The organism is Brasilonema sp. UFV-L1, from assembly GCF_012912105.1.
Classification (GTDB): domain Bacteria; phylum Cyanobacteriota; class Cyanobacteriia; order Cyanobacteriales; family Nostocaceae; genus Brasilonema.
In genome coordinates this window covers 1-49,729 of the sequence record NZ_QMEA01000034.1, presented here as the reverse complement: position 1 = coordinate 49,729, position 49,729 = coordinate 1, and the positions used below count along the sequence as shown (strand labels likewise).

Sequence of the window (49,729 nt, the reverse complement as noted above, 5' to 3'; positions counted from 1 at the left end):
CTATGATTACGCTCGCCTCCATTATTTTGTGGTTATAGTTTGAAAACACGCCCTAACCCTCTCCTTATAAAGGAGAGGGAACCGAAATCGGAAATCAATAAGCTTTTTTGTATAACTTTAAAAATATCAAAGTGAAAATGACTCAACTTTATAACAAAGATTCAGCGTTCAAGTGATCATAGGTGGGTTACGGCTTTGCCTAACCTAGCCTATACACTTGAATAAGCTATGATTTATTATATTCACGCCCAACAAAAACACTAAAAATAGAGTTATTAATACTGCATCGCTCTACCAGACTGGAGTTTAACATTACTTTTATGGGAAAATGTCCGTTCGGCGCTGTTAAAGAATAGTTCATGTCCGAATAATATAGCCAATATCCTTTCTTGCGCCAGCCAACTATATCACTAAATTTTTCTTTAATTTCATCTTCAATTCCAAAAAGATCATAGTCAGAGTTAGGTTTTAGGCTTTCCCAAATGCGCTTTTGAACGCTAAAACCAAATCTCCCGTTGCTGTATTTTAGCCAGAGGTTATTTATAGTGTTCAGGTCTTTGTTAGGAAGCGCTGCAATATGTTCATAACTTAAGCAAATATTTTCCACACTTTTTGCACTTAAATAATATTGTACAAGAGCTATTTCGTAGTCTTGTGAATACTTTTGCAACTCTTGACTAGATAGCTCATATATAATTTTAGCTGTTTCCTGATCTGCTTCTTTCCATTTCTTTATCCGGAGTAATTTATCTAATTTATAATAAGTTCTCTTCATCACTGAAATAGAACTTCTAGACGAAGTATAACGATAAGTAACAGCACCTTTAACGACTTCTCTCGCCGCCTCAGTTTCATTATTTCCATGATTAACTTTTGCTGTAGCACCCCTAAAATCTTTTCTCCACTTAAAAAGTTTCTTTCTAACTTTAGACTTTCTACGAGCTTGTTCTGCTAGTTCACTTGCAACTATTGTCTCAGCATGCTCTTCACTGTATCCCTGAGTTTTGAGTTGAGCTATTAATTCACGAATCTCTGTAGCTACATCTGAAAAATCCTGATTTATGTTAATATAATTTCCTTGTATTTCAATATAGTCACCATCAATAGATTCGTTATAATTCCCACCTTCTGTGTAAATAGTAAGATTATTGGCTGTGGTATTATCATTAATATTATCATCATCATCATCGGTTAAGCTGCTGTCCGAATTTTGTTTTGTACGTCTAATTTGAAAAATGAATAAAGAAAAACCTAATCCAAATAGTAATCCACCAATAACATATAAAAAAATAGTTTGATAGTTTTCTCTGATATAATTTGCTGCAAATTTCAAACCTTTATCAATAGTCAATAAGATCGCTTGAGCTAAAAATAGAACCAAAAAGGAGCATATTATCTTTTCTGCGAATGAAAGTCGATAATTCAGAAGACAGAACTGTCTTAATATTTGCTTGATTTGAATCTTCATAGTTCAACTTCTGAGAAGTGCTTTACGGCACAGGAATACCTGATAATCTCAAAGCCAATTTAATCACTTCTACCGCAGCTTCCCCTATTACACCATTTGCAGCAGCGTCTCGCATATACTGTCCAAACTGAATCAGTTTACCTTTAGCTTTAGGATCATGTTTAGCTTCATTTGCCCAATCATTCGCTACTTTTTGTCGAGCATCTGTTGAACTATATCCCTGATATTGTAGTTGAGTTAATAACTCTTGTATCTGAGTAGCAGCTTGCGATAAGTCCTGACTCAAGTTTATATAATTACCATGTACTTGTGTATAATTTCCCTGTATAGATTGGTTAAAATTTCCGCCTGAACCTAGATATATGTTGTATGTATTACGATTTTCGTCGCTCATGTAAAAACTCTCTCATATGGATTAATAAATCTATACTACAGAAGACAAATACCAGTTTCCGAAAATTATACATGTGACTAAAATCACAAGCTAGTAGGTTAGATTGAGTGAAGCGAAGCGCAACTGAAATCATTAAAAGCATAACCTACCAGTTGTATTGAAAAATTAGTTCTATTTTTTCTAAGTATGCGATACGCGTAGCGTCAAGCCAAAGGCTTATCGCCTGAAAACTTTATCTGCGCTTCAACCAACTAAAGACTTCATCAACAGAGAGTGTCAGGCTTATACCTTCTAACACTGGTAAAACATCTGCTCCAGTCAACAAATCCGGCAAGCGATAGCTTCGCTTGCCGGATTTGCAGATCGCGATGATAAACTAAGATAGAACGTTCGCTCGGATCTATCAACCATCCTAGCTGAGTACCATTTCTTAGACAGTGCAGGATATTGCCTGTTACCTTGGTTTGACTTTGAGCAGGGGAAAGGATTTCAATAACCCAAGCTGGAGGAAATTCAATACCAGTGCTAATGATATCACCGCTATCATCCACCGGTAGTTGATTACTAGCGACAACCACGACATCAGGAACTACTGAACGATTACCGAAGGTACAGCGCAATTCTGGAAAGCTTTCGTAGTGACTTCCTGCTGCATCAATCACTGCAACTAAACGTTTCTGCAACAGGCTGTGTTTACCTCCTGCGATCGGTTTCTGAACCGCTTCTCCATTAATAAACTCCCAAGCTGGTGACTCATCAACGTATGGAAGTTCCAAAAACTCTTTCAGTGTAGTGGTTGTTGGAACTGTAATTGTCATTTCCGTATTTCCACTCCTAGCATCTCAAACCTAAATTTAGCTTAATCGGTCAGAAGCCCCACATGTGAACTACCTACACTGTACCGTCAGGGAGCGTGTAGGTAGTTCACGTTACTCCAATTGAGTGATGCACTGCTACATCTGTTGGGGAGTACGTCAACGAACAACCTCGTAGGTTAATTCGTAGTTGACACTGTTCTTGATAAACTTGAGTTTTCCTGCTCCTAGCTTGGATGAATCTACAGTATTTGCGCCTAAAAAGTCATCCGCATCTACAGAATCTTGGTCAAAAAGCCTAATTTCTGCTTTTCCTGTAAAGTTGACGGTATTGCTTCTAAGATTTACCGATTGATTTTTGGAAATAGAGAAAGAACCTCTAGTGGGAATTCGAGGTGATTGATCAGTAGTGATGATTCGGATATAAGCCTCGTCCTTCGTGTCTCTATCTTCAGGATCTATGCAGAATAACTCAATCAGTTTCAGTGTTGCCATGATTTTCTTCTAAGTTTGATAATTTGTGATAATTTTAGATACAAACGGTACTTGTGATTTTACAGATTTGTTTATGATAAATATTTTCATCGTAAATTGAAGAGTTTGAGACCACGAGCGTTTATACGAAGCACGCCAGATGCCTCTGTTTTCAACAGACGCTGCGCGTTCCAAGTCGGGAAAACCTCCTGGGCGCACTGGCTTCTCAGTTTCAGTCGTCGAGGTTTAAATCCCCTTATGTAACTGTCTTTAATTTTGTTAGCGCAGCGGGACGCAGCGGAGCCGGAGCCGCTCCGCCTCCGGTCCATTTTAAATTTTGAATTGTTAACCGTGGTGCTGTACTAAAAGTTCATGAGCCACTAAACTTCAGTGACTAACTTTTTAGTTGTTTACTCGTCACTCCTTTCTCGTAATGCAAAGTATACACATTTTTTGCGTACAATACCTGATGCCATAGACCTGATTGCACTCCTGTATTAAGGATTTTTCCTATATTGGCTCTCACTGTCTTTAACTGTGAGAGTGTTAATTTATCACCGTAGAGGTCGCGAACGATCGCATCAAGATGAAAATGTAAATCCGGTCGGCGGCGCATGAGAATCAGGATAGCATTCTGTATGGAATATTCTTGAAACTCCCGATTCATTGGTATGCTTCCTGGTCTTCTTTGAATGCTTAACTTGGGAATATCAGAAATATCAGGTTCCACAGCTTCTGCTGTTTCTTCATCAGACGGATATGATTGTTCTTCACTCAATAATACAGACTCAGGATTTTCATCTTCCGAATCCTCTGAATCATCCACATCGTAGTCTGTGGAGTCTAATTCTTCCTCGTCCACAGACACAGGAGCATCCTCAAGTACGGCAGTACTATTAGGAAATGGAAAATGTCTTTGGGGAGAATACATCTGTTCTTCGAGCGTATAACCTGATATCAGAGATTCTAAAGTGGTAATCTGATTGTGGATTAACGATAGCCGGCGCTCTAACTGAGCTGCTTCTGATACGTAGCGCTCGCGCTCTTGTTCTAGTAAACTTAGAATTTTAGAGAAATCAGCCATACCATTCACGTTTTCAGCAGGGAATTAAGACAGGTGGAAAGCAAGGAAGTTTTTGTGAAAGCTCACACTCGCGTTATCAAGCAACGAGTTTACCGATTTGTCTGCAAAAATTGCAATCAGGTGGTAGAGCGCACCTGTTACCCATCACAACCGTTATATTGCCTCGAATGTCGCCCACAAAAAGCGAAAGCATCTAAACCAAATCATAAAGCGATCGCGCGCAGCAAAAAAAAATTTACAGCACAGCAACCAGTTGCACAAGAATTTATCGTACAACTAGATAGAACAGAAGATTTAAGTAGGTCAACCAAAAAAACGTAAGATAAACTGGAAACTTATGAATCACATAGTTTCTTTTCACATAGCCAAGTATGGATAGGCTATTTTATGGCTATTTAAGCGACTTCAATTTCAGGCATCTTGATGTTGGATTATTTTTACTGGATGCAACGCCGCGAGGAACACCTTATAGAATTTCAGTAGACCGAAAACTTTCGTTAACTCACAAAAGCTTTCAGTCTACTGAGCATTCGTTACAAGTTAAAAGCGAGGTCAATTGACCTCTCCAGAAATCAAATCTTAACCTAGACAGCACAAGGGTTTGAAATTAGTTTTTGGAGATGTCTAATAGGTTCAGTTAACTCTTGTGCGTCACCCTCAGTTGAAAATAAGCTGGAGTTGTTTAGGCGATCGCCACTGCATCAGACAAGTAAACATCCTGAATCGTGTGAAACAATTTCACTCCTTCTTCAAACGGACGTTGGAATGTTTTGCGCCCAGAAATTAATCCTGTTCCTCCAGCGCGTTTATTGATTACCGCAGTCCGAACAGCTTCAGCAAAGTCATTTTTTCCAGACGCCCCACCAGAGTTAATCAGTCCTGCGCGTCCACAATAGCAATTGAGTACCTGGTAACGAGTTAAATCGATTGGGTGGTCAGTTGTCAAATCTGTGTAAACCCGCTCATTGGTTTTACCGTAACTCTTACCAGTCGCCTTGGCTACTGCTCCGTAACCGTTGTTATTTTCAGGCAACTTTTGTTTAATAATGTCAGCCTCAATTGTCACACCGAGATGATTCGCTTGTCCTGTGAGGTCAGCAGCAAGGTGATAGTCTTTGTCTTCCTTGAAAGCGTTGTTCCGTAGATAACACCAGAGAATCGTCACCATCCCCAAATCATGAGCGCGTTTGAAAGCTTGGCTAATTTCTTGAATTTGCCTGGTGGAGTTTTCTGAACCAAAATAAATTGTCGCACCCACAGCAACTGCTCCCAAATTCCAAGCTTGTTCAACTGAAGCAAACAAAACTTGGTCAAATTGATTGGGGAAAGTCAGCAGTTCGTTGTGGTTGAGTTTGACTATGAAGGGAATTTTGTGGGCGTACTTGCGTGAAACTGAGCCTAAAACTCCCAATGTCGTAGCAACAGCGTTGCAGCCTGCTTCTATTGCCAGCTTAACAATATTTTCGGGATCAAAGTAAATGGGATTGGGTGCAAATGATGCACCTGCTGAGTGTTCAATCCCTTGGTCTACAGGGAGAATAGAGAGATAGCCAGTATTTGCCAGCCGTCCTGTAGAATAGAGTGTTTGGAGATTACGCAAGACTTGGGGATTGCGATCGCTGTTTAACCAAACTCGATCTACAAAGTCTGGTCCTGGTAGATGTAGCAAATCTTTAGAAACTTTTGCCTTGTAGGTGAGCAAGTCTTCTGCTTCTTTGCCTAGCAAGGACTCGATAGAATCAGGCGCAGAGAGTGTTGTAGTCATTGCCTTTGCCTCAAAACTTCAGCACATAGCTTTGCCTTTAATATAGCATCCGTACTATTTATCACCTGCTTATAAAAGTATTAAGTTTATATACCTAATCTAATCATCGATTTATATACTACTTTTGATTGATTTCTTAATCAACACTCATTGTTAATGTCATATTTTAGGTTAGGTTGAACCAGAGTGAAACCCAACATAAAATCGAATTTTACACCTTATTTTTATTCAATTTTCAGCAGAATTTATAATTGATAAAAGCAATATTATTTTAACTTGTGACGAATGAGTTCTATCTGATTACGAGATGCAACAAAGTAGCTACTTTCGCTAACGAGTATCCAACTACGCGTCCCAAATTAAGAAAACCTGAGTTCGGGTTAAGCAGATTGGGGTGCGGTCAAACACAGTTGGTGAGTTAAGGTGGGTAAACTTTTCTTTTTCCCCGCGTCTCCGTGTCTGCGTGTCTGGGCGTCAGTCTCAACCAACTACTTATGAGCACACCCGCTGGAGAGTGATTTTGAACTTGTCTATAAGAGTTGTTCTGCTTTAGTGTACTTAAAGAGCGAACCACAAGCCACACGAGTCCGGGCTGCCGCCCCACGCCACAACTCCAATGTCACATCCTCCAAACGTTCCCCACCAGCCAGAAGCATCCGCGAAATCATACCAATCTTGGCGAAAGACCAAAACAATCCCGCCTCCAGCAGATACGGCTCGTTGGTTGCTTTGTGTATCCGGAAGTCATACAAAGAGTAATCGCGACAACCCAAAGCAATATGAGCCTTCTTAGCAGCATCCGCGAGTTTCTCGAATAGCTCTGGTGTCACATTAGCTGGACACATCGGCTTTGCTGCTGGTTTTTCCGGTTGCTTTCCAGGCGTTCCGTCAGATTGCAGATCTAACTTATCATGTACAGTTCTAATAGGGTGTTCCTCCGTGACTAAATACTCTATCATCGGCGGCACCCACAACTGACCCCCACGCTCGATTACACCCACACGCACTTCCCGCCCAGGGATATAATCCTCAACTAACAAGGTTTCGTCAAGTTCAAAGCCAACGTGCAATGCTGACTCTATCTGAGTTTCATTCCAAACCAACGTCAAGCCCAAAGAATTATCTTCCGAGTTCGGTTTCACTATGAATGGAGGCTGCATCGTTAAGGTATCTCCCTTGCGTAGTAGTTGTGCCTTGGCAACGCGAACACCAGATACAGCCACAACGCTGCGTGTCTGAGCTTTGTTGGTAGCCAGCGCTGTACAGTGGGATGGCGACCCTACCAGGGGGAGACCAAGAATATCCTCGAATAACGCCCGGAAACTGGTCATCCCAGGAAAACAAAACAAATGGGGTACTACTACATCAATCTCAGGTAGCCCAGAAATCATGTCCTGGAGTGACATATTCTCTGACAAGGCATCCAAGGACGTACCTAACTGCCAAAGACCGTCAGGATGTATGACTGCATAGTAGCTGCTGACACCAACTGGTTGCACTACTTCCTTTCCATATATCATTGATAGGTTGTAGTAGAAGTCAGAGACACGGGAGCCGACGAGGTGCAATACTCGCAATATTGGCGTTGTGGCTGTAGTTGAAAATAAGGATGAAGCTTGAGTTTCAAGTATTTTTTCGGACATATTTGTTGAAACTAAATTAAAATTAATTAGAAGACCTGATTCCAAGCTTGATAGCAGACGTGCTAAAAATAGCAAAATAACATTCCGAAGTTATTGCTACTGGCACATTTGTTGAGTTCTCAGAAAACAAGACAATTAATAGCGGTTACATCAAAATTTATCCCTAGCTCAATCGCCACCTAATTCCACAAGTTTACCAATATTAAAATCAATCTTTGTCCAACCTTTGAGTTGGCGCAGATTATTGAGCAAAAGCAAGGGAATTTGCCAGTGGTGTAGCATCAGAAACGGCAATGGATCATCCGGCTTATAAATAGCATCAGTACCTCGTAGAAAGTTGCGTATCCAAGTTTGCAGTTGAGCAAAGGAACGAATACCAGTTAACCGCCAGACTTCGTGATATGTCCAGTATGTCGGCTTGCTGTTTGGCAGTGGTACAAGAGGTTCAGTGAAAGATTCTTCACTCAAATAAGCATCTGCCACTTGTGGATGGTTGTAAAACATTGTAATTGCCGAATGCGTTCGGGGGTTACATTCAATGGCGTAAACTGTCTGATCTTCAGCTTGGATAAAATCGAAGGAAACTTGTCCGGTGATTCCCAGTTCCTTGACAAAATGTCTCACCCATTCCTGAATTTTCGGGTTTTCTACATTTTCGTAATTAACCTGAAAAGCTGAAGATTCTGCACAGCAGTGCAGTCGTAACTCTCCATTCTTGACTGTGCTGTGAGTGCAAAATTCCTTGCCAGGAATAAACTCTTGCATAATCCAGGGTTTTTCCGGGCTGATTGGCAAACTTCTGACAAATGCTGCTGTTTCCTCTGGAGTATCGCAAGGTAACTTAGTTAAATCTAAGCGCCGTACTGAGTCGTAAGGAATGCTTTTGAGAATATATTTGCGAGTTTCCCCAGAAAAATCAAAATTTAGAACTTGTTCAGGGTTTGTAATTTTAAAGGATTTGGGAACCGATAAGCCAAACGCTCTTGCTTTTTCACTCAAAGCAAATTTATCATCTAGCATTTGGGTGACATCAGCGTCGAAGTGAAAAACTTCACAGTAGGGTGAGAGTGCAGGTTTTGCTAAAGAGTCATAGTAACTCGCAATTGGACTCGTGACAGGAACATAGACATCAATGTTTTCTTTCTTAACAATGTCTAGTAAAGCTTGGATATAAGCTTCGGGGTCATACTGTGGGGTGGGAGTTGTATAAAAGCGAGAAACCGCACCAGAAAACCGATGTCCCGATAACCAGTATTTGTGGGTTTCTATTAGGACAACTCTGTGTCCCGCAGCGTGAAAAGAACGAGCAAGCTGCAGCGCCTTCGTCATTTTGGCACCGCTAATCAAGATATTTTTGCGGTTTGCGGCGACAGCTGTCTGAGGACGAACAAGACGGCTTAAGCGATTCCAAAACAGAGATACTAAAACTATAGCAGCATTAATAGGCAACACTAACAAGAGTATTGCCAAGGTCGCAAGATTCTGAAATAGGGCTTTGACTTGTGTCATCAAAGAAATTAGTGATGTTACTTCTTTAGTAGATGATAAGGGAAGAGATTGTGCGATGATGATTAGTCATTCATAATTCGCAATTTTTTGAATTGCGGAACTAGGAATCCAACTGTCACCAAACTATTTTGTAATATTATGCTTCTGGTGCTCGTCGCACCTAAAGAACGCCGTAGGAAAGCGTTAGCGTGATCTCCAGCAGAGGAGATACGAACAGATATGCAAAGTTTATCCCTTTAGCGTGAGTTTTGCGCTTACAAAGTTCAAGCAATAATGCATGAATTTTAAATTTCCCCATAAGCGCAAAATGCCTAGTAAGCAGAAGCTACGCATCTGCAAAAGAGAAGGGGTTGACAGACATGAGTGATTGAAGAACTCAGAACTTAGAGAGTTATGAATTTAAAAAAGAGGAAGTGTGTGAGTGCTGTTTTCAATCATTCTGAATTCTGAGTTCTCTTAGCACAAATAAACGTGCAGACTCAATGTATGACAACTATGGTAATCGTCGGATAATGGTTAAGCCATCTCGCAGTGGCAACAATACTTGTTCTACACGTGAATCGGCGGCGACAACGTGATTAAACTCAGCAATAGCCTCGCCGTTAGGAGTGCGATTTGCTTCAGGAAGATAAACTTGTCCTTGAAGTAGAGTATTGTCTACACAAATAAACCCTCCAGGAACGAGCAAATCTTTCTCCAGTAGGATTTGGAAGTACTTGACATACTCCCGTTTATCCGCGTCTATGAACACAAAATCAAATGACTCCCTCGCATCTGCCAGTTTCTGCAAAGTTTTCAGTGCTGCACCCACTTCCACACGAATTTTTGCACCGTGGGGAGATTCCCGGAAAGCAGCTTGCGCAAACTCTGCGGTGTAAGGATCAATTTCACAGGCGACGAGTTCTCCATCAGACGGTAAAGCTTCCGCCATTGCAAGTGCAGAATAGCCAGTGAACATACCAACTTCCAGCACTTTCTTAGCTTTGATCATATGGATAAACATCTTGAGAGTTTGTCCTTCCACATGTCCAGAAAGCATTTCCTGCTCTAACTCTCGCACGGTAGCTTTCTCATGGAACCTTTGATTCCAAGCTTCCTGAGCAGTTTTTTGAGCTAGCGCTGCTAAGGCTGGTGATTCACGGGTAGTACATTCTTCTAAGTAAGGGTCTAAACCTGCTGCCAAAAGCCATGCTTGGTTGAGATTAGCAAATAGCTCATCAGCTGTTTGATGATTGAATGTCTGCAAAATGGTTTCTAGCTGCTGAGCTAAAATCCCCAATGGTGTAACAGGTCTTGCACTTGGCTTTTCGACAACTTGAGACATTAAGCTTCACTCCCGACAAGTTCTGGGTTGTAAGCATCTGGGTAGAGTTCTACGCCATCCCCACCACGAGGATAGGTTGCGCACAGATGTTTATGTTCTGATAATGCTGCAGCTAGTTCCTCACGAGTTAAATCATTCATAAAGAAGCAATTGCCAATTGGTCTGGGCATAGCAGCTCGTAGCAGACCGCCTCGTGTGCAGGTAATGGATTGGGTAGCACGCCATGCAAGTTCTTCGTCTAAGAGAGGATGATCCAGAGCAAGACCGAGACGGCTCATGAGACTGAGAATGCGATCGCGTTCTTCTTTCGTAATATAGCCTCGTCGTGCTGCAAGCGTGACAGAAAAAGCCATGTCGATGTTAACTGCATGACCGTGGAAAATAGGCACGCGGGGTGCAAGTTCTAGAGTTGGACTCCAAGTATGACCAAAGGCAATAACGCGGTCTAGGTCTAACTCGTGTAGGTTGGGAACTTCCAACTCCAACATGCTTTTTATAGACTCATAAGTGACCCGACGCGCCACTTCTTTGATTTCTGGTGTTGCGTTAATGTTGCCAAAGTGTGTGGAAAGCAGTTCTTGCCCATACTTATCCAACAAATCAAAAACCTCTTTATTGTTAACCACTGCAATTTTCACGAGTTCTGCCATTCCATTACGGACTTGCGCTGTTGGCAAAGTACCCAAAAACGAGAAATCGAGGAAAACTTTTTGCGAAGCATGATAAGCACCAAGGCGATTTTTTAGCTTCTTGTGGTTCACTGCTACTTTGATAGCAACACTCGCATCAATTAAACCAATCAGAGTGGTAGGAATACGAATGTAGTTGCTACTGCGCTGGTAAGCAGAACAGGCAAAACCTGCAACATCTGTAATGAGTCCACCACCAACTACTAGCACTGGTTCCTTGCGAACCAGCTTAAATTCAGCCACAGCATCGATAATCTTCTCGAAAGACTCAATCGTCTTGTTTGGCTCACTGATAGTGATCGGAAAAACCGTCAGGTCAATGTCGTAATACTTGAAATACTGCTGGATTTGACTGCCGTAAATTTTGTTCACATTGGCATCTACAACAACTAAACAGCGTCCAAAATTTTTATAGACTTCTGCCAGTTGTGGATTCTTGATTGCAAAAACCTCATCAACATAGATTAGGCTGTACTCAATCTTTTCGTAAGCCTCTACATGAAAAGCGGTTTCAGTGACTTCAAACTTTGCTTGAACAGTGCTCATTTTTTTTGACCTAATGTTGAGAGTATTCCTCCCCTAAAATTAGGGAAGTATTTCCAATACAGTAGATACGTCAGTACGCTCAAAAACAAGACTCTTGCCTATGAGCAAACAGCCCAAACAACAAGGTAACAGGAGGCGAATAAGTTAATAAATACAAAAATTCCCCTCCCGTATAAAAAGGTTTTAAGCATACTTCGGTAATGATTTTGAATTTGATTAGCTCACTTTTGAGCCAAAGTTGCTAGCATTAGGTTAAAATTCCACTTTTTGCAGAAAAATCCTAATGCTCCGTAGGGTTAATAGCTATCGAATGATCACTGCATTTGACCTATATTTTCAAATTATCACATTTCAATAAAAAAAATTAACTTTTTTTATCTTTTCTGCTTCCTCTCGGAGTTTGAGTCTGGAATGCTGACTAAATTTTGCCAATGAAAAGTCAAAATGTTTGAAAAGTATAGTACGACAAGCTATCACTGGAGGCTGGCTTTCACTTCTAAACTTGGTAGTTTTTGCTTGCCACTACAGAACAACAAGCTGTTTATCATACTTGGTACAATTACTTTTTATAATGCTTCAGTTAGTAAAGCTTCTATCTAAAGAATGAAATAAAATAGCTCTGCTTAGTAAGGGGATATGAACAAGTACTGCAACGGGAAGTTGATGGTACTTTTAGTAACAGCAATAATTCCATAAACTCAGTAGACAAGCTGTTAATTATATGCAACGACATAACTCACCCAACTCTACTCAAAGCTATACAAAACACCTTATTTGCAAGAATCATTCGTCAGGAGTCACGCATTTGTCCCCTAAAAAATGGGCGGGCTGGCTCAATTTCTAGGGGCGGCAGCTTTCGGGTAAGAAGCTTCTTACCCGAAACGTGCCGCTGACTTTGCGTCGGCGAGAACACGCCTGCCGACGCATTGTCCCCCAAAGTCGGGGCAACCTTATTACTACGAGTACTCGTCTTACCCCACCGATCAATCAAACAAAGGAGCCACTGCGTTGGGCGGCGGCGGCCGACTTGTAGCATGTGGCGTGTTGCCCAAATTTTTCGTGTTAGACCCCCGCCCATTTTTTTACGTGTAAGACCTCGTTAGCAGCCTTCCCTCTGCCTACTCCAAAGCTCCAGTCAAAAAAGAAAAATACTTACAGAATCAGGTATTTAACCCGTTCTTAACTTTTTAGTTATTTCTGTTATCTTGTACCAAACTTTTACATCTCAACACTCAACACTACAAAATAGGACGGTTATCCACCCACTTTCTTATCCATGATCTCGCCTAGGATTTAGCCACAATTTAAGTAATGTCATTTCTAAAAAAGCAAACTATGTTTCCATTTCCTTTTCCTTTTTGGGATAACAACTGTTACGGTAGCGAACCCGTGTCTAGAAGAACTCGCTTAGAGCGTAAGCTAAGATTCCTCAAAACAATGCGAGATGATTTAGACACTAGACTTGCCGGTCTCAACGCTGCTATCAGTAATGTTGAGCAGCAATTAAATCAAGAAGATGTGACTCAAGTCTAAAAAGTTGTGAGGAAAAAGCTAAGTATTATTGCTCACTCATGCCAAGACGACTTGTCTTATTCCTCTCTCCTCTGGAGAATGTCTACAACAAAAGCTTTGTCTGAACTAGAGTTTGCTAGCTAAGTCGATTTTTTGAACACAAAACCACACACAAACACAGATTCTTTATCTGTGTTTGTGTATGCATCCGCAGTTGCTGATCATCCTAAAGGAATTTTGACCATAAATTTACTGTCACGACTATAAGGATTTATTTCCCGCAAATCAGAACCCATTTGTATCCTAGAAATAGAGCCTTAATATTTTCTAAGTGAAGATGATGACTTTATTAGAATTCAAGCAATTGATAGAAAAAAGTCCAAAATGTCCTGAGTCATTGCCAAGAGCATTGCAAGCTCTTTGGTATGATAAAGAATGTGACTGGAATACTGCACACGAAATAGTACAAGATGCTAGTGATGCTGATAGCGCTTGGGTTCACGCTTACCTACATCGCAAAGAGGGTGATTTAAGTAATGCTCGTTACTGGTACAAACGTAGCGGTCAGCCAGAGTTAAAAGTAGGATTAGATCAAGAATGGGAGCAAATAGCTTCTAGTTTGCTGAGCAAGGTAAACTAAGCATGGATGCAAATGAACTGAAGCGGCGTTATATTGCAGGAGAGAGAGATTTTCCAGCAGCGAACCTTGGTAAAGCCAAGTTAATAGGAGCCTTGCTAGCTGGGGTTAATTTATTTGCGGCAGATTTAAGCGGAGCAAATCTTGCTAAAGCTAAACTCTGGGGGGCTAACCTTGGAGGAGCTAACTTAGCCGAAGCCAACTTGACGCGAGCAAACCTAAGCGGTGCCAACTTGCATGAAGCGAATTTAAGGGGAGCTAAGCTAAATTTTGCTAAACTCTACGGAGCAAATTTGACTGGGGCTTGCTACGACGACAGTACCCGCTTTTCTCGAGGTTTTGACCCCATCAGTAGAAATATGCGGAAGCTTTGACTAATAAATATTTATGATATGTAGTTTCAGCATAACAAAAATAAGTGGCGAAAAAATCTGATGGCTGATGTAAGTAGTACTTGGCTTGGAACTTACTGGCAACAAGGAATTCCTACCCGTTTTGAAGTGACTTTGATTCAAAGTGGTCATACATTAACTGGTAGGATGCTGGATGACAGCGATTTAGGGGAAGCCCAGCTTACGGGTGAGGTAGTTGGACGTCGTATCAATTTTATTAAGCGCTACTTCACGACTTCACCAGATCCAATTACCTACCTTGGCACAATCTCTGACAAAGAAGATTATATGCAAGGACAGTGGAGTATAAAACTTTGGGACTCTGGTTCTTGGGAAGCCCAACGCAGCGGGAATACGTTGATAGCAGATTTACAAACTCGTATACAAAAAAAGGTTTCACTGACTAAATCAGTGATTAATTCTAGTAATCAATTATTTACTGAACCAGCACTATCCAGGAAAGGTTACGCATTTTGCCAAAGATTCATCCGTTTCCAAGATGAATCAGAGCACTTGCGATCTCTGCGATGATATCAATACAATAGACCTCTGTTTGAAATTAAACATTAATCTAGACAGCACAAGAGTTTGAAATTCGTTTTTGGAGATGTCTAATAAAGTAATATTATTATCAATAACCTGCTTAACCCGACGCCAGCCGCACGCATTTGTGCTACAACAGGGGAATCCCCCAAGGTTACACTGACTCCTCAACGGAGGAATATCCGTCCCTTGCGAGTGCCTGTAGGGCATGTGCTTTGAACCTCGCTCCTTTGAGGAGCTATGATCGCTTACGGAGAAAACCTCTGCTCAAACAACTATTTGGCACAGCGCTGGCTCCGCAAGGCACTTCTGTGTGCAGCGCTGTTTCACCGCTACGCGTCTGTGCTACACAATGCCTGCCCTCAAGCAATAGCGAAGGGTTCCGTATGCCCTACAGGCACGCAACGCGCTCCAGTATAACAGACATATTTTTTATAAGTGATTAATCGGACTTTATGTCAGTTATAAAAACCACCTTCATAATAGCGATTCTTGCGCAAAAGCTTATATTTCAGGACAAAGAGCGCTACTACGAGCCACGATTATAAGTATTCTACCGGTCATCATATTAACTTTCTTTTATACTATCGTCATAAAATGTGTCCATAAAATCTATCATTGAAGTGTTGTCATGTTGTGCTTTTTCATACTCAGATATGAACTTTAGAAATTAGCTACACTTATTAAGTCCATAACCTGAAAATAGTATCATAAAACCTACTCGCCTTGAGTCGCCTGATTGTAAATTTGTATAGGTACAAATAATTCTTGCAACAATAAGTAAACAACAGTACTTTAATGATTGACTTTTGTAACTAGCGATTGGACAATATAACAACTCTAGCTTTTTTAAAATTTTTAACAACGGTGCATCAATCTTGGTATAAATTTTTTTGTTTGTGTTCCTAGTTAATGACATCACAAGAAATTGAGGGGGTGGAAGCCTTCAATAGCTCATATTTATGTGCAACCGTTAACAAATCAACATTTAACAACATTAGTATCTAAAATGACCTCGCTAGAGTACGACTTTACCCAAGGTAGTACCTTCCACATATCTTCATGAAGGATAGTATCTGCATGGCTCTATTAATGTATATCACCATTTCTCATCGAGATTTAAGTAGCTATAAAAAAAGAATATACGTACCAGGGAAACTTTTGCCTAGAGCACTTTTCCTAAAACAAAATTAAGTGATTCTCTTTTCAACAGCCTAGAACTTTGATTCAAACAGTGTAACTTTATTTACACTTGGCTGAAAAATTGGCAGACATTGTTAGTTTCTAGAACACCTTGTTTATAAAAGTTTTGAGCTTAGCCTACATTGATGTTCCACTACTGAAACTCCTTGATTGCTGATCCTATTGAATACGGGTGTTTCTTACCTTTGCCAACAGCATCTGTTGTTAATCACTTGCCAACACTGTTATGAATATCATTGTTCGTTTGCTTAATGCATTCGCTATTTCGGTATCTACGTATGCTGCTGTGTCTTACTTTGCAGTAGCGCAGGAGATTCAAACGACTCCCCAGCCTGGAACAATACAAAAAACTCCAACTGCTCCTCAGCCTGGAACAATACAAAAAACTCCAACTGCTCCCCAGCCTGGAACAATACAAAAAACTCCAACTGCTCCCCAGCCTGGAACAATACAGAAAACTCCAACTGCTCCTCCGCCTGGAACAATACAGAAAACTCCAAATGCTCCTCAGCCTTCTGCAATGCAGAAGCTTTGCTCTTTTGATGCAGTAGATAATTTGTTACCTCCACCAACAGATGGGCAAAGTCCTTCTCCGCTTTCCTACCTCCTACAGCAAGGTTTTACACAAAAGCCAGACGGTTCTTGGGTGTGTTATGTGAGAGATAGCCAGAAACAGCAGCTTTATTACACGCTCTTTAAAGTTCAACAAGTCAATAAAAGGCTCATAGCAAGTTCTTTCTTAAGTAACGGCAGTCTAATTGAGGGACAAGAAACTCGTACTCTGGACTTATTCATGCTGCTTGTTGAGAAGCATACCAAGACAAATCAGGGGAACCGTCAGAGTGTACGTAGGTATTTTGAATCTTTTATAACTTTAGTGAAACAAGGGAAAATTCCAGCCTCAACGCGTGGGTATCTTTTTGACCAACCAAATCAAGGATTTATTATATACAATACTGTCACAGGAGGAGAACTTCAGGGTACAGCAATCACGATTAATATCAACTCTCCTCAGAATTTAGGTTCTTCCCCAGCTTCTTAAGCTGAATCTTTCATAGGCAGGGTAGTAGAGCATCAAGGTGACTTGAGGGGTAGATTTTGAATCATTTATTTTTCCTTGTCCCTCAAGTCTTACCAAGTCTTGTCTTGCTTTGTCCCACCTAAACTCGTCAAGTCAAAGTTGACAGAGTAGTAGGGGTGTAGAGAAATTTAAAATTCAAAAATCAAAAATGAAAAATTTTTTGAATTTTATTGTCTCTGACACTCCATACTTCATAATTGCCATGCCCCCATACTTTTGTTTCGTGGAGGTAAATTCCTTGAAGTCAACAACTAAAAGAATTGTCATTGCACTATCATCCTTTGGAGCAGTAGTCACAACATCTCAATCTGCTTCTGCTCAGCTTACGCTTGGGCGCTATGGTATCCAACCAGGACTAGAGCAAAACTATCTCCAGTACCAGCTATCAGGGCGTTCTTTAAGTCAAATGCGAGGTATTGCTGGATGTAGTGTGGGATTTGGTGCCGCTTGTAACAAAGCAGGCGCAGTCTTCCAGAAATTAGTTGAGTCAAATGGTGGACCAAGCTATGAGCAGTTGCTGATGCAAGCAGCTGGAGGAGAAGAAAATTACCGGAATTTTGCTTCTCTTTACGGAAACAACCCCAATCTAACTCAAATACCCTACGCTTCATTCTGGCAAGACAATAACCTCAATATTGTGGATGGCTATCACTATCTTCTTGGCACTTCAGTCAGCCAGACTCCACAAGCAGGTTTGGGACAGGTGACTCAAAACTTTTACTGGGCACCTGAAGGAAGTAAAAATTCACTCGACCCACGTCACGGCTTACTGGATTTGAAATACTCTTATGGGCGTCTGTTGCTTGAGGAGGTGGCAAAAATTCCTAATGCTCAGCAGCAGATTTCATCTTTGGGTTTAGCGCCAGAGTTAACCAAGTTTTACTCGGACAAACTCTCGAATTCAATGCGTGTTTTGAGTTCTGGGAATGAAGAGTCTCTCAAAGACACAATTCTCAAAGACCTCTCCATGCCATATTCACCAGAAGCAGCAGAGTTCGGACGCCCAAATCTTGGCATTCCTTCAGGTGATTCTCTGATTGCGGAAACTCTGGCTGGAGATGTTGTTTTGTGGGAAACTCCAGTAGCTTTAGAACCAGACGCAACAAGTATTGATATTCCCTCTAATCTTGCAGAAGATGTTGTGTTTCCAACACAAGATGTTGTGTTGGAACGTGGCTCCCAGAAGGACTCTTTTCCTACAATCTGGCTTGCTGGCGGCGCTTTGGCCTTACTCCTACTGCTTCTTACCCTTGGTGGTGGAGATAGTTCTTCAGCTCAAGGATCAGGTACACCAACGAGTACACCCTCAGTGACTCCTCCGCCTTCCTCTGGCGATTCTGTTCCTCCTTCTGGCGGTGGTTCTCCTGGTGATAACCAAATCACTGAAGTACCACCCACTCCTGTTGTGAGCACTCCGCCTGGACAGGAAGTGAAGAAAGTACCAGAGCCAACATCAGTATCAGCTCTTGTGTTGTTGGTAATTGTATTGTGGGTGCTTGGTCATGGACAGCGGCGTACCGATACAGGTAGATTTGATGAAGTTTGCGCGAGCATTCTAAACTGATAAAATCAGACTTTGAGTCATGCACGGGGTGAAAATAACGTCCCCGTAAGCGCAAAGCGCACACCGGAAGCGTTCGCGTCCCCCTGCTTTGTGAATCACTTCAAGGGATTCACAAAGCAGCTTGCTCTTGTTAGCCAGCCGTACCCCAGGCATAGAGCTTAGAGGTGCAGGAAGTAGTTAACGTAATGTTAGCTAAATCAAGAGTTCAGTTAAGTTGAAAAAGGCGTTATTGATTATGTTGTGATATGTAACGGTTATCGTTATTTTGTCCTCGTTTTAGCGATTTTATATTTTTAAGTATGTCTTCAGTTTCCAGAATCAAAAGTATATACACTGATGGCGCTTGCACAGGCAATCCTGGTCCTGGCGGTTGGGGTGTTGTCGTCTATTTTAATGATGGTTCGATTCATGAAATGGGCGGTGTATCCCCCAGAACCACCAACAACAAAATGGAAATGCAAGCTGCGATCGCCGCCCTTCAATTTCTCAAAGATTCAGCCCAAACCGAACCTATCACTCTTCACACCGATAGCGAATACCTGATCAACTCTGTGACAAAATGGATGAAAGGGTGGAAAAAACGAGGTTGGAAAAAAGCTGACGGAAGCCCCGTTCTTAACCAAGACCTGTTGGAAGTCTTAGACGACCTCAATAGCCCACAGGTCAGATGGGAGTACGTTCGGGGTCATGCAGGTAATGTTGGTAATGAACGCTGTGATGCGATCGCCCGCGCTTTTGCTAATGGCAAAACCATATCCCTGCAACAACAAGACTTCTTTTTCGAGCCAAAAAACAGCGTTACTATATCAAGAGCATCTGATCTAGAAACAAACTCTACAATAATTAACAAACAGAAGCACGAAATCAGTACTCTTGCAACGGATATAACTCATATGGAACCACAAACCCACTCCGCGACCTCCGTAAGTGAGGAATTACCCCGAGAAATCAGGGTAACGCAACTCCGCAACTTAGTCGAAACCCTCCGCATTGCTGAGGAAATTGCTGAAAAAGGTTACCTCATTACAAGTTCTGAACTGGCAGATTTGATGGATGTTCACGCCAGTGCTGTTACCAGTCGTGGAGATGAGTGGCGCTGGCGGAACTGGATTGTATCACGAGTACGGCGTGAAGGCAATCAAATTCTCTGGGAATTGGAACGGGGCGATAAAGTAGAGAGTGAAAGTGAGTCGTGAAGTCCCTACGCTGCATCCTTTGGGTACATTATAGGGTTCTAGTCTCGTTCATAACTCAGTGCTGTACTTCCGCCCTCGCCACTCTCTAGGGGTGCGCAATGCAGATAGAAAAATCCGCAGGACTGCTATTGGATCAGCAAAAGGCGAAAGCCAAAACAACCAACCGCCTCTTGCTTGAGTACGGTCATAGGAAGGTGCGATCGCAAAAAGCATGGCAAAGCGAATGACTAGTAGAAAGACATTTAGCGCCAGCAGGAGGAGAAGGGGAGAGAGGGAGAGGGGGAGAGGGGGAGAAAACAAAAGGTAGGAGAGGACAACTATAAGGGGTAGACCTTGAACTGCTGTGAGGAACCATAAATCTCCCCAAAGTTGAGTGCGGGAGGAAGCATCTTTCAAGTCAAGACTTCGCCCCCATTGTTCCCAAGTTTCCATTGCTCCCTCATACATCCGTACCTTAAGCACTTTTGCCCCATCTAAAAAGCCAACCTTAAAGCCAGAGGCAGCTATGTTCCGTGCCAATGTTACATCGTCACAAAAAGAACTATTTGCACTCGTATATCCACCCAGATTTGCTAGAACAGAACGACGGCACAAATAGCATTGTCCATTTGCCATCACCCGTTCTGAATTCTCAGTATTGACACCAGCAGGGTTAAATCGGTAAAGCAAAGTCATCAACAACGCTGGTTGTAGCCAGCACTCTCCTGGATATTTGAGAATGAACTGGGGTGAGAGAGAAACCAAGTCATAGCCTTCGGCTTCTGCTGTCTTCACCAAACCAGCAACCAAACCAGGTGACGGTTGTGTATCAGCATCCATACCCAAAAACCACTGACTCGCCTGTGAGGTTTGCAAAAAGCCGTAATGCAATGCCCAAGGACGCCCCACCCAACCAGTTGGTAAAGGATCATCCGTCATCAGGCGAAAGCGAGGGTCTTTGTGTTGTACCGTTTTTATCAGGTCAGGTGTGCCATCACCAGACTTACTATCTACAACAAGAATTTCTCGGACTTCATAGCTTTGCTGACTTAACCCATTTAGCAGAGGACTAATACGAAGAGCCTCGTTTAAAGTAGGAATGACAATGCTGACACTCCCCAAAAGTTCCGGCGTGGGATTTTGGGGTTCAATGGGAGGATGGCGACTTGGTCCTTTTAAGAGGCGCGACAGCAAAATGGCTGTTGCGCTTAATTGGATGAGCAGTAATAACAGTGAAATAGCACTTGCGATCGCCCACGTGTCTAGCACAGCAAAATACCTAGCGATGGAAATCAAAGTTTTACTTGACGGCAACCTTGACGCTTGCTACAGAAACTTCAGTCGTTGTTGGTGCAACTGTAATATTAGCAGATACGTCTTTTGAGTTCCACCAAAGAGCGATCGCAGGAACAACCCCTAGCGCAAACCCCAGTGAGACAGGAATAGCATATCCAGCAGCTAAACTAAGTCCAGCCGCGAAAGCAAAATTGCTTAAATAAACGACTAACGGTACACACAGTTGCGATCGCTCCAATTTAATCGGCGTGTTTCTCCACACCAGTCCTGCTACAGTCATAAACAGAGCGCTAGTACCAAACCAACCGGCATAATTTTGATAAGGTGTTCCAAAAAACGCTCCTGGGTTTTCCCAATACCAAAAGGGGAAAGATGTTTGACTCATTGCTGGTTCTAACGCAAAGTCCCAGCAAGTGAAAAGCAAAGCACCTAAAACAACAGCACCCACTTGGCGGAGTAAACTTGGATTTTGAGCTACCCTCAGACCAGTACGAGCTATCAGGTAAGAAGACAAGCCCACATAGAACCAAGATAACGGAATTGTAAATGGAACAAGCCCGGCAATTTTATATCCCAAGCCACTCAAGTAACTGTAGTATCCAAAAGGAAATCCAGTGCTCGTTCCTAGTAATTCGCTACCAACCGATATCGACATTGCTGGTAGCATAAACCCTAGCCAAGTGCGCCATCCCAATATCCGATATGCATAAATACAGACGGCTATTGTCCCCAAAATAATATCTACCACACCACCCTCAGCCATACTCAACTGCATGGCTTTTTCTCCTACTCCTCCCAAATTCAAAATCATTTCGGCATTAGGTATGACTAATAGAATACCTATCAGTCCAAAAGCCTTTGCCAAGATATGACCAGTGAGGCATACACGCTCAGCGATAACAAGTTGTCTCATGATAATCCCTTAACAAGACATGATCAGCGGCTGACTTGAAAATAGAACGGGCTAGCCCCTAAGGGGGGCGGACTCAAAGAACGCCCCGTTACGCTAACACCGACTCACTAACGCAGAAGAAAAGATAAACTTTCACGCTAGGAGTGTACATAGTTCATGACGACTATTTAGCTGCTAACAGTTTACAAATGTTTATGAAAATATTTAATACTTTGTGCGGGATTTTTTGCAAACTGACTTTGCTTTCTCTTGGAGAGCATCGCAGCCTCTTGATGGAAAGTAGAAAACATGATAATAAATTTATAGTGTAAGCTATTTCAGCCATTATCTATCAAAGAAATTGCCTTTCTTCTGACAGGTTTTATTGTCCCAAGGATTCATCATGTTCTAGGGAGCAGCACGTGTATGCTTTAAATAGTTGTGGAATGATAGGCTGTCTTTAATACTGGGAACCATCGATGTCAATCTTGAAAAGACTACCTTTCTTTTCTCTAGGGTTACTACTGATTACTTACACGACGACTGGCTGGGTAATATCGACAACATACACGACTTGGTATGTGTGGCTACTGACTGCAATTGCCATCTTGTTTCTCATAGGAGGTATAACGACTTCCTTGACAAGGGTTGCAGACTACTCTTTTATCTTATTCAAATCAAATCTTAAGTCTTTTGGTCTTACCGTTTTGGCGGCTTTCTTATTTTTTTTAATGACAGCCAAGTTCCGATTATTTCTTGATACCTTACTCATTGTTGCTGCAGTCGTCTTGGCAAGGATAGACTTTCAAGCAGCTGGTTTCAGTAAAGAACAAGCCTTTTGGTTGTTGTCTATCTTTTCTCTGGCGGGGTTTGCCTTAGGTGTACTTATCCGTAAGTTCATTTGAGGAAAACTCCACAGTCAACAGTTATCACTAAACAGTTATCAATTCACTGTTTAGTGATAACTGATAAGTGATCATTAACTTGCAACTGGCTCGTCGGCTACCACAGCGACTGGATAGACGCTAATTTTTTTACGAGCTTTGCCCTTGCGTTCAAATGTGACCACGCCGTCTACTAAAGCAAACAGAGTATCATCAGTACCAATACCAACATTGTTACCTGGGTGAAATTTCGTACCGCGCTGACGTACTAGGATATTTCCCGCCCGGACAACTTGTCCACCGTAGCGTTTTACACCAAGCCTTTGTGCATTGGAGTCACGACCATTACGTGTACTACCAGTTCCTTTCTTATGAGCCATAATCTCCTCTTGTGTCTCTAGTTCTACTATTATTGAGTATCAGTTTCTTCCACAGGTGGATTTTCAGCAACGGGTGTTGCAGCAACCTCGACAGTTTCTTGAGTTTCATCAGCACTAAGAGCTGGTTCTGAAGAAGTTTCAGTCGGTTCAGCAACAGTTAGAGCTGGTTCTGAAGTGACTTGCGCTTGTGAAGTCATGGCGATTGCCTGTTCTTGTGAAGCAAGCACCGAACCATCAAGGCTAATAGAGTTAATTAATAATCTAGTGGTTTCCTGGCGATGACCCCGCTTTTTTCGGGTTTTCTTTTTCGGTTTCATCTTATATACCAGGACTTTGCGACCTCTAAAATGGCGCATCACGGTGCCTTCTACCCTTGCTCCTGCGATCAGCGGCTGCCCGATCGTGACTTCACCGTTGTGCTGCACTAACAGTACATTTTCTATAGTCACTTTTTCGTCCGCTGGGGTAGAAAGCAGTTCAATATCGTAAAAGTAACCAGGTTCGACTCTTAGTTGCTTGCCGCCAGTTTCAATAATTGCGTAGGTCATAAAATTGTCCTTGAGGTTGCCGTACAGGTAGCTGGACTGTATGCTTGTAAAAAGTTTTCCAGCTTTTGTATTGCTTTTACCTGATCCGAGCAGGAATTAGCACACAATCTCTGATTTTACCTCAAGGATTTAGTTTTTGTCAAAATAAGAAACGAAGAATAAACCTTTGATGAAAAAGCGTTCTTAAACAAAATTTCCCAGTTATTTATCTAAAGCGATGAGTTTGACGCTCCCGCTCCCACAGCTACCACATGTTCGCTGTTGCCTAATGTAGTCTTAAAGCATGGAATTTTGGCATCAGCGTCCCCAATCGCCGTGTATTAGTTTTTCATCAAGTTTGGGGCTACGCCAAACAGCCCCCGAACTCTGAATAAGATAAAGCCATAGCAGCCGTGTCTCTGTTTAGCACCAGAAAACACATACTCCTCACCCACTGCATGATATTTCTAGCAGCATTGATGTGGTTCCCACTTTGTGCGATGTCCAATTCTGGTTATTCATTTCTCTTGGTAGTCGTTTAAAAGACTTTGCCTTTTTTGTAGTATCAGAAGTGATGTGTTGAATGACTTGGTTAGACAGAGCAGATATCAAACGAGTTTTAACCTTGAAAGTTATTAACTTTCGTCTCTGGCGAATAGAACACTCAACAACTTATTAGCCAAATCTTAGCTAAATCTGTTGCCAAAACCGTCATTTCTTCAAATAACTCGGCTTTTGTTTGATTTAGTCGCTCAAACTTTGCCTTGTTTGTTTGCGTTACTCTTTTCAAGTCAGATCACCTCCTGATGCTCTTATCCTACCTAGGTGGATAAGATAATAGATAAAGTCAACGCAAAGCTTTTATTAAGATATGACGGACGCTTGAAGCTAAATATCTGGTAGTTTCTGGTAAAAATAAAGAAATTTAACCTATTGATTCGTCCAAAAGTTTTCTAAAGGCTGCTAACCAGACTTCTGCAAGAAGGTCCAAAAGATGGGATAGATAAGGAGCAAGCTTTCCATCCAGATTTCACCAATACACCTAATAACCCGCAAGTACCACCACGCTGACCCTCTGGAGTATAATACCGACAGTATCGACAAGTTGAAACGCAGGACTTCATGGTTGTCATAACTAGGATGCTTATTAAATCAAAATCTGGTTGACGTAAAAATGGTTTAATCCCTCACAAGTATGGCAACCTTTTCTTGAGAAATGCATAGAAATTGGATAACTTTTTGTAAAAATTTGCATTACTAAATATTACTTTACGTACAAGGTGAAATCAAAATTTGTACTTAAGTACAATCCACAAACTTTGAATAAAGTTACTAGACAGGAGACAATACTTGTATTAATTCAAAATTCGCTGCCTACGACACGCTACGCTAACATTTGCTCATTCAAAGTACGGCACTTCGTGCCATGCTGCGCTCTCAAAAAAGATTCTTATTCTTAATGTTAGGACTTAGGCACCATCTGACACCAAATCCGTTTTCTTCCTTCGTATTTGTTTGCGAAACAGACGATTTGTGTATCAATCGAGTTTGTTTGCGTAAATCTTGAATTTTAATAAACTTTTCAGTGATTGGTCATTGTTCTATGTTCACGCACCAGGAATGTTATGTGGTTTGAGAAAAGCCTCTGAAGTTCTGCGAACAGAGGGCTTCAGAAGCTAAGACAAACAAGTCCCTAATATTTTCTCAATTTACTGACAACAACTGCAAAATTTGTCGAAGCGGAATTTCCACGCAGTCTGGGCGATTGTTAAGTTCATGACTTAATGCGGAAATCGCTTTCTCCAGAATAAAGGCATCTAAAAGCACTTTTAGTTCTGCAGTTGTTTTGGGCAAGAAATTATCTTGACTAGCCGTTTCTAGATAACTATTCAAGAATACAGCACTGACCCAAGTAGACCAGAATTGACTCCAAGTCTCTATTAGGGAGAATTCGTCTGGGCGAACCATTCCAGTTTCGATTTCACTGCGAAGCGCTTGATTTGCAGTGTAGTAGAAAGATAACAGCATTCCTGCAACGTCTCGAAGGGGAGAACGCTTCATGCGCCGTTCACTCAAACTCCGACCTTCTCTACCTTCAAAGTCAAAGATAATAAAATCCTTGCCTGTGTACAGCACTCGCCCCAAATGATAGTCTCCGTGATAACGAGTACGCATGGCAGTGATTTTGCCGTTCAGGACTAACTGGTAACGTCCGAGAATTTCCTGGTGACGGTTAAGAACAGCCTTGGCGAGTTCCTGAGTATTCGAGGGTAGCTTATTAAGCTTATCTCCTAGTACCAGTAAAACTTGCCCAGTAAGATTGCGAGCGTATTGGTAAATAGAACGTTGGTAAAATGATGAAAACGGTTCAGGAGCAAAATCAGGATTTACTGGATCGCAAGCTAAGGCAGTATGGAGTTCTGCTGTACTCTGACCTAAGAGTTGGGCGCTGACTAAGTAAGAACCGATGGTTTGGTTAGCCAATTCAGGTATTTCAGTTCCCACCAAATCTAAGAACGAACCAGACGGAACGGGTATCTCAGTAACGTCTGCTTGCTGTGTCCTCACAAGTTCAAAAAAGTCCTGCAAGCTATCAAGAGTATAATCCCAGCCAGTGCGGGTATCTTGGATATATTCTTGCAGTATTCCTATGGTTACGGGTAGGGTAGGTTGAACTCCTGTGTTCGTTAAGCCACGATACTCCAGCGCCCCAGCAACAGGGGCATAGTGTTTTAAGAGTTTTTTCTCACTCAGGAAGCGCCGGAGTTCTAAATCCGGATGCATTCCCTCCTCAACTTTGCGGAGTATTTTCAAAAACAGGCGATCGCCATAAATGACAGAAGTATTTTTGTGTTCTCCTGTAAGAAGAGTTGGTTCAAGATACGAATCATCTCCACTTAATTGTGGAAGTAAATCAGTAGCACTAGCAATCAATTCCCCTGCTTTACCTTTATACGAGCGATTATGGGCAATTGCATCCACCAGTAGATTCACAAAGTTCTTGTCTACAGTCGCATCGAATAAAATTCCTACTTCTTCTCTGCCTTGAATCTCGAGGCGAGCGACCACAGCTTGAGGGTTTTGTGCTAAAATCTGGCTTGCTTGCTCACCTTCTGCGTAAGCTAAAAGCAAAAGGTAAGTTTCAGCATCTGCTCGGATGTATTCAACTCGTACCCAAACTATGTTAGCCTCTGTATCCTGCGAGGACATTAAGACTGTTTCTGTAATTTGTGTAGATTGAATACTCAGAGTTTTGCCACCGAACCAGCTACAGGTATACAGGTAATCCCGCAAAATAGATTCCAGCGTTGCTTTCATTTCCCGCTGGTAAAAGACATTATGCCATTGACCACTAACAACCAGTGTTGTAAGCTCTGACTCAGGTATGGGCGGCTGGGTTAAGCTGAGTTTAGGCGACAAAGCAAACCAGTAAAATCCATAAGGGCTAAGGCTGAGAAAGTAAGACGAATCCCCAACAGATGGAAACTCTGTTTGACCAAAAATTTCCACTGGAACTTGTCCCTTAAATGCTGATAAGTCTAATTCGACTGTCTGCACAAAGCGGGACAAATTTGCCACTACTAAAATTGTTTCCTCTTGATAGGTGCGGGTGAAGGCAAGAACTTTACGGTTCTTGGGGTGAAGTAATTCAAAATTACCACTACCAAGTGCTTGGAAACGCTTTCTAGTAGCAATCAAGCGTTTCATCGAATACCACAGGGAATTGGGATTAGCCCGTTGTGCTTCAACGTTGAGTGCTTCGTAGTGGTATTCTGATTCTACGATGACGGGTAAATACAATTTTTGGGGGTTGGCACGACTAAAACCAGCGTTACGATCCGAACTCCACTGCATGGGTGTACGAACACCATTGCGATCGCCTACATAAACGTTGTCCCCCATGCCAATCTCATCCCCGTAATAAAGCACAGGTGTTCCTGGCAAAGACAACAGTATACTATTAAGCAGTTCTATCTGCCGACGGTCATTTCCCAAAAGTGGTGCTAACCTACGACGAATACCTAAATTGAGTCTCATCACTGGGTCTTGTGCATAAACCCGATACATATAGTCTCGGTCTTCATCTGTCACCATTTCCAATGTGAGTTCGTCGTGGTTGCGCAAAAACAATCCCCACTGACAATTATCAGGAATGACAGGAGTTTGGTTGAGAATATCAATGATGGGGAAATTATCTTCCATCCTCACAGCCATAAACAAGCGTGGCATGAGGGGAAAATGAAAGTTCATATGACACTCATCCCCATTACCATAATATTCTGCTGCATCTTCAGGCCATTGATTCGCCTCGGCTAGCAGCATTCGGTTTGGGTATTTTGCATCAACGTACGATCGCAGTTCCTTTAGATAAGCATGAGTTTCAGGTAAGTTTTCGCAGTTTGTTCCTTCTCGTTCATACAAATAAGGCACTGCATCTAGTCGAAATGCATCTACCCCCATTTCTAACCAAAAATCCAGGACATCAAATATTGCCTGCCGTACTGCGGGATTATCATAGTTTAAATCTGGCTGATGGGAGTAGAAGCGATGCCAGTAATATGCTTTCGCAATTGGATCCCAAGACCAGTTTGAGGTTTCAAAATCTTGGAAAATAATCCGCGCCTCTTGATATTTTTCTGGACTATCACTCCAGACATAGAAATCTCGTTCTTTGCTACCCTTAGGAGCGCGACGTGCCCGTTGAAACCAGGAATGCTGGTCAGATGTATGATTGACCATTAACTCAATAACGACGCGAAGACCCCGTTGATGAGCGGCATCCAAGAACTCTTTGAAATCTTCTAAAGTCCCGTAGATGGGGTTAACACTTGTATAATCTGCAATATCATAACCATCATCTTTCAGTGGTGAGGGAAAAAACGGTAGCACCCAGACGGTAGTCACACCTAAGTCTTGCAGATAATCCAGTTTTTCTGTGAGTCCTCGAAAGTCGCCAATACCATCACCGTTGCTGTCCGCAAAGGCACGAACAGGCACTTCGTAAATAATGGCATTCTTGAACCATAAAGGGTCATTTTTCAACATTGAGTTTGTCATTTTATTTTCAACTGTTCGGTGTATGCACCTATTAAAGTGAGTTAGCAGTGGTTAGGTGAGTTTATGGAATGAAGTTGTTAGGTGAAGCTACATAAGTGTCGTTGTTTGTCAAGACAAATTCAAAAATTAGCTTGAATTTTTAGAATCAAGCGAATGCAAATATATTGTCGGTTACCAAAATACCTAAAATATTCAAGGTTGCCCATCTAACGTAAGTAAGAGCAATTGAGTAGAACACAGGTTTGCTTTGGAGAAAACTACTGTCTTTATGAGAGGTTGGAGTTCTCTACATTTCCTTCAAAAGCATCTTGTGATGGAGATTCAACAACTTTTTGATGACGCGCTAGCCATTGGGTGTAGAAAAAGAGAATGGCGAGTATTGTATAACCAACAGCCCAAGACATTCCAGCTCCAAAACCTAAATTAACAACAGTATCTGCAACAGTCCAGCGGTAGCTATGCATCAAGCCAAACCAAGAAAGTAAAGCTGCTGCCATAGACCAATAAGCGGCTTTGCGGAAGTCTCGCTCAATAATATAAACTGTTATACCAGCTAAAATCATAGCTGAAAAAATAAACCCCTGCTCCAAAGCAAAAGCACCATCAATATATGTATCGCTCAGTTTAAACTGTTCAATTAAGGCAGGCGTTAAAGGTTTGTCTGGTGTTCCCAAACCTGCTGCCCGTAGTGCATTTTTAGCAATTAAAGCACCCCAAGCGGCGATACCTGGTAATAAACCGACAACAACAGCAGGGGTATGGTGAGGAGGAGTTGCTGTGAAGCTTTGAGCTACAATCACAATACCAATCCACAACACAATTGCCATTCCAGCTTCAACAGGGACAAAATAGGCAAGGATTGCAACAGTTCCTGTAAGGCACAGCAAGCCCATAACAATACCGTTGAGAATCGAGTAACCGACTCTTGCACCTAAAGCTTTCCAACCAGGATGTCCAATATAAATGGTTGTTGGGAAACAAGAACCACAAACGGCTGCAACTAACGTACCAATACCATTGGCTGCAAGACTTGGGGTTGCAGGATAAGTATCTCCAGCAGCTTCAGCACTTTCTAAGTTTTGCAAACTACCGACAAGGTTAAATAGTCCCATTGGCAAGATAATACTGAAATAATCCAGTAAGACTGCGCGACTATTCCATAAATCTCCCAACCATAATCTTGGTATGTAAACTCCTATCGGTTGTAATGCAGCGACAAACTTGGCGTTATCCCAAGTTACCAAACCTGTACCCCACGCCAAAGCAATTCCCAAAAGCACTGCTAATAACCCACCAGGAATGGCAAAGCGAACTTGTCCAAAATAGGTAATTAAAATAACGCCTAAAGGAACTAAGCCAACTATAGGATTCGCAAAAGTCCGAAACAGAAAGCCAATCGCAATGAAGGTGATCGCAATACCACCTAAAGTAGAAAGCATTGCTGCACGGGGAGCAAGGCGACGCAGTGGATTACCAACCCATGCACCGACTAATTCAATTAAACCTGAACCCAAGCAAGCAACCAAACCAGCTTGCCATGCGAGTTCAGCAGCTTGTTCTGATGATACACCTTGGGCGATCGCCGTCAACCGCACAGGTAACATGACCAAAAATATATAAGCAAAAAGGCTCACAGTATTAATACCATAAGGCAAAGCAGTGATATCATCCCGTTGTTCTCGTTGCCCTTGTTTGTAGGCTAACCATCCATAATAAAAGTTGCCGACAATTAAACTTAAAGCAATTCCTGGGAGAATACGCCCATATATCAGAGAGGGAGAAAAGCCAAGCACCCCTTGACATAAATTAACAATTAACAAAATTTGAATCAAGTTGTCGAGAAAAAGCCCAAACAAACCATCTATATCTCTGCGGACAAACCAGCGGGGAGTCTTAATTGTTGAGATTTCCATCATCTACTTTTGCCTCGACAATTTTTTTGTGTTCGCGTAGCGGCTGCTTTGCAGCATCGTCTTGTTGGTTTAAGGATATCAGTAAGGATATTGTTTGGAGTTGTAGATTTTCAAGTATGCCTTGGAAATAATAGACAGGCGGTATAGTTGAATCAGTGGAGTCAAAAACTTAGTGTCCATGAACATAAATACCTTGCAAGAAATTGAACGCGCTGTCACTCAACTTTCCTCAGAGGAACTTGCTGCTTTCCGTACGTGGTTCGCAAAGTTTGATGCAGCTGTCTGGGATCAACAGTTTGAGGCAGATGTGGAAGCAGGTCGGCTTGATGCGCTTGCAGAAAGAGCATTGCAACATCTGCAGGAAGGACGCTGTACTGACCTGTGAGACACCGAGCAACTCCAGATTTCTGGTATCACTATCGACAGTTACCACACGATGTTCAAGAACTTGCTGATCAGTGCTATGAGTTGCTTAAACAAGATCCTCGTTATCCATCCGTACACTTTAAGAAAGTAGGACGTTTCTGGTCAGCACGGGTAGGCTTACACTATCGAGCAGTAGCTGTAGAAGAAGACAATGATATAGTTTGGTTCTGGATTGGGTCACATGCAGAATATGACAAACTGTTAGGGTAGTAGCGCGGTCTAATAAATAGTTAGACAGTAAATTGAAAAATTGAATGTAGCAAAATGTTATGAGCTTGGTATTTGAAACTCAAAGGTTGATATTGAAGCCAATCTTAGAAAGTGAGCTTAACACACTACACAGTATTTTTATTAATCCGTACGTTAGAAAATATTTATGCGATGACAAGATTTGGTCTTTGCAACAAGTTGAAGAAATGTTGATAGAGAGCCAAAGACTCTTTGATGAAAAAAGGTTTGGTCTTTGGTTTCTTGAGACTAAAGATGAGAAAGAAATTATCGGGTTTGTTGGTTTGTGGTACTTCTTTGGTGAAGAGCAACCGCAATTAGCTTATGCTTTGTTGCCTGAAGCTACCAAAAAAGGCTATGCTACTGAAGCTGCAACCAGAATACTAAAGTATTGTTTCAACGAACTTGGCTATCAATATCTTTTAGCAAGCTGTGATCAACCAAACCTTGAGTCACGCAAAGTAGCAGAAAGAATCGGAATGAGAGAAGTAGAAGAAAGGATTGTGAATGGCAATCCTACATTATTTTTCAGGGTTGATAAGTTTTAGGTAAAGTGCAGATGCATTCAAAACCACCGTCATCCCCCTCTTCAAGATGAGCGACTAAAGCTAAAAACAAAAACCAAAGTAGGTTGGGTTGAGGCACGAAATCTAACATTATACCAAGTTGTCATCAAAGCTAGTACCTGTCATTGCAAGCAAAACGAAGTGAGTGAGCTGAAGCCGCAAGCCGTTGGCGATAGCTGTGGCGGAACGCCATAGGCGTGGCGGCAAGCAATATCACCTAATTACAAACTACTACAACAGAACGCAACTTGGTATGAGCAAGTGTTTGTTGGGTTTGGCGTTACCCTCAACCTAACCTACAAATCTAGAACAGTTTCTAGAAAATTTCGGCGAAATATCTGATATGGGTAGTCCTAAACAGGTAAGTGATGAATTGTAGTTTAGAATCGTGGTATTGTATCATAAATTACTTTAAAATTCGGAACTACACCGTTAAATTGCTTGAGTTATCAGTTAAGCTTAGATAAAGATTATAGATAAACAAAAATAAAAGATGGACAATAAGCCATTAGAACTTCAGGCAGAAAAACTAATTGAACATAAATTAATTAAGCATGGTTTCCTCGTTACCAAACCATCATTTGACAAACAAGGAACTGATTTACTGATCATCAAAGATATTTCCAAAAAAATGACTCCATTCATTAAGGTTCAATGCAAAGGTAGAACTATTAAAAAATCTTCTAATGTGAGAATAAATCAAAAGTATGTAGAACAAAATTTTGTTCTTTTTCTATATCTAGAAGAAGATAACAGAAAAGATGATTATCTTTATATCTTTTTTGATACTGATATTAAAAAGTGGCGAATTGAAGGAGAAAACTTTTCTCTAGCTATACCAATCAATTTTCAGACTAAAGAAGAGTTTAAAGAGCGACTCTTTAATAAGGAAGCTATCATTAAACTTGAAAATATCCTTTTAAGGCAAGCAGTCAATAAACCCATAAAAACAAGCAATTCCATCATCATAGATGGAATATTTCTTGAAAAGGTAGCTAAGGAGACACAAAGATTTTATAAGGAACTGTATCCGGAAAAAACATTCCAGAAGCTGAGCATTGATGCTATAGTCGAGCAACTCTTAACATACACTCATATTGAACGTAGGAATGAGGTGAACTGTTATTTGATTTACTCGGAGCATTTCAGCTTAGAGTATTTAGTAGATATAGGGGAAATTACCGAACATGGCTTTTTCATGGGAGATATGTCAGAGTCGGTCGGTCGTAATTACAATTTATATAAGCAAAAAACAGGAGATTTTGTATTGTTTAAGGTAGAAGAACTGCTTCATCGCATTATTAATGTTGATAATATACTTTTAGTAGCTGATGATTTTGGTTATGTTCCATACCTTCAAGATTTAAAGGAAAGAGGGGTAGAAATACTAATCTTTCAATGTTCAGAAAATTCTGGGTCAAGAATGTATCATCAGTTTAAGTGGGCTAATGTAATATATCCATTGGGCTTAGCGATGGGTTTAAAAGAGTACGAATTATAGAAAAGCGATTATGAAGCAGGCACTAGAATACTCTGACTACCCGCCAGTCCAAACGCTGTGTGAATGACTTGCAACGCCTTAACGCCTTCTTCTTGCGCCACAACACAGTATAAGAAGAAGTATGAGAAATATGAAAGGTGAGGTAGCATATTGAATAATGCGATCGCGGTCTAACAATTCATTAAAATATGTTTCTTCAATTCTAAGATTGCTATGACATCTCAAATTATTTATCCTCATATTGAAAAGCCAGAGGGTCAATCAGCTAGATTGCAAAGATTGCCCCGTATTCGAGTTGCTCAGCTAGCAATGGATTACTTGGCGCATGGTTGGTCAGTCGAGGAGATATGCCGACAGCACCCTTACCTACGCCCCTCCGAAGCTTACGCAGCAATGGGATATTATTTTGATTATCAGGAAGAGATTGATACCGAAATTCGCACTGAATGGGAACAAGTACAACGAGAAAAAGCTCAGTCTCCTGCTTCTGGATTTGTTGTGCGAATGAGGGCAAAAGGAATTTTGTAAGTGACAATTCGTTTATAAGGATAGCTGGCTGAAAACCCTTGAGGAACAGCTAATTGCACAAGCCTCTGAACCTGACGAGTGGTTAAATACCGTTCAATATTTACCTCTCTAAGGGGCCGTCTAACAATTAAAAACCTTCCAATACGAGTGGCGCGAATGTTATTGAGGTGATTTACTCCTTCTCGCACAATGCAGATCAGCAAGGTGAACTCATCAAAATTGGTTCTGAACTGTCAATCTCACAGGTAACATAACTAAAATTAAATTGAGGAAAGAGATTATGACTTCTGTAGTACAAGAACTTCTGAAGACCTTCGATCAGTTAACAGATTCAGAACGACTAGAGTTTGCATCTGAGATTTTGAAGCGAGTCATTCATTTAGACTTTCCGCCTTTATCTGATGAGGATTTAGTCTTGAATGCTGAAGGACTTTTTCTAGAGTTAGATAAACGAGAATCTGCTCATGAGTAGTCCTAACCGTGGAGAGGTTTGGCTCGTCGATCTCGGTTATGTAGCGAAAGTCAGACCATGTTTGGTAATTAGTATTCCTGCTCTGAATCAAGATCGTGCATTATCGACTCTAATCCCACATACAACAAGCCCACGCGGCTCAAGATTTGAGGTGCATCTCAAAGTTCAGTTCCTTCGAGAAGGAGTATTTGATGTGCAAAACATCATTACAATCCCTCATGCAAAACTTCTACGCAAGTTGGGAAGTCTGACACCAGAGCAAATGGTAGAAGTAGAGAAGATGCTACTTTTCTGGTTGGGATTTGAAGAGGGAAATGCTGAGGAAGATGAGGAGTTTCATGCTTAAACTGAGGCAAAGCGAATATCTTCAGCCGCCACTAATGCAATAGCGTAACGCAGGCAAGCACGGATATCCTCAACTTGTAACTCAGGATAGTAATCTTGGTTGACACTCCCCGCTCTAAAGAAACGGGGATTCTAAATTGATGCTACAGGGCAGGTTAAAACCGTGCCCTTTCACATTTTTAGCTGTCACCCAGATTCTAATCCGGGTGGGACGTGTCAAAGCGCCCCTACTCACTCGGTCGAGGTTGAACCCCCACGTTGTGTCTACTTTGCGTATTATGTTGGCGGCTCCGTTACAATCCGCGTTGATTGTTCCGTACCACAATGATTTGTACAGCCCACGCTTTGTACGTCTTCCGCTTGGTTTCCACCTATCGGGTTTTTCACCGTATGTCGGTAGGATATCGCGATTCAAGAACGATGCTTTGGATGTATACGATTCTTCCGTTTCAATGAAATTGATGCCGTGCTTTTTACATAGCTGTCTAATCCGTTCCTTTAACCTAAAAGTTGGAATCTGAACAAATGTTTGATTATTGCGCCGTCCCATATTGCTTTCTTGACGTTGCCCAACATTCCAGCCAAACACGATGTTTCCGATTCTGTTCTTCAAGCAGTAATTAATGACAATCCGCGCTGCTTTATTCACCGCGTCTCGCATCTGTCGATTACGCTTTTCGGTGATAGTTGCTAACTTTTTTGACCAAAAACCTTGCGCTTTGCCCTTCTTAAGTTCAGCGACTTGTTTGTTGTACCACTGATTAACTGACTTAACATGCCGACCATCAATGATGAAGCTATTTCCATCAAATGAGTTATCAACACACGTCAACCAATTTGTTACTCCTGGGTCGATTCCTAATACCCATTTCTCATTCATTTTTCGTTGGCGAACTGGCTGCTGCTCATATACCCACTCAGCGTAAAATTCACGGTTTCGGGGCAGAATTCGCAGTTCTTTGATTGACGAGAAATCGAGATTGGATGGAGCCGGGATAGTAAAAGAATCTATTCCAAACCACGCTTTTACCGTTTGTCCTAAAGGAATTCGTATTCCTTGTCCAACTAGCTTTAATGCTTGTTTTGGGTAAGTAACGACGGTTAAGCCATTCTTGCGGTAACTAGGAATGCGAGGTTTTTGATTTAACTCTCCAGCGCGATTTTTCTTCTCTAGCTCATAGAAAGATTTAAAACTTTCGGCTACTGAGAGCAAGACTTGCTGAGCACACTGTGAGTAAAGAGACTGGTAGTTTCGGTTATTTTTAAGTTCGTTTATCAAGTCAAACTTCTTAAGGTATCTGCGCTCTTTAAACCAGACCTGACGACCGTAATATATCCCGCAGTTTGTTAACCTCTGAGCTTGATTGCAAAGATATTCTAGAATAGGATGAACGAGCAATGAGCGGTTTAGTAATACTTGTTGACAAGCATAATCTTTCAGCAATGAAATTACCTCCTTGTACTCAATTATTGTACAGCGTTCTTAATGCTAATTCCGGAAAATATCACGGTAGGCTAAACCCTACCTCGTGGCTTTCATCCGACGCATTGTCCCCTAAAAATTTAGCCAGCCCTCTAACATTAATAACTCGTTGGCAACACAGTGAAACCAGCAAACTTGGCTGGCTAAATTTTTTACGTGTTAGACCCCCGCCCCGGTCTGAAGCGCCGAAATCGGTACTACGTACCTCTTCCTCCGGGGTTTTCAGCCTACCCCTTATAATTGCATCAAAGGAAAGTCCTTGATCAAGCAATTCGAGAACGCTCTGCACTGTAATTCGTGTACCCACCATACAAGGTTTACTGAAGTGAATTTGAGAATTAACTGAAATTCTGTCCATATTACTTAAAACCGTAAAATGCGTTTCCCTAATTCTAAGCAGGCACTTGAATATTCTGACTACCTGCAAGTCCAAATGCTGTATGAATGACTTGCAACGCCTTCACACCTTCTTCTTGCGCGACAACACAACTAATCTTAATTTCCGAAGTCGTAATCATTTGGATATTAATTTGGTGCTGCGCTAGCGCTTTAAACATCGTAGCTGCAATGCCTGGTTGTCCAATCATACCTGCTCCGACAACACTGACTTTGGCGATCGCACTATCTAACACCACTTCACCCCATCCATATTCTGCTGCTGCTTGCTGGAGCATGTTTTGTGCTGCTTGTGCATCTATTCTGGCAACAGTAAAAGCAATATCTCTTGTAGGAACTCCATTCATCATATGACAGCGTTGGGACTGAATAATCATGTCTACGCTGATGTTGTATTGCGCCAACAATCCAAATATCTTCGCCGCCGTTCCTGGACGATCTTGTACTTGGCGAATTGCCAAACGCGCTTGCTTGAGATCTAGCGCGACACCTCTTACGGGAGGATGGGGGGAGTGAGGGAGTGAGGGAGTGTTAGCGAAGCGATCCGTAGGCTGGGAGTGAGGGAGAGTAAAATTCCTCTTGTCCTCTTCAATTTCAAAGGCACTTCGGAGGGAAGCGATCGCGCGATCGCAATCCGCATGACTAATCACGCAACTCACTTTGATTTCGCTCGTAGAAATCATCTGGATGTTAACACCAGCTTCTGCAAGGGTAGCAAACATCTTTGCCGCAACACCAGGACGTCCTATCATTCCCGCACCTGCAATGCTAACTTTAGCAATGTTCTGCTGCACCATCACTTCTGCTTCTTCATTTTCTGTTACCTTTTGACTACGCAGAACAGGAGCAATGGCTTGTGCTACAGCTTCCGCCTTTTTCAATATTGGTGTCATCACGGTAAAGGCAATATCGTTTGTATTCCCTTCGTGAATTGATTGAATAATCAAATCCACATCCACATCTTGACGAGCGATTTCTCCAAATAACCGTGCTGCTACACCTGGTTTATCTGGTACACGTAACATCGACACTTTTGCTTGATTAGCATCAAATTCAATCTCATCAACTGAACGAGCAATTTCCAAATCCACAAGTGAGCGCGGACGTGGCGTTGGTGAAATCACCCAAGTTCCGGGATCATCTGTCCAACTAGAGCGTACCACTAAAGGAACGCCATAGTTTCTGGCAATTTCTACAGCACGAGGATGCAAGACTTTTGCCCCCAAACTTGCGAGTTCCAGCATTTCATTGCAGGTAATTTCATCTATCAGTTGTGCTTCTGGAACCAAACGGGGGTCTGTGGTTAAAATCCCTGGTACATCGGTATAAATTTCACAAAAATCTGCGTGCAATGCTGCTGCCAAAGCCACCGCTGAGGTATCTGAACCGCCACGTCCCAATGTCGTAATTTCTAATTCCTCAGTTCTGGTAATACCCTGAAAACCAGCTACAACAACAACTTTGTTTTGATTGAGATGTCGCTTGATGCGCTCTGTTTCAATATGTAAAATTCGCGCCCGAGTGTGTTCTGCTTCAGTAACAATTCCTACTTGTGCTCCTGTCAAAGAAATGGCTGGCTGTCCAAATTCTTGCAAAGCCATACTGACTATGGCAATGGATACTTGTTCACCCGTCGAAAGCAACATATCCATTTCCCGGCTGTTGGGATTTTTCGAGACTTCGTATGCTAACTTCACAAGTCCATCGGTGGTTTTCCCCATCGCGGAAACCACAACAACAACAGAGTTTCCTGTTTTAACAGTTTTGCACACGCGCTGTGCAACAGCTTGAATGCGTTCGACAGAACCGACAGATGTACCACCGTACTTTTGAACTATAAGTGCCATAACTTTTATGGTGTTGTTTATGCCTATGAAAATCTATGCCCGCACTGAACCAGCAAGCCTTGACGGCATATTTGATTCCTCACAGGGATAAATAGCAGGTGATTAGGCAAGACTCTAATGATGTATTAAGCAGATTATACACTTTGAGAAGAACACAGAACACAGTCTAGGAGTGATATTACTCATACGCGCGTTGTATTCATCAGATGACACGATATTGCCACAAACTGGAAATGAGTCGATCAGATTTCCTAGTTCATAGTTCATGATGTTAGCGATCTGCGCTTCCTTGCAGCAGCGTTTGCGCAAAGCGCCCGAAGGGTTTCTGGAGGAAACCCTGTCATTGCCCCACTATCCATCCCCACCCTGTAGAGGGATGGGGAATTCTGTGGAATCAGTTAGCCATTAAGTTCAGCTATTCCTATAGGACAAGCAACGTTTGTCCCTCCTAACCCACAATAGCCATTGGGATTTTTTGCCAGGTACTGCTGATGGTAGTCTTCAGCGTAATAGAATTCAGGAGCATCAAGAATTTCAGTGGTAATTTTCCCATAACCTGAAGCACTGAGGGCTTGCTGATAGCTGTCTTGCGATACTTCTGCTAGCTTCTTTTGATTTTCTGAAAACACGTAAATTCCTGAACGGTACTGAGTACCCACATCGTTACCCTGACGCATTCCTTGAGTGGGATTATGGTTTTCCCAAAAGACTTTTAGTAACTCAGAATAACTAATGACTTTTGGATCAAAGACGACTTGTACTACTTCATTGTGACCTGTGCGTCCGCTACAGACTTCTTTATAAGTCGGGTTGGGAGTGATGCCAGCAGCATAACCGACTGCTGTGCTGTAAACTCCTTCTAGTTGCCAGAATTTGCGTTCTGCACCCCAAAAGCACCCCATACCAAAGATTGCGATTTCCATTCCTTCTGGATATGGGGGTTTGAGCGGATGACCATTCACATAATGACGGTCTGGTACTGGCATTTTTTCTGACCTTCCTGGCAAAGCTTCTTCCGGTGTCGGCAGAGTTGACTTTTTACCAAATCCAAATATTACCATAGGTTTCTTCTCTGGGTTTTTCTGAAAATGTTCTTTAGCTTACTGATGCTTTTCAATACTAAGCACGTTTAGAAAATAGATTTTAGTGTGCTGCTGCTTGGAAGTATTATAGACAAATGTTAAGTCAGTGCGATACGCTTTGCGTCAAGGCTCCCTCTGGGAGTATCGCAAAAAGGCGGTCACTCTGTGTCATGGCTCTCAAGTTGGCGCAAACCGTGCGAAGTTTTTTGTTTATTAACTGATAACTGAAAACTGTTAACATTCCTTATCATTTGGTTTAAGCTTTGCTTTACGAATTAATTGGGCGATCGTACGAGATAGGGAAAGCCCAGACTCTTCGGCGAGCTTTTCCAGTTTCTCCCGTTCAAGGTCATTTAATGTAACGTTTAGTCTACTTTTCTTCGTTGCCACGGTACAAAAGTGGTGTAACTATGGTACGTGTTGTCAAGCTTAAAAGCTCTGCGGTATCTGGATTATTACCGTTTGTAACAAAATTGTAAGTTGTGACAAGTTTTAACACACAAGGTTCCCCCTTACATTGTATAAAGATTTTGAGAGGCAAAAAAAACAAGCAGCTAACGGCTTAATTATTTTCTCTGAGACTTGTTAACCTCTAAAATTTTAAAAGTGAGGTTTTCTCAGATTCGTTAAACAACGTTACACTGTTACAAGCTAGATGGAAACAGGCAAATACGAGGAGTCTTGAGATTCCTGATGCCCTCCATCGCTGCTAATAGCCGCTCTTTGGTGCCCAAGCAGGCTAAATTCACAAAACTGAACGATTCAGTTGTGAAACCACCTCGTAACCCAAACAAACACATTAGGAGACCAAATTTATGTTAGACGCATTTGCAAAAGTTGTTTCTCAAGCTGATGCACGTGGTGAATACCTAAGCGGTAGTCAACTAGATGCTCTGACAGCAATGGTTGCAGATGGCAACAAGCGGATGGATACCGTTAACCGCATTACCAGCAACTCCTCCAAGATTGTTGCTGATGCTGCTCGCGCTCTGTTTGCTGAACAACCCCAACTGATCGCTCCTGGTGGCAACGCTTATACCAGCCGTCGGATGGCAGCTTGCTTGCGCGATATGGAAATCATCCTGCGCTATATCACCTACGCTATTTTTTCTGGAGATGCCAGTGTACTGGAAGACCGCTGTCTGAACGGTCTGAGAGAAACTTATTTGGCGCTGGGAACCCCTGGTGCTTCAGTGGCAACGGGTGTTCAAAAAATGAAAGACGCAGCTCTTGCAATTGCAGGTGACACCAACGGTATCACCAGAGGAGATTGCAGCGCGCTGATGTCAGAAGTTGCTAGCTACTTTGATCGTGCGGCTTCTGCTGTTGCCTAATCTAAGGTTCATGAGTCATAAGTCATTGGTCAAGAGTCATGAACAACAGACAAAAGGCAAATGACAAAAGACAAAATAGCTTTCAAGCAAAACTTTGTAAAACAACAAAAGAGAAACTAAACCAATGAAAACCCCACTCACTGAAGCCGTATCAGCTGCTGATTCCCAAGGACGTTTCCTGAGCAGCACAGAACTCCAAGTTGCTTTTGGTCGTTTCCGTCAAGCAGCAGCTAGCTTGGAAGCTGCTAAAGCTCTGACCTCTAAAGGACAGTCTCTGGCTGACAGCGCTGCAAACGCAGTCTACCAAAAGTTCCCCTACACCACCCAAATGCAAGGTGCTAACTACGCCTCCACCCAAACAGGTAAGGCAAAGTGCGCTCGTGACATCGGCTACTATCTGCGGATGGTCACCTACTGCCTAGTTGTTGGTGGTACAGGTCCATTGGATGACTACTTGATTTCTGGAATCGCTGAAATCAACAAGACATTTGAATTGTCTCCTAGCTGGTACATTGAAGCACTCAAGTACATCAAAGCTAACCACGGTCTCAGCGGAGATCCTGCAGTAGAAGCTAACTCTTACATCGACTACGCCATTAACGCTCTAAGCTAATAAACACGCTTGGCCCGGTAGGGTAAACAGCTTTGCCATCAGTTGATGATTAGTTGTTCACTCTACCGGGCTGTTTTATTAGGATTAGGCAAGTACTATACCTTGGAAAAATTGTCAAGTAGACAGTTGAAATAGGGAGGCAAATATGGCAGTTTTTGCTGGTTCAGAACGATTAGGAATTACACCGAGCGAATCGTCAGCATGGGTAGAATTGCACTCTGATGACAGTGCAGAAGAAATTGAGGTTGTCATCCGCGCTGTCTATCGACAGGTGTTGGGCAACTCCTATGTGATGGAAAGTGAGCGACTCGTAGTGCCTGAATCCCAACTGAAGCGCGGCGAAATTTCAGTTCGCGAGTTTGTACGACAAGTTGCCAAGTCGGATTTATACCGCGAGAGGTTTGTTGAAAATTGCTATCGTTACCGCACCATTGAACTGAACTTCAAGCATTTGCTTGGTCGGGCCCCAAACGATTACAGTGAAATGGTTCATCACAGCCAAATATTGGATGAAAGTGGTTTTGAAGCAGATATTGATTCCTACATTGATTCACTAGAATATCAACAGAATTTTGGCGAAAACGTAGTGCCTTACCATTTAGGCTTTACGACTCAAGTAGGGCAAAAAAACGTTGGGTTTAGCCGGATGTTCCAACTGTTCCGGGGGTACTCCAGTAGCGATCGCGCCCAAAAACAAAATCAAGGACGGCTGACTCGCGAAATAGCTCAAAATACTGCCTCACCCATATATGCAGCCTCCAGTGGCTCATTGACAGGTATCTCATCAGGTAGTCGTGGCGGAAGTACTTACCGACTGCGAGTCATGCAGCCGCCGTCTGCTAAATCGCCTGTTATCCGGCGTGTTACCACTGAAGTTGTTGTACCCTTTGAGCAACTTTCTAGCAAGTTGCAACAACTGAATCTCAAAGGCTTCAAAGTCATGAGCATTACACTTTCTTAGTGAATCATGAGTCATTGGTCAAAAGACAAAACAGAGATGACAAATGATGAACTTAGTTAAGAAGGAGATTTTTTGAAATGGCTATTACAACAGAAGCATCCCGCCTTGGAACCTCAGCCTTTAGTGATTTTTCCCCTGTAGAACTGCGTAGCAGCGCGGATGTTCCATATGTCATTATGGCTGTCTATCGTCAGTTGTTGGGCAATGATTATTTAATGAAATCGGAACGCCTCACCAGTATTGAGTCGCTTCTGGCAAATGGCAAGATAACCGTGCAAGAATTTGTGCGGCAGGTTGCTAAATCAGAACTGTACAAATCTAAGTTTTTCTATAACAGTTTCCAAACCCGAACCATCGAGCTCAATTATAAGCACTTGTTAGGTCGGGCACCATATGATGAAGCTGAAATCATCACTCACTTGGATTTGTATCAAAACAAAGGTTACGAAGCCGATATTGATTCCTACATAGATTCACCTGAGTATCAAGCAAACTTTGGTGAAAATATTGTGCCATATTATCGTGGCTTCGCAACTCAAACCGGTCAGAAAACCGTTGGGTTTAGCCGGATGTTCCAACTGTATCGCGGTTATGCTAACAGCGATCGCGCTCAGTTTGCTGGTAACAGTCCACACCTCGTCACAGAATTAGGACGTAATACCGCAACGGCCGTTGTAGCACCAGGTAGCCCAGGCTTTGGCTATCGTCCTTCAGGTAAAGGAGTGACTCCTAATACTGCTTTCGGTGGCTCAACAATTTATGGCGATCGCCGCCTATACCGTGTAGAAGTGTCTGCTATTCTAACCCCCAAATATCCGCGTGTACGCCGCAGTAACAAAGCTGTTGTCATTCCTTATGAACAGCTATCAGATTACATGCAACGGGTACAACGTGAAGGGGGCAAGATTGCCAGCATTACGCCGTTGTAGTGATCATCGGGTAGTGTTTTTTGGTGGCAAAAACCACAATCGGCAATCAGCTGTAGATAGTTTTTACTGCTGATTGCCGATTCTTTGTCACCGAAAATATCACGGATAATCTGTGTATATATGTGGTAGATTTTGAAAATCCAATTTTTAAAAAAGTTTTTATTTTATAATTCATAATTGAAGTCAGAAATATTATGGATTTTGACACATTTGAACCGGAGAAATCAAGTAGCACAGAATCTTTAACTATCGAAGCGGCGATCGCCAACCTCCAAGGAGACGACTTAGGCTTGCGGGTGTATGCAGCTTGGTGGTTAGGTAGGTTTCGAGTACGAGAAACCGCAGCAGTTTCAGTTTTGATTCAAGCATTAAAAGACGAAGCCGATCGCACAGAAGATGGTGGATATCCACTGCGACGAAATGCTGCTAGGGCATTAGGCAAGTTAGGCGATCAAAAAGCAGTACCACCACTGATTCAGTCTTTAGACTGTTCCGATTTTTATGTGCGAGAAGCCGCAGCCCAATCGTTAGAGATGCTAGGCGATCCAGTTTGTATCCCTAATCTGATTTCGCTACTTAAAGCAGGCTTGCAAGGAGAACAACTTGTCAGCAATCAGCCAGACTTCTCTCAACCCTACGATGCTATTTTAGAAGCACTAGGAACTTTAGGAGCAACGATTGCTGTTCCCTTGATTCAACCATTTTTGGATCATCCAATCGAGCGAATTCAGTATGCTGCAGCACGAGCCATGTACCAGTTAACTCAGGATATGATCTATGGAGAACGCCTGGTACAAGCGTTGACAGAACAAGATTTGCAACTGCGGCGAACCGCACTTGCAGACTTGGGTGCCATTGGATACTTGCCAGCAGCAGAGGCGATCGCTCAAACCCTTGCTGAAAACAGTTTAAAACTGATTGCGCTCAAAGGACTTTTGGAACACCAGATTTATATGTCACCTGCCAACGAATTATCCGAGGGTGCTATTCGGGTGATGACATTAATGGATGGGTTACTTTGATTAAGAAGACCACACAGTAGGAACACAGAACCCAGAATGCATCCCCATAAAGAAATGATACCCTCAAAGAAGTATGACAGCTTGTCTTTTGACGCCAAGTGCAATGAACAAGAAAATTATGAAGGAGATTCTACCGAATAAGCCTTTTTTGTAGAGAGAACACGGCATGAAAAAAATTCTTTCAGTATTGTTGTTGGGCATAGCAATTTTCACGTTCGCCTTCAATCGTCCAGCGCTTGCAGGAGATGCAGTAAAAGGAGCAAAAATCTTCAGTGCTAATTGCGTTTCTTGTCATGCGGGTGGGAAAAACCTGGTTCAAGCTAACAAAACCTTGAAGAAAGACGCTTTGGAAAAGTATGGCATGTACTCAGAGGAAGCTATTATCACTCAAGTGACAAAAGGTAAAAATGCCATGCCCTCCTTCAAAGGTCGTTTGAAACCTGTACAAATTGAAGATGTCACAGCATACGTACTGGAAAAAGCTGATAAGGGATGGAAATGAACTGAACAATCTGACGCTCTAATGTTATCAGGAAGAGTTACACAACGAGCAACGTTTTAACTTTCCTCAGAACAATATTCCGTCCACAAGTAGGGCTTGAATCACCCCTTGTGGGCAGATGTGCATGAACAGATTTCAACTCAAATATCTTCTCTGTGTGCTATCCTCAACTTTGCAGAACGAGCGCGGGGATTCTTGACAATTTCCTCTTCTTGTGCTTCTATCGGCTTTTTCGTCAAGACCTTTAATAAAGGGGAATCTTTGAAACTATGTTTGACTATGCGGTCTTCTAAGCTGTGAAAGCTGATAATTGCAATTTTGCCACCTGGTACAAGAGCATTCGGTGCTTTGTTTAAGAAAGTTTCTAAAGATTTTAGCTCGTCATTGACGACAATTCGCAACGCTTGAAAAACACGCGTCGCTGGGTGAATTCTGCCGTAACGATATTTTGGGGGAACACAATAGGCGATCGCCTGTGCTAATTCAGTTGTCTGATGAAATGGACGTTGTTCAACAATACGTCTAGCGATGCGCCGTGACAACCTTTCTTCACCATATTTAAAGAAAATATTTGCCAGTTCAGCTTCATCCCAGTCATTAATCACATCAGCCGCCGTCAAAGATTGTCGCCTGTCCATCCGCATATCCAAATTTGCTTGGGCGCGAAAACTAAAACCTCGTTCCGACGTATCTAGATGATGAGAACTAACGCCCAAATCAGCAATAATTCCGTGGAACTTATTCGGTGAAAATTCGTAATTTGCAAAGTTGACATGAATAAATTTTACACGCTCATGAAACACAGCTAATATCTTTTGCGCCGCTGCCAAAGCCTCCTCATCCTGGTCAAGAGCGGTTATCTGCACATCGGGCGCAGCCTCAAGAATAAGGCGAGTGTGACCGCCACCGCCGACCGTTGCATCCAAATAATGCCCACCGGGACGCACAGCCAAACCCTCAACAACCTCCCTACCCAAAACAGGCACATGAAAAAATTCTTGTGCCTTCATTCCTTGGACCTCATGCTCCATATAATAGTTGAGTAAGTGCAATAAAACGAAACATCAAACAAAAACCCTCAACTGCCAACCTCTCTCCAGCTTACCGCTTACTCCGCGCTCTGTTGCGATCAAACGGACAATTGCTACCCTACGGGAAGGCGTTCCGCCTACAACGGAGAGAATCTCCCCACAGCACTGTCCTCCACTTTGCAAGAACGGGACGGACTGTTTGCCCTGGAGGGAAAGCCTCCAAGGTAACTGTCATCGAGAACCCTCTCTGGGCAAAAGTCCTCGCCTGCACGGTTCAATTTTAAAATTTTTCCAAACCGGAGAACACTGTTTTTATGGCAAGATTAGAAACCCGCACTGAACCCATGGTACTGAACATGGGTCCCCACCATCCCTCAATGCACGGGGTACTGAGACTAATTGTCACTCTGGATGGCGAGGATGTCATTGACTGTGAACCAGTACTTGGCTACTTGCACCGGGGAATGGAAAAAATTGCGGAGAACCGCACCAACATTATGTACGTCCCTTATGTGAGTCGGTGGGACTACGCGGCGGGGATGTTCAACGAAGCCGTCACTGTTAACGCCCCAGAAAAACTGGCAGACATTCCTGTCCCCAAACGCGCCAGCTACATCCGCGTTATCATGCTAGAGTTGAACCGCATCGCCAACCACTTGTTGTGGTTTGGTCCATTCTTAGCTGACGTCGGTGCTCAAACTCCCTTCTTCTATCAATTCCGGGAACGGGAAATGATTTACGATTTATGGGAAGCCGCTACAGGTTACCGCATGGTAAATCACAACTACTTTCGTATCGGTGGTGTAGCAGTTGACTTACCATATGGTTGGGTTGACAAATGTCTCGACTTCTGCGACTACTTCGTGCCTAAAATAGACGAGTACGAGCGCTTAGTCACCAATAACCCGATCTTCCGGCGTCGTGTTGAAGGAATTGGCACCATCACCCGTGAAGAAGCTATTAACTGGGGACTTTCTGGTCCAATGCTACGTGCTTCTGGTGTGAAGTGGGACTTGCGCAAAGTTGACCACTATGAATCTTATGATGATTTCGACTGGGATGTGCAATGGGAAACCGCTGGTGATTGCCTAGCCCGTTATATGGTACGGATGCGGGAAATGCGCGAATCAGTCAAAATTATTAAACAAGCCATCAAAGGACTTCCCGGTGGTCCTTATGAAAACCTCGAAGCTAAGCGCTTAGCAGCAGGGAAAAAATCAGAGTGGGATAGCTTTGATTATCAATACGTCAGCAAGAAAATTGCTCCCACCTTCAAAATTCCTAAAGGTGAAATTTACTCTCGTGTAGAAAGTGGTAAAGGTGAACTGGGAATTTATTTGATTGGTGATGACAATCCCTTCCCTTGGCGGTGGAAAATTCGCGCTGCAGATTTCAATAATCTGCAAATTCTGCCTCATCTACTCAAAGGTATGAAGGTGGCGGATATTGTCGTGATTTTGGGTAGTATTGATGTCATTATGGGTTCTGTAGATCGGTAGCTTTAACACTCCCACGGCTATGTGGGAGTGTTAAAGGCGCTGTCTTTGTTCGTGTCACCGGGATTTTTGTCTTCAATTGCTCGTTCCCAAGTCTGAGCTTGGGAATTGTGCTTTCTAGCGCTACTCGTCTGGTGGTAAATTGTAGGAGGTTAGGATTCGCGCACTTCGATTGGGAAACTAATACCTGTCATCGATGACAAGGAGTAATAGTTATGAAGTTTGGTTACACAGTCATTTGGGTGGATGATGTGGTTAAGACCGTTGAATTTTACGAGAAAGCATTTGGTCTTGTTCGTCGCACTCTCGATGATCGAGGACGATTTATGTGGGCTGAAATGGAAACCGGAGACACGACTCTTGCTTTCTCTTCCACCAGCGAAGCGCATACGCTATTACCCAAAGGCTTCCATCCCAACGATCCTAAACAACCTCCTGCATTAATTCAGATATCATTAATCACTCCTGATGTTTCAAGCGCCTACATGAAAGCGATCGCAGTGGGAGCAATAGGACTAGATGTGCCGAAAGCTCAACCTTGGGGACAGACAATTGCTCGCGTCCGCGATCCAAACGGCGTTCTTGTATCTTTAGTTAACCGCCACACAGTTCACAATTAACAATTATCAGTTATCAGTTAACAGTTAACTGTTATCAAATTGTTGTTCATTGATAACTGATAACTGGTTTCATAACTCATAAATTTATAATGGATTCCAACACCACATTGTATGAAATAATTAGACATAGTATTGCAAATAGTACCCAAAAGCGAATAACTTTCGCTGAATACATGGATATAGTATTATATAATCCTGAACTTGGTTACTATTCGACGAAAGCACTAAACCTGGGAAAAAAAGGTGATTTTTTCACTTCTGTTCACCTTGGTCCTGATTTTGGCGAGTTACTGGCTGTGCAATTTCTCCAAATGTGGGAAATTTTAGAACAACCGATACCATTTTCTCTGGTAGAAATGGGAGCTGGTCAAGGACTATTGGCTTTGGATATTCTTAAATATATTCAACAGAAGTCTCCTGAGTTTTTGAATGCTCTAGATTATGTGATTGTAGAGAAGTCTTCAGTTTTAAGACAGGAACAACAGCAACGTTTGCAAGAATTTTCTGTACGTTGGTTGAATTTGGAGGAAATACCTAGTCAGTCTATCACTGGCTGCTTTTTTTCTAACGAGTTGGTGGATGCTTTACCAGTGCATCAATTTGTTTTAGAACAAGGGCGATTGCAGGAAATTTATGTGACAACGTCTTGTCTGGAAAGCCTGGAAACAGAAGATGATGAACATTTCGCCGACAAGCGCCCAAGCGCACACAGAACTCAAGAGGATTCTGGAAACTTTGCATTCCAAGAAGTGACGGGAGAACCTTCTACGCACAGACTTGTGGAATATTTTGATTTGGTAGGAATAAAGATTAGTGATTATCCTGATGGTTATCGTAGTGAGGTGAATTTAGCTGCTTTGGATTGGTTGGGTTTTGTGGCAAACTGTTTGCAGCGTGGATATGTGTTGACGATTGATTATGGTTATTCTGCCAGTCGTTATTATAATCCGAGGCGATCGCAAGGTACGTTACAGTGTTACTACAATCATCAACGCCATAATGACCCGTATATTAATATTGGGAAACAGGACATCACGGCTCATGTTGATTTTACTGCTTTGGAACGATGGGGTGAGCGATGCGGATTAGATAAAGTTGGCTTTATAGAGCAAGCATTGTTTTTGATGGCTTTGGGATTAGGAGAACGAATTGCTGCCCTCTCTTATACAGAACAATCTATTGCACAATTGCTGCATCGCCGGGATCTAATGCATCAACTTTTAGATCCTTTAGGTCTTGGTGGGTTTGGTGTCCTAGTTCAAAGTCAAGGACTGACACAGGCAGAAGCAGCACAACCGTTGAAGGGGCTGAGTATGCCAGAGTAAAGGCGAATATGAAAAATTCAGCTCTATTAACAGTGTGTTGGTGATTGTTAGTCTACCATAGCAGTGATTACATTAGAAATAATAATTTCAAGAGGGTAATAATAATGACTCTTCACGATCTTTTCATGCTAGTGTTGCTACTTGTTCCTGGTCTTTTGCTTTCAGTGATGATTATGGTGACTTTTGCCGCAGGTGGCTAATCGGGAGTAGAGGGAGGTGGGGAGATCTCCTGCGGAGGAATTCAAAATTCAAAA

At 42.3% G+C, this 49,729-nt stretch carries 44 protein-coding genes and 2 pseudogenes; 25 read left to right on the top strand and 21 right to left on the bottom strand.

The window, feature by feature from the left end:
* Window positions 1-226: 226 nt before the first annotated feature.
* The 5 genes from DP117_RS35380 to DP117_RS12455 form a co-directional block, all read right to left on the bottom strand.
* Entirely contained in the window at window positions 227-1,468 is a 1,242-nt protein-coding gene (locus DP117_RS35380; protein WP_211176069.1) for a GUN4 domain-containing protein, read from the bottom strand.
* Between the two features lie 22 nt (window positions 1,469-1,490).
* Window positions 1,491-1,862 (bottom strand): hypothetical protein, encoded by a 372-nt coding sequence (locus DP117_RS12470; RefSeq protein WP_169218622.1) that lies wholly within the window; start codon window positions 1,860-1,862, stop codon window positions 1,491-1,493.
* Between the two features lie 263 nt (window positions 1,863-2,125).
* The gene (locus tag DP117_RS12465; RefSeq protein WP_211176068.1) at window positions 2,126-2,680 is read right to left on the bottom strand and encodes a Uma2 family endonuclease; all 555 of its coding nucleotides are present in this window, start codon (window positions 2,678-2,680) and stop codon (window positions 2,126-2,128) included.
* Window positions 2,681-2,836: 156 nt separating this feature from the next.
* Window positions 2,837-3,172, bottom strand: a complete 336-nt coding sequence (locus DP117_RS12460) for a hypothetical protein (RefSeq protein ID WP_169218621.1) — start codon at window positions 3,170-3,172, stop codon at window positions 2,837-2,839.
* Between the two features lie 373 nt (window positions 3,173-3,545).
* Window positions 3,546-4,235 (bottom strand): hypothetical protein, encoded by a 690-nt coding sequence (locus tag DP117_RS12455; RefSeq protein WP_169218620.1) that lies wholly within the window; start codon window positions 4,233-4,235, stop codon window positions 3,546-3,548.
* A 33-nt stretch (window positions 4,236-4,268) separates the two neighbouring features.
* Between DP117_RS12455 and DP117_RS12450 the strand changes: the two genes are divergently transcribed.
* Complete coding sequence (locus tag DP117_RS12450) at window positions 4,269-4,556, top strand: hypothetical protein (protein ID WP_169218619.1); 288 nt, start codon at window positions 4,269-4,271, stop codon at window positions 4,554-4,556.
* Window positions 4,557-4,917: 361 nt separating this feature from the next.
* Here the strand turns inward: DP117_RS12450 and DP117_RS12445 are convergent, their stop codons facing one another.
* The 5 genes from DP117_RS12445 to DP117_RS12425 all read right to left on the bottom strand — a co-directional run bounded on the left by DP117_RS12445 (window position 4,918) and on the right by DP117_RS12425 (window position 11,711).
* Entirely contained in the window at window positions 4,918-6,000 is a 1,083-nt protein-coding gene (locus DP117_RS12445; protein ID WP_169218618.1) for a class I fructose-bisphosphate aldolase, read from the bottom strand.
* A gap of 530 nt (window positions 6,001-6,530) precedes the next feature.
* Complete coding sequence (locus DP117_RS12440) at window positions 6,531-7,643, bottom strand: D-alanine--D-alanine ligase (RefSeq protein WP_169218617.1); 1,113 nt, start codon at window positions 7,641-7,643, stop codon at window positions 6,531-6,533.
* 168 nt (window positions 7,644-7,811) lie between these two features.
* Window positions 7,812-9,152: an ATP-grasp domain-containing protein gene (locus DP117_RS12435; protein ID WP_211176067.1), complete on the bottom strand. Its 1,341-nt coding sequence runs from the start codon at window positions 9,150-9,152 to the stop codon at window positions 7,812-7,814.
* A 493-nt stretch (window positions 9,153-9,645) separates the two neighbouring features.
* Complete coding sequence (locus tag DP117_RS12430; protein ID WP_169218616.1) at window positions 9,646-10,476, bottom strand: class I SAM-dependent methyltransferase; 831 nt, start codon at window positions 10,474-10,476, stop codon at window positions 9,646-9,648.
* Window positions 10,476-11,711 carry a sedoheptulose 7-phosphate cyclase gene (locus DP117_RS12425; protein ID WP_169218615.1) on the bottom strand — a complete coding sequence of 412 codons (1,236 nt, stop codon included), beginning with the start codon at window positions 11,709-11,711 and terminating at the stop codon, window positions 10,476-10,478. Before DP117_RS12425 ends, DP117_RS12430 begins: the two co-directional genes overlap by 1 nt.
* Before the next feature lie 1,335 nt (window positions 11,712-13,046).
* On the opposite strand from DP117_RS12425, the gene DP117_RS12420 reads away from it, so the two are divergent.
* From DP117_RS12420 to rnhA, 7 genes and pseudogenes are all read left to right on the top strand, one after another.
* Window positions 13,047-13,244 carry a hypothetical protein gene (locus DP117_RS12420; protein ID WP_169218614.1) on the top strand — a complete coding sequence of 66 codons (198 nt, stop codon included), beginning with the start codon at window positions 13,047-13,049 and terminating at the stop codon, window positions 13,242-13,244.
* A 319-nt stretch (window positions 13,245-13,563) separates the two neighbouring features.
* Window positions 13,564-13,863: a hypothetical protein gene (locus tag DP117_RS12415; protein ID WP_211176071.1), complete on the top strand. Its 300-nt coding sequence runs from the start codon at window positions 13,564-13,566 to the stop codon at window positions 13,861-13,863.
* Window positions 13,864-13,865: 2 nt separating this feature from the next.
* A complete protein-coding gene (locus DP117_RS12410; RefSeq protein ID WP_169218612.1) occupies window positions 13,866-14,234 on the top strand; it encodes a pentapeptide repeat-containing protein in 369 nt (122 codons plus the stop codon).
* 60 nt (window positions 14,235-14,294) lie between these two features.
* Window positions 14,295-14,657 (top strand): annotated as a pseudogene (locus tag DP117_RS12405) (hypothetical protein); the annotation flags it as partial.
* 1,567 nt (window positions 14,658-16,224) lie between these two features.
* Window positions 16,225-17,040, top strand: a complete 816-nt coding sequence (locus tag DP117_RS12400; RefSeq protein WP_169218611.1) for a hypothetical protein — start codon at window positions 16,225-16,227, stop codon at window positions 17,038-17,040.
* A 277-nt stretch (window positions 17,041-17,317) separates the two neighbouring features.
* Window positions 17,318-18,643, top strand: a complete 1,326-nt coding sequence (locus DP117_RS12395) for a hypothetical protein (protein ID WP_169218610.1) — start codon at window positions 17,318-17,320, stop codon at window positions 18,641-18,643.
* Between the two features lie 299 nt (window positions 18,644-18,942).
* Complete coding sequence (rnhA, locus tag DP117_RS12390) at window positions 18,943-19,839, top strand: ribonuclease HI (RefSeq protein WP_169218609.1); 897 nt, start codon at window positions 18,943-18,945, stop codon at window positions 19,837-19,839.
* 48 nt (window positions 19,840-19,887) lie between these two features.
* Here the strand turns inward: rnhA and cruG are convergent, their stop codons facing one another.
* Window positions 19,888-21,087 carry a 2'-O-glycosyltransferase CruG gene (cruG, locus tag DP117_RS12385; protein ID WP_169218608.1) on the bottom strand — a complete coding sequence of 400 codons (1,200 nt, stop codon included), beginning with the start codon at window positions 21,085-21,087 and terminating at the stop codon, window positions 19,888-19,890.
* Window positions 21,088-21,118: 31 nt separating this feature from the next.
* Entirely contained in the window at window positions 21,119-22,027 is a 909-nt protein-coding gene (cruF, locus tag DP117_RS12380) for a gamma-carotene 1'-hydroxylase CruF (protein ID WP_169218607.1), read from the bottom strand.
* 458 nt (window positions 22,028-22,485) lie between these two features.
* Between cruF and DP117_RS12375 the strand changes: the two genes are divergently transcribed.
* Window positions 22,486-22,911, top strand: coding sequence for a hypothetical protein (locus DP117_RS12375; RefSeq protein ID WP_169218606.1), 426 nt, complete (start codon window positions 22,486-22,488; stop codon window positions 22,909-22,911).
* Window positions 22,912-22,985: 74 nt separating this feature from the next.
* Here the strand turns inward: DP117_RS12375 and rpmA are convergent, their stop codons facing one another.
* From rpmA to DP117_RS12355, 4 genes and pseudogenes are all read right to left on the bottom strand, one after another.
* Window positions 22,986-23,270: a 50S ribosomal protein L27 gene (gene rpmA, locus DP117_RS12370; protein WP_169218605.1), complete on the bottom strand. Its 285-nt coding sequence runs from the start codon at window positions 23,268-23,270 to the stop codon at window positions 22,986-22,988.
* 146 nt (window positions 23,271-23,416) lie between these two features.
* Window positions 23,417-23,818, bottom strand: a pseudogene (rplU, locus tag DP117_RS12365) (50S ribosomal protein L21); the annotation flags it as partial.
* A gap of 1,683 nt (window positions 23,819-25,501) precedes the next feature.
* Window positions 25,502-28,855 (bottom strand): maltose alpha-D-glucosyltransferase, encoded by a 3,354-nt coding sequence (gene treS / locus DP117_RS12360; RefSeq protein WP_169218603.1) that lies wholly within the window; start codon window positions 28,853-28,855, stop codon window positions 25,502-25,504.
* 266 nt (window positions 28,856-29,121) lie between these two features.
* Window positions 29,122-30,768 (bottom strand): NCS2 family permease, encoded by a 1,647-nt coding sequence (locus tag DP117_RS12355; protein ID WP_169218624.1) that lies wholly within the window; start codon window positions 30,766-30,768, stop codon window positions 29,122-29,124.
* Between the two features lie 178 nt (window positions 30,769-30,946).
* Between DP117_RS12355 and DP117_RS12350 the strand changes: the two genes are divergently transcribed.
* The 7 genes from DP117_RS12350 (at window position 30,947) to DP117_RS12320 (ending at window position 34,835) form a co-directional block, all read left to right on the top strand.
* On the top strand, window positions 30,947-31,153 hold the full coding sequence (locus DP117_RS12350; protein WP_211176066.1) for a hypothetical protein: 207 nt from the start codon (window positions 30,947-30,949) through the stop codon (window positions 31,151-31,153).
* Window positions 31,150-31,404, top strand: coding sequence for a hypothetical protein (locus DP117_RS12345; RefSeq protein ID WP_169218602.1), 255 nt, complete (start codon window positions 31,150-31,152; stop codon window positions 31,402-31,404). The genes DP117_RS12350 and DP117_RS12345 overlap by 4 nt, the downstream gene beginning before the upstream one ends.
* A gap of 59 nt (window positions 31,405-31,463) precedes the next feature.
* Window positions 31,464-31,970, top strand: a complete 507-nt coding sequence (locus DP117_RS12340; protein WP_169218601.1) for a GNAT family N-acetyltransferase — start codon at window positions 31,464-31,466, stop codon at window positions 31,968-31,970.
* A gap of 511 nt (window positions 31,971-32,481) precedes the next feature.
* Window positions 32,482-33,489, top strand: a complete 1,008-nt coding sequence (locus DP117_RS12335) for a hypothetical protein (protein ID WP_169218600.1) — start codon at window positions 32,482-32,484, stop codon at window positions 33,487-33,489.
* A 213-nt stretch (window positions 33,490-33,702) separates the two neighbouring features.
* On the top strand, window positions 33,703-34,017 hold the full coding sequence (locus tag DP117_RS12330) for a DUF433 domain-containing protein (protein WP_169218599.1): 315 nt from the start codon (window positions 33,703-33,705) through the stop codon (window positions 34,015-34,017).
* 280 nt (window positions 34,018-34,297) lie between these two features.
* Window positions 34,298-34,489 (top strand): hypothetical protein, encoded by a 192-nt coding sequence (locus DP117_RS12325; protein WP_169218598.1) that lies wholly within the window; start codon window positions 34,298-34,300, stop codon window positions 34,487-34,489.
* Window positions 34,482-34,835 carry a type II toxin-antitoxin system PemK/MazF family toxin gene (locus tag DP117_RS12320; protein WP_169218597.1) on the top strand — a complete coding sequence of 118 codons (354 nt, stop codon included), beginning with the start codon at window positions 34,482-34,484 and terminating at the stop codon, window positions 34,833-34,835. Before DP117_RS12325 ends, DP117_RS12320 begins: the two co-directional genes overlap by 8 nt.
* Before the next feature lie 114 nt (window positions 34,836-34,949).
* Here the strand turns inward: DP117_RS12320 and DP117_RS12310 are convergent, their stop codons facing one another.
* From DP117_RS12310 to msrA, 4 genes are all read right to left on the bottom strand, one after another.
* On the bottom strand, window positions 34,950-36,278 hold the full coding sequence (locus tag DP117_RS12310) for an RNA-guided endonuclease TnpB family protein (protein WP_169218596.1): 1,329 nt from the start codon (window positions 36,276-36,278) through the stop codon (window positions 34,950-34,952).
* A gap of 61 nt (window positions 36,279-36,339) precedes the next feature.
* Window positions 36,340-36,675: a DUF433 domain-containing protein gene (locus DP117_RS12305; protein ID WP_169218595.1), complete on the bottom strand. Its 336-nt coding sequence runs from the start codon at window positions 36,673-36,675 to the stop codon at window positions 36,340-36,342.
* Between the two features lie 34 nt (window positions 36,676-36,709).
* On the bottom strand, window positions 36,710-38,560 hold the full coding sequence (locus DP117_RS12300) for an aspartate kinase (RefSeq protein ID WP_169218594.1): 1,851 nt from the start codon (window positions 38,558-38,560) through the stop codon (window positions 36,710-36,712).
* A gap of 398 nt (window positions 38,561-38,958) precedes the next feature.
* Window positions 38,959-39,621: a peptide-methionine (S)-S-oxide reductase MsrA gene (gene msrA, locus DP117_RS12295; RefSeq protein WP_169218593.1), complete on the bottom strand. Its 663-nt coding sequence runs from the start codon at window positions 39,619-39,621 to the stop codon at window positions 38,959-38,961.
* Window positions 39,622-40,457: 836 nt separating this feature from the next.
* On the opposite strand from msrA, the gene DP117_RS12290 reads away from it, so the two are divergent.
* From DP117_RS12290 to petJ, 6 genes are all read left to right on the top strand, one after another.
* Window positions 40,458-40,976, top strand: coding sequence for a phycocyanin subunit beta (locus DP117_RS12290; RefSeq protein ID WP_169218592.1), 519 nt, complete (start codon window positions 40,458-40,460; stop codon window positions 40,974-40,976).
* 124 nt (window positions 40,977-41,100) lie between these two features.
* On the top strand, window positions 41,101-41,589 hold the full coding sequence (cpcA, locus tag DP117_RS12285) for a phycocyanin subunit alpha (protein ID WP_169218591.1): 489 nt from the start codon (window positions 41,101-41,103) through the stop codon (window positions 41,587-41,589).
* Between the two features lie 145 nt (window positions 41,590-41,734).
* Complete coding sequence (locus tag DP117_RS12280; RefSeq protein WP_169218590.1) at window positions 41,735-42,550, top strand: phycobilisome rod-core linker polypeptide; 816 nt, start codon at window positions 41,735-41,737, stop codon at window positions 42,548-42,550.
* 77 nt (window positions 42,551-42,627) lie between these two features.
* Window positions 42,628-43,479 carry a phycobilisome linker polypeptide gene (locus DP117_RS12275; RefSeq protein WP_169218589.1) on the top strand — a complete coding sequence of 284 codons (852 nt, stop codon included), beginning with the start codon at window positions 42,628-42,630 and terminating at the stop codon, window positions 43,477-43,479.
* 194 nt (window positions 43,480-43,673) lie between these two features.
* Window positions 43,674-44,501, top strand: a complete 828-nt coding sequence (locus tag DP117_RS12270; RefSeq protein WP_169218588.1) for a HEAT repeat domain-containing protein — start codon at window positions 43,674-43,676, stop codon at window positions 44,499-44,501.
* Between the two features lie 166 nt (window positions 44,502-44,667).
* Window positions 44,668-45,003, top strand: coding sequence for a cytochrome c6 PetJ (petJ, locus tag DP117_RS12265; protein WP_169218587.1), 336 nt, complete (start codon window positions 44,668-44,670; stop codon window positions 45,001-45,003).
* 140 nt (window positions 45,004-45,143) lie between these two features.
* Here petJ and rsmH read toward each other — a convergent pair whose 3' ends face one another.
* Window positions 45,144-46,034: a 16S rRNA (cytosine(1402)-N(4))-methyltransferase RsmH gene (gene rsmH, locus DP117_RS12260; protein WP_169218586.1), complete on the bottom strand. Its 891-nt coding sequence runs from the start codon at window positions 46,032-46,034 to the stop codon at window positions 45,144-45,146.
* 314 nt (window positions 46,035-46,348) lie between these two features.
* On the opposite strand from rsmH, the gene DP117_RS12255 reads away from it, so the two are divergent.
* The 3 genes from DP117_RS12255 (at window position 46,349) to DP117_RS12245 (ending at window position 49,475) form a co-directional block, all read left to right on the top strand.
* Window positions 46,349-47,533: an NAD(P)H-quinone oxidoreductase subunit H gene (locus DP117_RS12255; protein WP_169218585.1), complete on the top strand. Its 1,185-nt coding sequence runs from the start codon at window positions 46,349-46,351 to the stop codon at window positions 47,531-47,533.
* 212 nt (window positions 47,534-47,745) lie between these two features.
* Window positions 47,746-48,150: a VOC family protein gene (locus tag DP117_RS12250; RefSeq protein ID WP_169218584.1), complete on the top strand. Its 405-nt coding sequence runs from the start codon at window positions 47,746-47,748 to the stop codon at window positions 48,148-48,150.
* A gap of 89 nt (window positions 48,151-48,239) precedes the next feature.
* The gene (locus DP117_RS12245; protein WP_169218583.1) at window positions 48,240-49,475 is read left to right on the top strand and encodes a class I SAM-dependent methyltransferase; all 1,236 of its coding nucleotides are present in this window, start codon (window positions 48,240-48,242) and stop codon (window positions 49,473-49,475) included.
* The last annotated feature ends 254 nt before the right edge of the window (window positions 49,476-49,729 follow it).

Bases quoted from the DNA above. Each gene is read 5' to 3' on its own strand.
- DP117_RS12290 (WP_169218592.1), top strand. From the start codon at position 40,458: ATGTTAGACGCATTTGCAAAAGTTGTTTCTCAAGCTGATGCACGTGGT.
- msrA (WP_169218593.1), bottom strand. From the start codon at position 39,621: ATGGTAATATTTGGATTTGGTAAAAAGTCAACTCTGCCGACACCGGAA.
- DP117_RS12410 (WP_169218612.1), top strand. From the start codon at position 13,866: ATGGATGCAAATGAACTGAAGCGGCGTTATATTGCAGGAGAGAGAGAT.
- DP117_RS12275 (WP_169218589.1), top strand. From the start codon at position 42,628: ATGGCTATTACAACAGAAGCATCCCGCCTTGGAACCTCAGCCTTTAGT.
- DP117_RS12465 (WP_211176068.1), bottom strand. From the start codon at position 2,680: ATGACAATTACAGTTCCAACAACCACTACACTGAAAGAGTTTTTGGAA.
- DP117_RS12455 (WP_169218620.1), bottom strand. From the start codon at position 4,235: ATGGCTGATTTCTCTAAAATTCTAAGTTTACTAGAACAAGAGCGCGAG.
- DP117_RS12430 (WP_169218616.1), bottom strand. From the start codon at position 10,476: ATGTCTCAAGTTGTCGAAAAGCCAAGTGCAAGACCTGTTACACCATTG.
- DP117_RS12415 (WP_211176071.1), top strand. From the start codon at position 13,564: ATGACTTTATTAGAATTCAAGCAATTGATAGAAAAAAGTCCAAAATGT.
- DP117_RS12305 (WP_169218595.1), bottom strand. From the start codon at position 36,675: ATGGACAGAATTTCAGTTAATTCTCAAATTCACTTCAGTAAACCTTGT.
- DP117_RS12470 (WP_169218622.1), bottom strand. From the start codon at position 1,862: ATGAGCGACGAAAATCGTAATACATACAACATATATCTAGGTTCAGGC.
- DP117_RS12245 (WP_169218583.1), top strand. From the start codon at position 48,240: ATGGATTCCAACACCACATTGTATGAAATAATTAGACATAGTATTGCA.
- treS (WP_169218603.1), bottom strand. From the start codon at position 28,855: ATGACAAACTCAATGTTGAAAAATGACCCTTTATGGTTCAAGAATGCC.
- DP117_RS12250 (WP_169218584.1), top strand. From the start codon at position 47,746: ATGAAGTTTGGTTACACAGTCATTTGGGTGGATGATGTGGTTAAGACC.
- DP117_RS12440 (WP_169218617.1), bottom strand. From the start codon at position 7,643: ATGTCCGAAAAAATACTTGAAACTCAAGCTTCATCCTTATTTTCAACT.
- DP117_RS12270 (WP_169218588.1), top strand. From the start codon at position 43,674: ATGGATTTTGACACATTTGAACCGGAGAAATCAAGTAGCACAGAATCT.
- DP117_RS12300 (WP_169218594.1), bottom strand. From the start codon at position 38,560: ATGGCACTTATAGTTCAAAAGTACGGTGGTACATCTGTCGGTTCTGTC.
- rpmA (WP_169218605.1), bottom strand. From the start codon at position 23,270: ATGGCTCATAAGAAAGGAACTGGTAGTACACGTAATGGTCGTGACTCC.
- DP117_RS12375 (WP_169218606.1), top strand. From the start codon at position 22,486: ATGTCAATCTTGAAAAGACTACCTTTCTTTTCTCTAGGGTTACTACTG.
- cpcA (WP_169218591.1), top strand. From the start codon at position 41,101: ATGAAAACCCCACTCACTGAAGCCGTATCAGCTGCTGATTCCCAAGGA.
- rnhA (WP_169218609.1), top strand. From the start codon at position 18,943: ATGTCTTCAGTTTCCAGAATCAAAAGTATATACACTGATGGCGCTTGC.
- DP117_RS12335 (WP_169218600.1), top strand. From the start codon at position 32,482: ATGGACAATAAGCCATTAGAACTTCAGGCAGAAAAACTAATTGAACAT.
- DP117_RS12420 (WP_169218614.1), top strand. From the start codon at position 13,047: ATGTTTCCATTTCCTTTTCCTTTTTGGGATAACAACTGTTACGGTAGC.
- DP117_RS12280 (WP_169218590.1), top strand. From the start codon at position 41,735: ATGGCAGTTTTTGCTGGTTCAGAACGATTAGGAATTACACCGAGCGAA.
- DP117_RS12445 (WP_169218618.1), bottom strand. From the start codon at position 6,000: ATGACTACAACACTCTCTGCGCCTGATTCTATCGAGTCCTTGCTAGGC.
- DP117_RS12400 (WP_169218611.1), top strand. From the start codon at position 16,225: ATGAATATCATTGTTCGTTTGCTTAATGCATTCGCTATTTCGGTATCT.
- DP117_RS12320 (WP_169218597.1), top strand. From the start codon at position 34,482: ATGAGTAGTCCTAACCGTGGAGAGGTTTGGCTCGTCGATCTCGGTTAT.
- DP117_RS12355 (WP_169218624.1), bottom strand. From the start codon at position 30,768: ATGGAAATCTCAACAATTAAGACTCCCCGCTGGTTTGTCCGCAGAGAT.
- DP117_RS12435 (WP_211176067.1), bottom strand. From the start codon at position 9,152: ATGACACAAGTCAAAGCCCTATTTCAGAATCTTGCGACCTTGGCAATA.
- DP117_RS35380 (WP_211176069.1), bottom strand. From the start codon at position 1,468: ATGAAGATTCAAATCAAGCAAATATTAAGACAGTTCTGTCTTCTGAAT.
- DP117_RS12255 (WP_169218585.1), top strand. From the start codon at position 46,349: ATGGCAAGATTAGAAACCCGCACTGAACCCATGGTACTGAACATGGGT.
- rsmH (WP_169218586.1), bottom strand. From the start codon at position 46,034: ATGGAGCATGAGGTCCAAGGAATGAAGGCACAAGAATTTTTTCATGTG.
- cruF (WP_169218607.1), bottom strand. From the start codon at position 22,027: ATGAGACAACTTGTTATCGCTGAGCGTGTATGCCTCACTGGTCATATC.
- DP117_RS12425 (WP_169218615.1), bottom strand. From the start codon at position 11,711: ATGAGCACTGTTCAAGCAAAGTTTGAAGTCACTGAAACCGCTTTTCAT.
- DP117_RS12350 (WP_211176066.1), top strand. From the start codon at position 30,947: ATGAACATAAATACCTTGCAAGAAATTGAACGCGCTGTCACTCAACTT.
- DP117_RS12460 (WP_169218621.1), bottom strand. From the start codon at position 3,172: ATGGCAACACTGAAACTGATTGAGTTATTCTGCATAGATCCTGAAGAT.
- DP117_RS12330 (WP_169218599.1), top strand. From the start codon at position 33,703: ATGACATCTCAAATTATTTATCCTCATATTGAAAAGCCAGAGGGTCAA.
- petJ (WP_169218587.1), top strand. From the start codon at position 44,668: ATGAAAAAAATTCTTTCAGTATTGTTGTTGGGCATAGCAATTTTCACG.
- DP117_RS12340 (WP_169218601.1), top strand. From the start codon at position 31,464: ATGAGCTTGGTATTTGAAACTCAAAGGTTGATATTGAAGCCAATCTTA.
- DP117_RS12325 (WP_169218598.1), top strand. From the start codon at position 34,298: ATGACTTCTGTAGTACAAGAACTTCTGAAGACCTTCGATCAGTTAACA.